This window comes from Neobacillus cucumis (genome assembly GCF_016908975.1).
Classification (GTDB): domain Bacteria; phylum Bacillota; class Bacilli; order Bacillales; family Cytobacillaceae; genus Neobacillus; species Neobacillus cucumis.
The window spans coordinates 1-51,794 of record NZ_JAFBEX010000030.1 but is presented as its reverse complement, the minus strand read 5'-3'; the positions used below and the strand labels follow the sequence as shown (position 1 = coordinate 51,794).

General features: G+C 35.0%; 54 protein-coding genes, 3 pseudogenes and 1 riboswitch. Of the genes and pseudogenes, 24 read left to right on the top strand and 33 right to left on the bottom strand.

Going from position 1 to position 51,794, the window contains the following annotated elements; genetic code table 11:
• Positions 1–249: 249 nt before the first annotated feature.
• From JOC76_RS26035 to mobQ, 3 genes are read right to left on the bottom strand one after another with little or no spacing between them, the layout of a single operon-like run.
• A complete protein-coding gene (locus JOC76_RS26035) occupies positions 250–567 on the bottom strand; it encodes a hypothetical protein (protein WP_205181724.1) in 318 nt (105 codons plus the stop codon).
• 40 nt (positions 568–607) lie between these two features.
• Positions 608–1,126: a hypothetical protein gene (locus JOC76_RS26030; RefSeq protein ID WP_205181723.1), complete on the bottom strand. Its 519-nt coding sequence runs from the start codon at positions 1,124–1,126 to the stop codon at positions 608–610.
• A gap of 11 nt (positions 1,127–1,137) precedes the next feature.
• Positions 1,138–3,219: a MobQ family relaxase gene (gene mobQ / locus JOC76_RS26025; protein WP_205181722.1), complete on the bottom strand. Its 2,082-nt coding sequence runs from the start codon at positions 3,217–3,219 to the stop codon at positions 1,138–1,140.
• Between the two features lie 223 nt (positions 3,220–3,442).
• Between mobQ and JOC76_RS26020 the strand changes: the two genes are divergently transcribed.
• Together JOC76_RS26020 and JOC76_RS26015 are read left to right on the top strand one after the other, a co-directional pair.
• Positions 3,443–3,733: a hypothetical protein gene (locus tag JOC76_RS26020; RefSeq protein WP_205181721.1), complete on the top strand. Its 291-nt coding sequence runs from the start codon at positions 3,443–3,445 to the stop codon at positions 3,731–3,733.
• Between the two features lie 10 nt (positions 3,734–3,743).
• Positions 3,744–4,082: a hypothetical protein gene (locus JOC76_RS26015; protein WP_205181720.1), complete on the top strand. Its 339-nt coding sequence runs from the start codon at positions 3,744–3,746 to the stop codon at positions 4,080–4,082.
• Between the two features lie 229 nt (positions 4,083–4,311).
• On the opposite strand, the gene JOC76_RS26010 is transcribed toward JOC76_RS26015, so the two are convergent.
• The 3 genes from JOC76_RS26010 to JOC76_RS26000 form a co-directional block, all read right to left on the bottom strand.
• A complete protein-coding gene (locus JOC76_RS26010) occupies positions 4,312–4,527 on the bottom strand; it encodes an EF-hand domain-containing protein (protein ID WP_205181719.1) in 216 nt (71 codons plus the stop codon).
• A gap of 414 nt (positions 4,528–4,941) precedes the next feature.
• On the bottom strand, positions 4,942–5,097 hold the full coding sequence (locus JOC76_RS26005; protein ID WP_205181718.1) for a hypothetical protein: 156 nt from the start codon (positions 5,095–5,097) through the stop codon (positions 4,942–4,944).
• A 518-nt stretch (positions 5,098–5,615) separates the two neighbouring features.
• Positions 5,616–7,166: a primase C-terminal domain-containing protein gene (locus tag JOC76_RS26000; RefSeq protein WP_205181717.1), complete on the bottom strand. Its 1,551-nt coding sequence runs from the start codon at positions 7,164–7,166 to the stop codon at positions 5,616–5,618.
• Positions 7,167–8,191: 1,025 nt separating this feature from the next.
• On the opposite strand from JOC76_RS26000, the gene JOC76_RS25995 reads away from it, so the two are divergent.
• Positions 8,192–10,033 (top strand): helix-turn-helix domain-containing protein, encoded by a 1,842-nt coding sequence (locus tag JOC76_RS25995; RefSeq protein WP_205181716.1) that lies wholly within the window; start codon positions 8,192–8,194, stop codon positions 10,031–10,033.
• Between the two features lie 513 nt (positions 10,034–10,546).
• On the opposite strand, the gene JOC76_RS25990 is transcribed toward JOC76_RS25995, so the two are convergent.
• A complete protein-coding gene (locus JOC76_RS25990; RefSeq protein WP_205181715.1) occupies positions 10,547–11,329 on the bottom strand; it encodes a hypothetical protein in 783 nt (260 codons plus the stop codon).
• Positions 11,330–12,174: 845 nt separating this feature from the next.
• Between JOC76_RS25990 and JOC76_RS25985 the strand changes: the two genes are divergently transcribed.
• The 4 genes from JOC76_RS25985 to JOC76_RS25970 all read left to right on the top strand — a co-directional run bounded on the left by JOC76_RS25985 (position 12,175) and on the right by JOC76_RS25970 (position 15,575).
• Positions 12,175–13,296 carry a ParM/StbA family protein gene (locus tag JOC76_RS25985; protein ID WP_205181714.1) on the top strand — a complete coding sequence of 374 codons (1,122 nt, stop codon included), beginning with the start codon at positions 12,175–12,177 and terminating at the stop codon, positions 13,294–13,296.
• Positions 13,297–13,307: 11 nt separating this feature from the next.
• The gene (locus tag JOC76_RS25980; protein ID WP_205181713.1) at positions 13,308–13,808 is read left to right on the top strand and encodes a hypothetical protein; all 501 of its coding nucleotides are present in this window, start codon (positions 13,308–13,310) and stop codon (positions 13,806–13,808) included.
• A 647-nt stretch (positions 13,809–14,455) separates the two neighbouring features.
• Entirely contained in the window at positions 14,456–15,073 is a 618-nt protein-coding gene (locus JOC76_RS25975; protein ID WP_205181712.1) for a replication-relaxation family protein, read from the top strand.
• A gap of 142 nt (positions 15,074–15,215) precedes the next feature.
• Positions 15,216–15,575, top strand: coding sequence for a helix-turn-helix domain-containing protein (locus JOC76_RS25970; RefSeq protein ID WP_205181711.1), 360 nt, complete (start codon positions 15,216–15,218; stop codon positions 15,573–15,575).
• On the opposite strand, the gene JOC76_RS25965 is transcribed toward JOC76_RS25970, so the two are convergent.
• Positions 15,572–15,997 carry a hypothetical protein gene (locus JOC76_RS25965; RefSeq protein WP_205181710.1) on the bottom strand — a complete coding sequence of 142 codons (426 nt, stop codon included), beginning with the start codon at positions 15,995–15,997 and terminating at the stop codon, positions 15,572–15,574. The genes JOC76_RS25970 and JOC76_RS25965 overlap by 4 nt on opposite strands.
• Positions 15,998–16,006: 9 nt before the next feature.
• A riboswitch (cyclic di-GMP riboswitch) is annotated at positions 16,007–16,105 on the bottom strand.
• Positions 16,106–16,537: 432 nt separating this feature from the next.
• Here JOC76_RS25965 and JOC76_RS25960 point away from each other — a divergent pair.
• Positions 16,538–16,756, top strand: coding sequence for a hypothetical protein (locus tag JOC76_RS25960; RefSeq protein WP_205181709.1), 219 nt, complete (start codon positions 16,538–16,540; stop codon positions 16,754–16,756).
• A 329-nt stretch (positions 16,757–17,085) separates the two neighbouring features.
• Here JOC76_RS25960 and JOC76_RS25955 read toward each other — a convergent pair whose 3' ends face one another.
• The 4 genes from JOC76_RS25955 to rfbA all read right to left on the bottom strand — a co-directional run bounded on the left by JOC76_RS25955 (position 17,086) and on the right by rfbA (position 20,675).
• The gene (locus JOC76_RS25955) at positions 17,086–17,502 is read right to left on the bottom strand and encodes a hypothetical protein (RefSeq protein WP_205181708.1); all 417 of its coding nucleotides are present in this window, start codon (positions 17,500–17,502) and stop codon (positions 17,086–17,088) included.
• A gap of 274 nt (positions 17,503–17,776) precedes the next feature.
• Positions 17,777–18,616, bottom strand: coding sequence for a dTDP-4-dehydrorhamnose reductase (rfbD, locus tag JOC76_RS25950; protein ID WP_239557977.1), 840 nt, complete (start codon positions 18,614–18,616; stop codon positions 17,777–17,779).
• A 51-nt stretch (positions 18,617–18,667) separates the two neighbouring features.
• A complete protein-coding gene (rfbB, locus tag JOC76_RS25945; protein ID WP_205181707.1) occupies positions 18,668–19,636 on the bottom strand; it encodes a dTDP-glucose 4,6-dehydratase in 969 nt (322 codons plus the stop codon).
• Positions 19,637–19,802: 166 nt separating this feature from the next.
• Positions 19,803–20,675, bottom strand: a complete 873-nt coding sequence (rfbA, locus tag JOC76_RS25940) for a glucose-1-phosphate thymidylyltransferase RfbA (RefSeq protein WP_205181706.1) — start codon at positions 20,673–20,675, stop codon at positions 19,803–19,805.
• 233 nt (positions 20,676–20,908) lie between these two features.
• Between rfbA and JOC76_RS25935 the strand changes: the two genes are divergently transcribed.
• Entirely contained in the window at positions 20,909–21,688 is a 780-nt protein-coding gene (locus JOC76_RS25935; RefSeq protein WP_205181705.1) for a glycosyltransferase family 2 protein, read from the top strand.
• The gene (locus tag JOC76_RS25930; protein ID WP_205181704.1) at positions 21,685–23,088 is read left to right on the top strand and encodes a CDP-glycerol glycerophosphotransferase family protein; all 1,404 of its coding nucleotides are present in this window, start codon (positions 21,685–21,687) and stop codon (positions 23,086–23,088) included. Before JOC76_RS25935 ends, JOC76_RS25930 begins: the two co-directional genes overlap by 4 nt.
• A gap of 89 nt (positions 23,089–23,177) precedes the next feature.
• Here JOC76_RS25930 and pseI read toward each other — a convergent pair whose 3' ends face one another.
• The 8 genes from pseI to JOC76_RS25890 all read right to left on the bottom strand — a co-directional run bounded on the left by pseI (position 23,178) and on the right by JOC76_RS25890 (position 30,197).
• The gene (gene pseI / locus JOC76_RS25925) at positions 23,178–24,233 is read right to left on the bottom strand and encodes a pseudaminic acid synthase (RefSeq protein ID WP_205181703.1); all 1,056 of its coding nucleotides are present in this window, start codon (positions 24,231–24,233) and stop codon (positions 23,178–23,180) included.
• A gap of 33 nt (positions 24,234–24,266) precedes the next feature.
• Entirely contained in the window at positions 24,267–24,779 is a 513-nt protein-coding gene (pseH, locus tag JOC76_RS25920; RefSeq protein ID WP_205181702.1) for a UDP-4-amino-4,6-dideoxy-N-acetyl-beta-L-altrosamine N-acetyltransferase, read from the bottom strand.
• A gap of 1 nt (position 24,780) precedes the next feature.
• Complete coding sequence (gene pseG / locus JOC76_RS25915) at positions 24,781–25,872, bottom strand: UDP-2,4-diacetamido-2,4,6-trideoxy-beta-L-altropyranose hydrolase (RefSeq protein ID WP_205181701.1); 1,092 nt, start codon at positions 25,870–25,872, stop codon at positions 24,781–24,783.
• On the bottom strand, positions 25,869–26,615 hold the full coding sequence (locus JOC76_RS25910) for a cytidylyltransferase domain-containing protein (RefSeq protein WP_205181700.1): 747 nt from the start codon (positions 26,613–26,615) through the stop codon (positions 25,869–25,871). Before JOC76_RS25910 ends, pseG begins: the two co-directional genes overlap by 4 nt.
• Positions 26,612–27,802, bottom strand: coding sequence for a UDP-4-amino-4,6-dideoxy-N-acetyl-beta-L-altrosamine transaminase (gene pseC, locus JOC76_RS25905; RefSeq protein ID WP_205181699.1), 1,191 nt, complete (start codon positions 27,800–27,802; stop codon positions 26,612–26,614). The genes JOC76_RS25910 and pseC overlap by 4 nt, the downstream gene beginning before the upstream one ends.
• An 18-nt stretch (positions 27,803–27,820) precedes the next feature.
• The gene (pseB, locus tag JOC76_RS25900) at positions 27,821–28,786 is read right to left on the bottom strand and encodes a UDP-N-acetylglucosamine 4,6-dehydratase (inverting) (RefSeq protein ID WP_372442011.1); all 966 of its coding nucleotides are present in this window, start codon (positions 28,784–28,786) and stop codon (positions 27,821–27,823) included.
• 2 nt (positions 28,787–28,788) lie between these two features.
• Positions 28,789–29,772: a CgeB family protein gene (locus JOC76_RS25895; RefSeq protein ID WP_205181697.1), complete on the bottom strand. Its 984-nt coding sequence runs from the start codon at positions 29,770–29,772 to the stop codon at positions 28,789–28,791.
• Positions 29,773–29,912: 140 nt separating this feature from the next.
• Complete coding sequence (locus tag JOC76_RS25890) at positions 29,913–30,197, bottom strand: hypothetical protein (protein WP_205181696.1); 285 nt, start codon at positions 30,195–30,197, stop codon at positions 29,913–29,915.
• A gap of 157 nt (positions 30,198–30,354) precedes the next feature.
• Here JOC76_RS25890 and JOC76_RS25885 point away from each other — a divergent pair, with 157 nt between their 5' ends.
• From JOC76_RS25885 to JOC76_RS30785, 6 genes and pseudogenes are all read left to right on the top strand, one after another.
• Positions 30,355–30,564 (top strand): hypothetical protein, encoded by a 210-nt coding sequence (locus JOC76_RS25885; protein ID WP_205181695.1) that lies wholly within the window; start codon positions 30,355–30,357, stop codon positions 30,562–30,564.
• Positions 30,565–30,801: 237 nt separating this feature from the next.
• Positions 30,802–31,104, top strand: a complete 303-nt coding sequence (locus tag JOC76_RS25880) for a hypothetical protein (RefSeq protein ID WP_205181694.1) — start codon at positions 30,802–30,804, stop codon at positions 31,102–31,104.
• Positions 31,105–31,343: 239 nt separating this feature from the next.
• A complete protein-coding gene (locus tag JOC76_RS25875) occupies positions 31,344–31,754 on the top strand; it encodes a hypothetical protein (RefSeq protein ID WP_205181693.1) in 411 nt (136 codons plus the stop codon).
• A complete protein-coding gene (locus tag JOC76_RS25870) occupies positions 31,741–32,325 on the top strand; it encodes a hypothetical protein (RefSeq protein ID WP_205181692.1) in 585 nt (194 codons plus the stop codon). The genes JOC76_RS25875 and JOC76_RS25870 overlap by 14 nt, the downstream gene beginning before the upstream one ends.
• 283 nt (positions 32,326–32,608) lie before the next feature.
• Entirely contained in the window at positions 32,609–33,067 is a 459-nt protein-coding gene (locus tag JOC76_RS25865; protein WP_205181691.1) for a hypothetical protein, read from the top strand.
• 532 nt (positions 33,068–33,599) lie between these two features.
• Positions 33,600–33,716: pseudogene (locus JOC76_RS30785) on the top strand (LysR family transcriptional regulator); the annotation flags it as partial.
• Between the two features lie 334 nt (positions 33,717–34,050).
• On the opposite strand, the gene JOC76_RS25860 reads toward JOC76_RS30785, so the two are convergent.
• From JOC76_RS25860 to JOC76_RS25850, 3 genes are all read right to left on the bottom strand, one after another.
• Complete coding sequence (locus tag JOC76_RS25860; protein ID WP_205181690.1) at positions 34,051–34,641, bottom strand: CBO0543 family protein; 591 nt, start codon at positions 34,639–34,641, stop codon at positions 34,051–34,053.
• A gap of 59 nt (positions 34,642–34,700) precedes the next feature.
• Positions 34,701–35,201: a CBO0543 family protein gene (locus JOC76_RS25855; protein WP_205181689.1), complete on the bottom strand. Its 501-nt coding sequence runs from the start codon at positions 35,199–35,201 to the stop codon at positions 34,701–34,703.
• Positions 35,202–35,677: 476 nt separating this feature from the next.
• The gene (locus JOC76_RS25850; RefSeq protein ID WP_205181688.1) at positions 35,678–36,676 is read right to left on the bottom strand and encodes a DUF3231 family protein; all 999 of its coding nucleotides are present in this window, start codon (positions 36,674–36,676) and stop codon (positions 35,678–35,680) included.
• A gap of 764 nt (positions 36,677–37,440) precedes the next feature.
• Here JOC76_RS25850 and JOC76_RS25845 point away from each other — a divergent pair.
• Positions 37,441–37,833, top strand: coding sequence for a hypothetical protein (locus JOC76_RS25845; protein ID WP_205181687.1), 393 nt, complete (start codon positions 37,441–37,443; stop codon positions 37,831–37,833).
• 183 nt (positions 37,834–38,016) lie between these two features.
• On the opposite strand, the gene JOC76_RS25840 is transcribed toward JOC76_RS25845, so the two are convergent.
• On the bottom strand, positions 38,017–38,262 hold the full coding sequence (locus tag JOC76_RS25840; protein ID WP_205181686.1) for an immunity protein CdiI family protein: 246 nt from the start codon (positions 38,260–38,262) through the stop codon (positions 38,017–38,019).
• Positions 38,263–38,675: 413 nt separating this feature from the next.
• Here JOC76_RS25840 and JOC76_RS25835 point away from each other — a divergent pair, with 413 nt between their 5' ends.
• From JOC76_RS25835 to JOC76_RS25815, 5 genes are all read left to right on the top strand, one after another.
• Positions 38,676–39,242, top strand: coding sequence for a recombinase family protein (locus JOC76_RS25835; RefSeq protein WP_205181685.1), 567 nt, complete (start codon positions 38,676–38,678; stop codon positions 39,240–39,242).
• Positions 39,242–39,493, top strand: a complete 252-nt coding sequence (locus JOC76_RS25830) for a hypothetical protein (RefSeq protein ID WP_205181684.1) — start codon at positions 39,242–39,244, stop codon at positions 39,491–39,493. The genes JOC76_RS25835 and JOC76_RS25830 overlap by 1 nt, the downstream gene beginning before the upstream one ends.
• Positions 39,494–39,647: 154 nt before the next feature.
• The gene (locus JOC76_RS25825) at positions 39,648–39,863 is read left to right on the top strand and encodes a hypothetical protein (RefSeq protein ID WP_205181683.1); all 216 of its coding nucleotides are present in this window, start codon (positions 39,648–39,650) and stop codon (positions 39,861–39,863) included.
• Positions 39,864–41,734: 1,871 nt separating this feature from the next.
• Positions 41,735–42,109: a MerR family transcriptional regulator gene (locus JOC76_RS25820; protein ID WP_205181682.1), complete on the top strand. Its 375-nt coding sequence runs from the start codon at positions 41,735–41,737 to the stop codon at positions 42,107–42,109.
• Positions 42,110–42,156: 47 nt separating this feature from the next.
• Positions 42,157–42,918 (top strand): SDR family oxidoreductase, encoded by a 762-nt coding sequence (locus tag JOC76_RS25815; RefSeq protein ID WP_205181681.1) that lies wholly within the window; start codon positions 42,157–42,159, stop codon positions 42,916–42,918.
• 588 nt (positions 42,919–43,506) lie between these two features.
• Here the strand turns inward: JOC76_RS25815 and JOC76_RS25810 are convergent.
• The 9 genes and pseudogenes from JOC76_RS25810 to JOC76_RS25770 form a co-directional block, all read right to left on the bottom strand.
• Positions 43,507–44,421, bottom strand: coding sequence for a tyrosine-type recombinase/integrase (locus tag JOC76_RS25810; protein ID WP_205181680.1), 915 nt, complete (start codon positions 44,419–44,421; stop codon positions 43,507–43,509).
• Between the two features lie 457 nt (positions 44,422–44,878).
• Positions 44,879–45,142, bottom strand: a pseudogene (locus JOC76_RS25805) (transaldolase family protein); the annotation flags it as partial.
• Positions 45,143–45,270: 128 nt separating this feature from the next.
• Positions 45,271–45,486 carry a transketolase-like TK C-terminal-containing protein gene (locus JOC76_RS25800; RefSeq protein ID WP_372442010.1) on the bottom strand — a complete coding sequence of 72 codons (216 nt, stop codon included), beginning with the start codon at positions 45,484–45,486 and terminating at the stop codon, positions 45,271–45,273.
• A 76-nt stretch (positions 45,487–45,562) separates the two neighbouring features.
• The gene (gene ulaA, locus JOC76_RS25795; RefSeq protein ID WP_205181679.1) at positions 45,563–46,951 is read right to left on the bottom strand and encodes a PTS ascorbate transporter subunit IIC; all 1,389 of its coding nucleotides are present in this window, start codon (positions 46,949–46,951) and stop codon (positions 45,563–45,565) included.
• Positions 46,952–46,974: 23 nt separating this feature from the next.
• Positions 46,975–47,274, bottom strand: coding sequence for a PTS sugar transporter subunit IIB (locus tag JOC76_RS25790; RefSeq protein ID WP_205181678.1), 300 nt, complete (start codon positions 47,272–47,274; stop codon positions 46,975–46,977).
• Positions 47,271–47,423 (bottom strand): annotated as a pseudogene (locus tag JOC76_RS30970) (hypothetical protein); the annotation flags it as partial. The pseudogene JOC76_RS30970 and the gene JOC76_RS25790, both read right to left, overlap by 4 nt.
• A gap of 64 nt (positions 47,424–47,487) precedes the next feature.
• Positions 47,488–47,787, bottom strand: coding sequence for a PTS sugar transporter subunit IIB (locus tag JOC76_RS25780; protein ID WP_205181676.1), 300 nt, complete (start codon positions 47,785–47,787; stop codon positions 47,488–47,490).
• Between the two features lie 118 nt (positions 47,788–47,905).
• Positions 47,906–48,067, bottom strand: coding sequence for a PTS sugar transporter subunit IIA (locus tag JOC76_RS25775; protein WP_275591417.1), 162 nt, complete (start codon positions 48,065–48,067; stop codon positions 47,906–47,908).
• A gap of 309 nt (positions 48,068–48,376) precedes the next feature.
• Positions 48,377–50,431 (bottom strand): BglG family transcription antiterminator, encoded by a 2,055-nt coding sequence (locus JOC76_RS25770; RefSeq protein ID WP_205181675.1) that lies wholly within the window; start codon positions 50,429–50,431, stop codon positions 48,377–48,379.
• Positions 50,432–50,536: 105 nt separating this feature from the next.
• On the opposite strand from JOC76_RS25770, the gene JOC76_RS25765 reads away from it, so the two are divergent.
• The gene (locus tag JOC76_RS25765; protein ID WP_205181674.1) at positions 50,537–50,701 is read left to right on the top strand and encodes a hypothetical protein; all 165 of its coding nucleotides are present in this window, start codon (positions 50,537–50,539) and stop codon (positions 50,699–50,701) included.
• A 772-nt stretch (positions 50,702–51,473) separates the two neighbouring features.
• A complete protein-coding gene (locus tag JOC76_RS25760) occupies positions 51,474–51,683 on the top strand; it encodes a helix-turn-helix domain-containing protein (RefSeq protein ID WP_372442009.1) in 210 nt (69 codons plus the stop codon).
• The last annotated feature ends 111 nt before the right edge of the window (positions 51,684–51,794 follow it).

Sequence of the window (51,794 nt, the reverse complement as noted above, 5' to 3'; positions counted from 1 at the left end):
TCTCCCAGCCTTAGAACAAGTATGGACGGATTCAATACATTTTCATTCTTTGTGGTGAAGAGCTGTTTTTTAGCGATTCATGGATGGCTAACGGGTTGCTTCTTTTGTTGAATAAGAGATGAATAACTAAAAACAAAAGAAATAGCTTGGCAATTAGTTGCCAAGCTATTATTTTAACTAAAATCAATTCAGTTATTAATCAGAAAAAGTGAAATGAGTAAAATGCAAGTTTCACCACTTTTTTTATGTCTATAAAGGTTTGAAATTAGGGAAAGGTGCTTGAGATTCAGCAAGTGATGAAAGACTAGTCAGTTCAGCAACAGAACTGATTTTATTCCAAACGGACATTACTTTAGCAGATTGGTGTGCTTTTTCTATAGCCTCATTTGACATCCACTCAGCTATTTCAATAATTGTCCCATCTTCCGCTTGAAGAGTTAATAACTCACGATTTGTAATCAATCCTTCTTCTCGTAACGTTGGTATATGTACTTTAAGAATTTCTTTTAACTCGTTTTCTTTCCCTGCTTTCGGACGATAAAGTGCCATAAAAACTGATGATGACATAATTCCACCTCCCATAATGTTCATTAACTATGATAACATCTTAAAAATACTTTTTACCGGATCCAGGTGAACCAACGATAAACACATTTCGATTAGGAATTGTTGTTTTCTCAGGTAAAATCAACGGTTTATTTTTGATTAATCCTAGAATTAACCCAGGAGTATTTTTCAAATTTTCCTTTGCAGACTTATTAAAAGTCTTCTTAACGAAGTTTTTATCGTTAAAAATTTCGCTATGTTTTGAATAACGAGCCGTACTATGAGCACCATATTCAGATGCTTCTTTATATCCATTTCCAGATATCAATTTATACATTTTAACAGAAAGGAATATCAGCCCTAACACAGCCGCTAGTTGTAAGGGTTGAAACAAATTGACATGCTTTGCTACACGAATCAATTCAATTGGATTCTTCATCGCATTCGTAATAGTATTGATGTCTTTATGCTTTGGAAAGTTAATAAAAAAACTTAAAAGAAATAAATCGGCTAAACTCACTACTAATACTGAAATCAAAATGGACATAAAGACTGTTCCCTTATCAACTCTATTTTTCAATAGAACCCTCCTTATCTGCCTCTACCATCATTATTTTTTCGCCTATATTTATTTTCCTCTAATGATCTTTCTATGTTGGTTTTTCTTCCCTTTTCCGAATCATCCATAAGGTTGTTGATACTATATGCAATATTACTCATCATTTCAGCTTGAACACGATTATCATCGTATTGATTTCTTGGCTCCATGTTTCTACCCTGAGATTCAGGATGATCTTGATTTTGACCATGGGAATCGGAAAGATCTTGACGAGTCTTATCCAGATACTTCATAAACTCATCGATTGGAATAACACGTTTTTCTTTTTCATTTGCTCGTAAGATTTTTACAGCTGTTTTTCCGTCAAGATGATCTAGCCTAGAATCGCTCGGATACTGCGATTTAACATGTGATATCATTGCTTTTTCTAGGATGCTTAAAGACGTTTTAAGATGCTTTAATCTTTCTGCTACAGCAACACGTTGTTTCTCCATTTCCTCTTTTCGTTTTGCGTATTCAGCAGGATTTGTAAGACGAATTTCTTCAGTTGCTTTTTCTTTCCTATCTAAGCTCCTGATCCAGTTCACAACGAATTGATTATCTTTTCGGAACTTATCATATTGATCTAATAAACTCATTTCTTGAAAAGGCTTAGGATTTTCTTTATTCCTTAAATATTCAGGTGCCTGATCTAGAGGAATAAGATTACCGGATTTCCTGTACTCTTGAATCAGCTGATCTATTTCACGAATAGGGAGTTCTTTCAGTTTTTTATCATCCTTATATAGAATCTTTGCTTGAGTTAAGGAAACGTCCTCAAGTACTTTTACCGCCTCATCAACCTTTGTTTTGTTCTCCGTAAATTTCTCTTTTTCTAGCTTAAAGCTTTCTAAATTCTTACGGAAAACAATGGTTCTTTCTTTTAGCTCTTCCATATATTTTTCAACTGAAAAACCGGCACGCTTTAAATGAATTTCTGCCCTGTCTTTTGCAATGGTGTTGTCTGGACTATTTTTGTACTGGTTATACAATTCTTTTGATTGATCAATGATGGAAGCTTCAGCTTTTATTGCATTCATCTTCTTCTCTAATGCCTTCTCCCAATTTTCAAATTGGGCTTGGCATTTCAATGCTGATGATAATGAAACATCTTCCTTTATTCGGTTACGTACAAAGGTGATGGCTGTTTTCTCTTGAGGGCTTAAGTAGTTCCATAAACCACTCTTTTCAAGTGATCGACGAATATCCATTTCCAATTCATGTTTCTTTTGCTCAAGGTCGATAATACTTGAATTAATCTGTGCCAAATCATGTTGATATTTCCGTAACTCACGATTAGCATTTTGAATATCTAAATTCAATTGTCCTTCTTTGGAAACAGGTTGATATTCAACACCTTGTTGTAACGCATTCTGTTGAGCTCTCTTCTCCATTCCAGCAGCCACATGACCTAAATGTACAGTACCGATTTCATCTCTTCCTTGGCGCTCATATGAACGTAAATCAAACCGTCTTTCTAAGTTTAATCGCTCATAAGTTTTGTTTACTAATTCCTGATAGTTGTTTCTCCAATTCTGAACATTCTCTTTATGATCCCAAGGATTATCTTGATAAATTTTCTTACCTTTTTCATCTAATCGTCCTGTAAATGGTCGTTTTTCTCCCCATGTACCATCTTCATTGAACGGTCTCATCGTTAACATGATATGTGCGTGTGGATTATGTGACTTATCCCGATGAATATTCACATCTGCAACCATACCCTTTTCTACAAATTGAGACTGAACAAAAGTCTTAACAAGCTCAGTTTGTTGCTCTTGAATTAAGTTATTTGGTATGGCAATTAATACTTCCCTTGATAGTTGGGAAGTCCATCGTTTTTCAACTTTTTCAACTTCATTCCATAAACTCTCTCTGTCTGTTACCCAGTCAGGTGCATGTGAAGGAGCAAGGATAAATGACTCTGGTTGAATCTCATGTTTCTTAAATTGAAAACTTCTTTGATTTCTTTCGTCATACAATTTTTGGTCAGAACGATAGGCAGCAGCAGCTACAGTAGATCTTCCGTCTTTTCTAGATATGATGTTTACACTGAAATGAAGAGTATCTGCCACTACTTGTATCCCCCTTTTGGATTGATAGCCCCTACTGGTAAAACAACTTTCAACGTTAGTTGAAATCAAGAACCGAAAATGAAATTTTCGTTCTTCGCAAGCACATAACAATAGTTATGTATAATTGCGCAATGTCACTTCGTTCCTTGAAATTATATCACTTCCAATATGTGGATTACAATGCTATAATATAGAAAAATATCCAAATGAGGTGGTTTTTTCCATGGCTCGAAAAAATGCCGCTGACAAAATAAAAGATCTTAAAGAACAAATGAAAAAGATTGAACAGCAATTAAAAGAAGAAGAAAAAAAACGTGATGAAGAATTGGGAAAAATCTTCAGAGAAGAATGGGGAATTGAAGATAGCGATACAGCTTTTTTCATCATTAAATCATTAAAAAATGATGTCGATAAATTGAAAAAAACTTTTAAAACAAATGAAGAGAACCAATTACAAAAAAATCTAGATGAATCTAAGAATGAAACTAAAGTTTCTCAATTAGTAAGCAATTAAGGGTAAGAAAATGGAAAAAGACATGTACGAAAAATATCAAAAAGTTCTGGATGATATTGAAAAGAAAAAGAAAAAAAGTCAGGTTCTTGAAGATCATTTAAAAGCAGCTCAGCTAAGACATGCTCAACAAATTGATTATCAAAAGAATAATTCATTAAGAAGAGAACGTACTCACCGTTTAGTTCAAAAAGGAGCTTTAGTAGAGAAATATTTAGAGAATCACCTTGAAATACCAGAGCATTTAACCCCTAAAGATACAGAATTATTATTAGATGTTTTTTCAGATATATTAAAGAAAAACAAACCATATATTTTAAATCAATGGAAAATGAAAAAGGAAACAAAATAAAAAACCTCAACCTTTTAGATAACTTTTCTCTTACCTAAAAGGTTGAGATTCTTTTTATCTACTAAATGTAATTTCGGTTATCTCTTTTATTTCAAATTCAACCTGTTTTGTAGTTTTGTCAATTGCCTGGATAGTTTCTTTCAAATTTTTTTCCAAGGAAAAGTCCCTTAAATTTTGAATCGTTTTTTCATTCGTCATGGTATATACTGCAGTTGCTAACGATATAGATTCATTTAATGATAGAAAAGTGATATTTTAAATCTGTTTTAAGTTGTTCATTCATTATCATCTCATTCTGATCAATTTTAGAAAATCTTACATCAATTTGACTCTTTTGCTGAACCAAGCTTTCCATAAGTTGATTGAATTCTTCAAGAGATATTTTTTTTTCTAGTTTTGCTTGATAAAGGACACCCAGGTTTTTATTTATTTCTGACTCAATCATTCTTAGATCATTTCGTAATTATTTATATATTTCACAAGTGTTTAAAGCTATATCCAAAGAACTCTCTTTAGAAGCCTGGATATGCGCTTTTACACTTCGTTGCAAATTATTTAAATAAACTTCTTCAATGGACTTATTTTTTACTGCAAACACCAAGTATAGAGGTTAAAACCATTGTAGAAAGTATTAATAAAGATTTTTTCATAAACCACACCTACAATCCTTTGTTTTAATTTTTTCCAATACTATTCTACAATTCTCATAAAATTCCCTTGACGCGATTTTTAGTGTATTTAACAATGATTTTCTTTTGTTTGGATCATCTTTGGTTAGTTGAAACAGTCCAAGAATGATAAGGAGTAACAGAAGGATAAAATTTAATAATATACTCATATAAGTGACCCTTTCCTCATATTATTTAACTCTGCGCATCCATGAACTTTTTATAACTGTTGCTGCAGCTCCAGTACCTATACCACTTACTTTACGGCCTGCCCCTGATGAATACATGAGCTCTTTAACAATGTGAGGTGATTTAACAGCCAATATCATAAAACCAATACCATACATAAGTTTTTTAGGGTCCCAGATGTTTCCATTCGAAAAGAACTTTAGCATATTGCGACTAATTTGAGTGATGATATCAATTTACTACCTGAATTTTGGAAAAACCTTTTAAGTCTCATTTTTAGGCAGAATATACAGATTGTTATCATTTTATTAAATAGGCGCTATCACAAAGAAAAATCCTAATTCAGCAACCTCATAGCCATTTGAATGAGCAATAAAAAAAACAAGATGGCAATAATTAAACACAAGATCACCATAAACGTTAGATTAATAGTTGCTTCTTGAATTTTCGTTTCCCCTAACAGACGTATAAACAGACTATCCAATCCTCCTTTAAGACCCAAAAACTTAGCTTATAGCTTAAAATATTTCCATATCCATTCAGATAAGACATAAAAATATAAAACTAGCTAGTAAATATAGTGACTGCAGACATACTACGAGCAAAGATTAAGGTCAGTAATAAAATATAAGCAACAGGAGAATATAGATATGTATTGGCAGACTGGCTTGTTATTTTAACTTGTCATTTTCTTCGGTGGCGATGATCCAGAACGGTATATAATGTCCACTTCATGAGTAAACATTGCGCTTTCCAATGTAGGGAATTCAAGCGCAGTAATATTGTGATTCAATTCGGGTAAAAGTTCGGCAAATGTCATCTGGGTATGTTGAATGTACTTCTTACGTAAAAATAGCATATTTTTAAATAGCATAGAACGGCTGGTTATTTTTGTGACAGCTCCTCGGCCACGACCAATCGTATGTTTTTTAAGCTTACTAGATTGCTTGAAAACCTCCTTAAGGGAAGATACAGACATTCCAAAGGTTTTAGCAAGGCTGCTCAAAGAACCCTCTAAAAACGGCTTTTCAGGGCTTGTATGTATATCCAAATAGGCAATGATGTCTTTTTCCCACTCCTTATAGTGGGAGCGTACCCGTTCCTCACGGGGTTTTTTAAATTTATACCAGCCTTCCCTTCCCTTGAATTGGGCTTGTCCATCTGTCCATAGTTCAAGTAAGCCTTCTACATAGGAACGCTTTACTCCCTTATATTTACCTGAATAAGCACTCTTTAGAGTCCGATCAAATTCACTTTTCTTTAAAGGCTGATCCAGGTTGCTGTTAAATTGATCAAGTTCATCATATGCTTCGTCAAACGGCCGTTCATTTGCATAATTAGCAAGCGCCAACGTCATTATGGCGTTATTACGACTAGAGCCAAAATGCCCCTTCTCAATGTGTGTGGCATGAATAAGCGCGCTATACCAATCCGACGATGTTTGATCGATTAATGAGGAATTCTTGCTGTATACTACCCGTAGAAAATTCCTATTTTCCTGTTCTTCAAACTGTTTAGACCACGTTAACAATTCACTTGTATTTGCGGGCTGGTCATAAAAATCCAATATATTATCTTCTCTTGGAATACGATAAAAACCGAATGGGACACATCCAATATCCACTGGTACATACGTTTTAAGCCCTTTTCGAATATTTTCAGATAAGCGCTCAGCAACTCTTAAAGCCTTATAATCTTGGTTTTTATGTATAAAAAAAGGTGTTTCCAATACAAAGAAAACCTGAAAGCCTCTTGGCGTTTCCAGAAGTAGATTAGGCCGTGGTAATCCTAATTCCTCACATCCAAGATATAAAGCGTACAGATCCACTTCTTTCGTATCGATATCAAGGCTAATTACATTGATTTGTTTTAGATTTTCTCGTTCATGCCCTTTGATAACACGTTTTTTGAAATTATAATATGTACCCCCCCGATAAATATTAGGCGTCCAGTGGGTTAGGTTCTTATACTTTTCCTGGAGTGTTTCGTAAGAAGTTACGACATATCCTTTTCCTTCAGAAAGGTCAGCTTTAGACGGAGATACAAATATAACACCTGTACGATAAAGAGCTTTACTTATGGATTGCTCGTAAGCAGCCACTTTGTTAAAGGGTTGACTGGATCCCTTTTTCTTGAATAAACGTAAGCCATTATGTGTCATAAATTGCATAATTTCAACAATCGAAAGTGGACTTCTCTTGAAATTTGCTGTCATAGTCGTTCCCATGTATTCACACCTTCTTTATTGCAAAATCTCTTAATCTATTGCCACCATTAATTGCACCGATTTCCATTTCTTTCATGGAACTTTTTGTTGAATTAAGTATACAAAACTCGATTCTTTAAAATTGACGCTCTCTAAGAGAAATGCACCAAAAATAAAAAGTCCCTTGAGACTTAGAGCCCCAAGGGATTGAAAAAAAATTATTTTTTTTTTGTTATACAGGTTCCGCTCACTTTTGCACCAAAAATCAGTTAAATGCACCATTTTTTATACTTACGATTTATGTACCTGAAAATGAAAGTATTGTTACCATATCAATGGTTTGAAGGGTTTTCTTATAAAAAAATACTAGACAGGTTTCGCTCACATTTTAGGATTTTCTGTAGGTTGTTGGTATACAAGTTCCGCTCACTTTCCTAAAAATGTGCCAAATTCGATCTCTCTTTTTATAGATAATATTACGTTAAAATTAGTGTATATATTGGTGTATCAATGATTTTCTTAGCACACAGGTTCCGCTCAACGTGTTCCATTTTTGGTGCATTTTAAATGAAATTACTACACAGGTTCCGCTCACATGCCCATAAAATGGTGCATTATAGAGAAATTTAAGAAGATCAGGTTGTTTTAAAGTTAAAATAACTCCTAATAGGTAATAAAGAAGAGTATCTGTTGCAAGTTAAAATATGATCTGCGAACATGTGGTGCATTTTTGCAATGGTTTGATGCCCCTTTTGCTGACATTAAAATTAGCGTTACTAGTTGTAGAATAGTAAACACAACTCCTAAAAGAGATATTTAATATATATATTGGTGCATTTTTATCTTATTGAGCGAAACCTGTGTGGTATATGGTGCATTTTCCACTCGAAAAACGTTCCATAATTGCTATAATAACAATTAAGTGGTGCATTTTTTTGATAGCATTCATTTACAAGGTGGTGCATTTTTTGTTAGTATTCATCTAAAATGAGGGTAATTATCCATGCTATCGTCACACGGTGGGCAAATGGGAGGATGTTCTTAAGATGATTTATGACAAAATCCATGACCATCTAATCTTGAATTACGAGAATCTCAAGGTGGTCATTTTTGAAGAAACTAAGCGTTTATTTACAGATCGCCCGTATATCTTAGATAAATGGAAAAAAGAAGCCTATAGTATGACAGAAGAAGAAGTAACAAAACAAGCTCCCGGAAATATGATGGGGACAAGCTTTCGTGCTTTATTTTACTTATTTACTCAAACGTTATACTTTGAAAGTCATATAACCAAACAAATGATTAAAGATGCTGTAGAAAAATATAAAGACACGATAAAGATTTTATTAGCTGGCCATTTCATACAAGAATTTCCGAATGATGAGATTAAACGAAGCGTAAACGAAGAAAAGATCGAAGAAGCTTTAAATCGTGATTATATCTATTCCAGTATGGATATTGACTATCATTTAATGAGAGACATAGTCACAAAGGGAAAAAGGGACTTCAAGGCAGGAGATGAAGGTTACTTGGCGACTCAGATTATTGACAACCGGGGCAAAGTTAGAGGTTTAGCTGAACTTAGGCCCTATGAATCACAGACAGCCGAGTTAACCTCAGATCAACAAGAAATGTGGCTTGAGCTTATAGAATCCACAATAAACTCACTCGATGAAATGACGGCCGATCTTTTTGATTTGATTACATATTTATGGATGGTTTCACCTAAGAGCAATGATGGGTATATTGAGTTTCACAGTAATGATGCCTTGCAGCTAAGAAATTTAAAGAAGCGGACAGCCCACGGACGGGAGCTTGACTATCGTGAAGAAGATCGCTTCAACATCATGAAACGGGTGGCCGCTCTTTCAAGTATCTGGGTATTTTTAGGTGATCAGCAAGTAAAAGTGGTTAACACGAAAGACTTGCAAGATAAAGAACTTTTTAAATTTAAAGATTTTCAGAGAATGTTTGAGATTGGAAAGATCCGTGTGGCTTACGATATAAAAACGGGGGAAGCAAAAGGGATTTATGCGGTACAAGTAAAACCAACCTCTATCCTGACTCCCTATTTAGACGGTCCGAACCGCTCGCTTGGTTTGCTCGATCTTAAAGTATTCCAGTATAGCCATTTTACCCAGCGTGAACATAAACGGTTAACACGATATTTAAATCTCCAATGGAAAATCCGAACTCTAAAACGGTCTCTTCAACAACCCTTTAAGATTTCTACTCTCTTAAAGATAATGGATATATCCTCCCGCTATAATGGCGTGCAAACAAGAGATAAATTTGAAAATGTTTTAGATGAACTGCAAAAGGATGGCGTAATTAAAAGTTGGGGGTATACAGAAGAAATCGATGAAAATCAGGTTGGGAAAAAAGGTTGGTTCAATAATTACTGGACAAAACTAACTGTGACCATTTTCCCAACCGAAATAGTAGTAAAGGAAAACCAAAAAAACTTGTTAGTCAATTCAAACAATACGATTAACGAAAAAATTATTGAACGTATGCAACAAATGAGCCAGGAAAGAACATTTTCGGAGTCAGCGGAAAAACTTTTTACTGAAATTCCAGAACTAGCATATAAAGAAACAGCCTCCACAATAGAAACAGAATTAACTGACTTCTCTTCTGTGACAATAGAACCGCTACAACAAGCATTTGACTTTGAAAGCATGGAAGAAACAATCCTAACTCCGGAAACAATGAAGGAAATGATGGACTCCCAAAACATGAGTATCCGACAGACAGCAGAAGAAATTGGCATTGCTCATACTACCCTCTCTCGGTACTTAAGAAAAGAAAATAAGCGACAAAATAAAAAAAATGATGAAAAGATGCTTAATTGGTTGAAAGAAAAAGCAAACAGCCGATATAACTAGATTGATGTTCACTAACTTCTAACTAAAAAAAAAATAGAAACAGATACCCCGATCCTTTGTCTTTTGGCAAAATTAAGGTTCCCGGGGTATATTTTTTTTAGATTTTAGTAGCTTTTCTTAGAGTTAGATCAATCATTCAACTGATCGCTGAAAGCAAAATAAGGAGGTGAATATTTTTTTGAAAGATTTGTATCAATTGATATTGGAAATGATGCATTAAATGGTTTGTTCGGTAGTTAAGACAACCAGATACATAACCTAGTTTCAATATATTGTTCTCCTTTAATAACCAATATATTTTCCGAAGCCCAACTACTAAAACTTATGTCATCTGCCTTCCCTTTTGGGATACATATTTTTGACATAAACTTATTATTTAGTAATTGCTATTGCTTTACAAACAGTGAATTACTTGTGCTTCACCCTGTTGAGCCCTATGTTACAGTGAACCATTTATGATAAAGTAGTTCACTTTTAAACAAAATGAGCACCCTTTACTTGGATGCTCATATGTTACTCTATTCTATAGACTTCATCTAACACTCGATTCAAATTTTCCTTCTTGTATGCTCGAATAAAAATTTCTCTTTTGATGTAATCCTCCTCTTTGCGGAAAATTCCCACCCTCTTCATTCTTTCCTCTGGAGATTTTTTATTCCATTCTTGTATGGCCTCTTCTTCTAATTTCATTTCCAATCTCAAACGAGTAAGATTTTCATCTTTTCTTTTTGCTAACTCTTCTTCCTTACTAATAGATGGAGGTAGTATTTCTTTTATAAGTTCTTGAAGCTTTGCCTTTTCTTCTTCCTCATTCTTTGGTTGTGGTAAAAATTGTTGAATCGCAACATGTAATTGTTCAGCCATCATTTTATTTAATTGAATGCTGACCTTTTCTTCAAAGATACTAAACTGTTGAGCAATCATTGGTGTCACCTTTTCTAACACTCTACGCTCAATAATGGATTCATCAATGCCAAATGAGTTATCATCTTTGAAGTCAGTTGGGAATGGTCTCACTTCTAATTGTTTGGGCACCTGCTCGTAGATCACATCTAATCTAAATCGGTTGTCTCTTCTTGCGTCAGCTATAAAACAGCCTATGTTCAAGTCTATCCTGTCATAGACTTTTTCACCGGCTGCTCTATTTATGTAGTGAATTCGTTTAGTTTCAAGTGCTTTGAACCACTTATCTATTGTGTTGTAGTGGACGCTAAACTTTTCATCATTGTATTTTTTTTGCAGCGTTTCAGATATTTTTACTGCAAAATCGGTAATTTGCCACCATTCATCCTCCATGACGAATGCCTCCCCTCTCCTTCACATATAAATCATTCTTCATTAGTGATTCACTCTCTCACTATTCTAGCTTTTTTCTCTTAGTTTTTCTACATTTTTATGATCATTAGTGATTGATACCAAATATATTATATGTGCTTCTTTGGACAGCAGTGGTTCACTAATACTACTTTCTATGCACAATAGCTATTTCACTTGTGGATTATTCGTCATTAGTGATTGAATATCCATTATTAATGGTGCATTACACTTGCATCACTTGTGAAATTGATACCACTAGTGATTAGAAATCACTCTGTTCATTAGTGATTCATTACTCACTTATGAATCACTAGATTCTATCACTAGTGGTCTACTGATTACTAATCAATCCTTAATAATAATTGATGATAAATTTCAATCAAAATATAGCATTCTAGATGTATGATACCATATCAAATGACTCGATCCGGCAACGATAGTACGGTTGTTTCATCTAAGTTGTGTGCCTTTTTGACCATACCCTCTCTAAACCTTGAAATATTAACATTATGTACTTTATTCCCAATAAAAGCGCGATTTTTTCCGATGTTGGTGGTGTTGTAGTTTTTTGTTATACTTTCCACCTGTTTATGTTTAACATATTCTAAAACAACTAAAAATATATTGATAAACAATTTAAAAACTAGAGGTTTTTTATTTCAAGTTAAACAAGATATATAACAGTTCAAAATCAGATAAATTAAAAGTTCTGTCACTTAAGTTATACATTTGTAAAACATCTTTATCTACACGTTATTGATTTGTTATACATTTTATTATACAATGTTACCAAATTGGTAAATGTTGCTCTTGGAGGGATATAAATGAAAATAACCACTCGTTTTGCTAGTGTTGATATTGGAAACGATGCATTGAAAGGGATTTTCGGTGGATTTGATGAAAGGTTATACATACCTAATGTAGTGGCCAAAGAAGAAGAAGATCGTAAAATTATAGAATTAGAGAAAGATATATTGAACGGCTTACATGTAAAAATTTCTTCACCATCTTTATCAAATGAGACGGGCATTTATGTCGTTGGTAATCTCGCAACTGGCTATGATCACAATGATCGTATGGGAATCCGCTCTATCAAGGCTGAGAGTGATCAATCACTTGTCGTGCTATTAACAGCACTGGCAATCGACGCTGTAAAACATTTTCCTTCCTTCAACGGTGTATTTGAAGCAAATTTTCTTTTAAGCACAGGGCTACCGCTTGATGAAGTGAAGGACAAAAAGAAAAAAGTACTTAAACAACGCTTAATGAACAAAGAGCATGTAGTAACATTCTTACAGACACCTAAGCTACAAGGGAAATCCGTAAAAATTACATTTTCAGATGTTTTAGTTAACGGGGAAGGGTATGCAGCATTTTTAGACCTAACAACTGATAATTCCTTACAAGCTCGGAATGAATATTTAAAAAACAAATGCATTATGATTAATGACATTGGTGGTGTCTCTACTGACACAGCCGTATTTAAAGCTGATGGAGAAATTCATAACAAAGCTAGCCAAGGAATCGACGAGGGTACATTAAAATACCTACAAGAAATCCTAGAATCTATTGATAAGACACATAAAGTGAAATTACCAAGCTTGCAGCATGTTTTAGATGTAATCAAAAATGACAAAATGGTATTAGTAAAAGGACAAAAAGTTTCTGCTGAAAAAGAAATTATTCCAACCTTAGAAAAAGCAGCGAAGGTTCAATTTAAACATATTGAAAATACGTGGGAAGCTGCCCCTGAGCTTGAAAAGGCCTTTTTAATCGGTGGAGGTTCTGCACTTTTAAAAGAATATATCCTGGAACTAAATAAAGAAATTAATTATCCTTTAGAATTTATTGATCCAGATGAATCGGTATGGATGATCTCCCGTGCATACTGGAAAGCACTACAACTTTATGCCAAACATAAAAATCTTGAAATTGTATCTGTTTAAAGGTGATTTTTATGAAAAAAGCAACGAAATACGAAGGAGGGTCATTATTTACGATCCGCTTTCCAAACACTACACCAGATATTGTGCTGGATACGCTAAATGAACTAAAAGAAGAGCACGGTAGAGAATTTACTTCCAAAATCATTGACCTCTGGAACAATTTGTTTTCAGAAGGAAAACAGCTAAATGATAATCATTTTTTACACTTACAACTACCTGTTATTTTAACGGAAGAGCAACGCAAAACGCTGGCAAGCAAAGAATTTCAGGATATGATGTCTAGTTTAGCTTATTTTTTATTAACAAAGACAATAACTCCTGCTTTGCAAAATGCACCAATTTATTTTGGAAGTGCTCCAATAAATGCAGCAACTGTTGTTCCTGTTTCTACAGTTGGGCAACAACCAATAACGGAAGAGAAATCAGAAATAAAAGAAACAATAAATCAAGAAGTATCACAAGAAGCCCTCAGTTTTGCTTCAAAATACTTATTTGACGATGATGACGATTGACAGTCTCTTTATTAAGTCATAGGTTGCCTTAAGGCAACGATTACACCTTAAGGCGTTTTATAGCAGATACGTCTCTTAGATTCGTATTATACAAAACCATCTCAACATTTAGAGATGGTTTTTTTTTCAATGGCCAGATTGTTGAGGAACGTTTTTAAGATAATTGATTTCTATGTTAAAACATCATGGAAATTGTGAAGGCAGGTTAGTTAAAGTGAGAAGTGACTCATGCCCATTTGATTATAATAAGCGATGCAAAAAAAAGCTGCTTTCGATAGCAACCTCATTAAGGAGAGAGGGGAGTGGCACCCGAAGGGCCAAGAGAGAGAGGAAGGTGAAAACAACAACAGCAGCCGAACAAGTTGTTAGAAAATCGCAAAAGTGGAGAAAATCATGAAAGAATAATTACAGCTTTGTTATCCAAAAGAATACAGAGTTTTCTGAGGGCTGAAAAAGGGAGGAATTTATAGTTACAAACAAAATCTTTATTATTTTTATATCGTTATTCATATTAGTCAAACGCGAAAAAACAAATGTAGGTACTACATTTGTAACGGACTGTATATAACTTTATATATAGTTTATTTCAAATCCCAATTTTATTATAAACGGCGATTGTTAGTAAGAAAAGGAGGAGGAAATTTATTATGCTAAAACAGAGGGATAGGGATATCATCCAGGCATTACACCTTTTTCGTTGCCTATCAAGAGATCAACTTTCAACTTTATTTTTTAGTACCCTCAAAAATCCCATTACTTCAACTAATTTTGTACTAAAGAGAATGAGGCGAGAAGGGCATATAATTGCTAATGAAAGTAATACACCCTATATTTATTTCCCAAATCCACCTATAATAAAAGTAACTTCTCAGAAAGTGAAACATTACCTGGCGATTGCCGATTTCTATATTTCCGTCTGTCGTTATTTAAAACCGTCCGTCTTTCGAGTTGAACCACGATTCGGAACAGATTTTATGCAGCCAGATATTTTTATGATTTTGAATAATACTCCTGTTTTTGTAGAGATTCAGAACTCCGTCTATTCAGCAAGAGTGATGGCTGAAAAATTTAATCGATATCTATATTATTATCAATCTAAAGAATGGATAAAAGAGGAATGGTATTTAAATCAGGAGCCTCATTTCCCCTTTATTTGGATCGTATCTAAAAAAATCAATTACCCATTATCATTTGAAAATTTAAATATCATTCAGACACGAAATGTTGAATCGTTTTTAGATAAATATTTAGTCACATATTTATAATATTCCTATTTTTGGTCAATAATACCAATTTAAAACAAAAATTAGTTTTATTTTTCTATTTTTACCAATTTTTAAATTGCTTTTGTTTTTTACTTAAGTTATTCATATACTGTTTTTGTATTACATCTATGGAGTGAAATAAATGATTAATGTGAGAAAGGTAAAGGAACTTCGAAAAAAAAAGGGTGATACTCTAAAGGAGTTAGCTCAAAAGATTAATTATGATTTTAGTAATTTATCCAAAATTGAACGTGGAATACTCCAACCATCTTTGCCTTTAATACGAAAAATTGCAGATGTCTATGATGTAAATCTAAATTACTTTTTGGACTTATATTCAAAGGAAGAAGAAGAATTTTTGAATTATTTGGATTTAAATTCAACTAATATTCTTGAAGACTATCGTCTTTATCTTGATGACATTGAATTAACTGAACAAGAACTGGAACTTGCAATAGAAATTATTCGGAAGTTACGAATATCAATCAACAAAAAAAATTAATTAGGGAAAGTATATAATTTCTTAGTATAAGAAAAATTTTTTCCGTCTAATGATACACAATGTCCTTCTAGTCTATCCGTTCTTCCATTTTTTTGTATAGCTTTTAGACTATAAACAACAATAATCTCCCAATCGATTAAAAACTCAAAATTAGTTATTTCTTTACCATTCCAAGCAATCTCATATATTGATAACATTTTCTCTTTGATCTCTTTCCTTATAGGAAAATCAAAAAGAGTTATGCCATCTACAAAATTACAATTCAAAGAAAATTTTTTAAAAGATTCAATGATATTTTGATTTATGTTTATATGTACAAATAAATTATTAACCTTTTTAACTTCAAATGTTTGCATTCCATGTACTTTTTCATAATCTGTTATAAGTTTGCTTAAAAGTCTGGTTAAATCAATTTTTTCCATAAATACTCCTTTGGCGGCCCGACTACCGTAGAACTGGATATATACAGCCCATTCCTTAGGCTCGCGGCTTTGCGTCACTATCTTTCAATAGTTTTGCCTTTTTCACTTAGTATGCGATTCAATCGATTGTTTTCACATAATTATTTATACCATTTTTTTATTAATTCTCCAACATTTACCTTTGATTAATTCCAATGAATAAATAAATCAAATTTGGATGAATTTAATTCGAAATGCCTGGGGAAACGCTCAGATGGAGAAAATATGGTAGTAAATAAAATAACGGAAAATAAAAAATCCGGATAGGAAAATCACTGAGACAAGGTGTTTGATAACTCAAGAATGAGCCTTTTTTGCAAGTCTTATTTTTCCAGTAGACGCTTTGTTATCGATTATTATGAATTTAGTCTAAATAGTTGTTTAGTAGCGATTATAAAACGAATAAAAATACTCTAACAAACTACTGTACAACAATAATTTAATAATTATATGCAAGATATCGAATTAAACATGAATGTACGTCTGTAAGGGGGATAAAAAATGGACAAAATCTGTTGTTTATCTTATCTTTTATACCAAATTGATAATGATGAAGTTAAAGATATCGCCATTCAATTATTAAATGGTGATTTATCCTTTAGAGACATTAAAAAATTTAAAAATTTAAAAACACATATCACTGCAGCGGAAGTAAAAGTAAAAAAGGTTGATACTCACAAAGTAGCTCAATTCGTAGAGAAATTTATGATAATGGCTTAGTGAATTATGGTCATTGATACTTTTCTTATTCTATTTCACTATATTCACATTACTCAAGAAATTCATAGTAGATCTAGTAAATTCATGGACTATACTTAAATCCAATTATTAGCTCAATATCCTTGATTTTAACTTAGAAAATGATAAAAAGATTTTAATGGATATTGCCGTGAAGATTCTATATTAGCTACTAAAGAGTTATTTAAGAATTCTCGACATATGATTTCCGATTCTTAATTTTCTTCTTAATTGCTTTTATAGGATCTTTAATTTTAATAAGTGGATTGGTCTAGCTTTTTTCGTCATATTTGATTGTGCAACAAATCCAATTAAGCCTTTTTGTAATTTTTGATGATTGAATTAATAATAATTAAAGCATGTTTAGCAGAAATAGTTTTATCTTTATGGAGTTGGATAATATTTTCTATTTTTTCAATTGGTTGTTCTGTCTGAAAATGGATGCTTGATGTAGTTTTATACTCAGGCGTTTGCTTTTCTACATAAGAATTCGATATTTTTAATTCCTCTTTTATTTTAATTCCTAATAATACGATATCTGTTGTATTAAGAAAGTATCTTTGGTTTACCTTTTTAAAAGGTATTTCACTACGGTTCATCAATCTTATAATGCGACGATACATTTTATCAAGATTATTATCAATATTTGGATTTATATCTAAAAAATTTAATACAAACAATGCTGAATCCTTCAAACTAAGGTAACTGTTTGAATCGGTATTTCCCATCGACTGTCTCTTCCTCCTATACTCATTATACTTATAAGATATGCACTCGTTTTATTTTATGAAACAAAATGGAGGTTTTTGTTAAATTTATCGAATAAGGGTTAAAGATTTCGGTTTAATTGCTGTGTTACGACAGGCATATTAGTATATCAAGGTACGGCTGCTTGCGCAGGGGGACCCCTGAAAGGACTCTTAAAAATCCAGCTTTAGCATGTGAAAAATTACAACAAGGAGACCTCACCTGCTGTGATATTTGGATTAAAACTAAACCTTTTTAAGATTTACTGATCTTTAACAAAAACCGACTTAATGCATCCTTCCAATGAGGCATTTCATTAAAATTATTAATTCTTAGTCCCATATGATCCATAACGGAATACTTGGGACGTTTTGCAGAACGGGGAAATTCCTCTGTCAAGCAAGCTTCTAGTTTAATTAGATTGTTAGATTGATAAAAAATCTCCTTCGCAAACTCATACCAAGAGCAATACCCGGTATTTGACACATGGTAAATCCCATATTTTTCAGATTCCATTAGCTCCACAATACATTTTGAGAGGTCCACAGTATAAGTTGGGCACCCCACCTGATCTTTAACAACCGATAAATGTTCCTTCTCTTTAGAGAGCTTAAGCATTGTTTTTACGAAATTGTTCCCTTTTACTCCAAAAACCCATGAGGTTCTCACAATGAAGAATTTCGAATGGAAGTCGCGCACAAAATTTTCCCCGGCCAACTTAGAATATCCATAAATATTCAGTGGAGATACAGGTGAAAATTCATGATATGAGGAAGTGGAAGAACCATCAAAAACGTAATCTGTACTAATATAAACTATTTTCGCCTTAATTAATTCTGCTGCTAAAACAATATTACGCGTCCCTATTCCATTTATCAGAAAAGCAAGATCCCTCTCCGATTCCGCTTTATCGACATTAGTATAAGCAGCACAATGAATGATTATATTTGGTTTAATTTGAGTGACTTTTTTATATACTTCATTCTCATTTGTAATGTCTAATTCGGATTTTCCCAATGCAAAAACTTGATATCCTAATGATTCTAAGTATAGTACCAAATCTGTCCCAAGTTGTCCGTTTGCTCCTGTAACCAAAACCTTAGTAATGACCTCTCACCTCTCAATAGGATATTATCTTTCAAACCATCAATTTGATATTAATCTCTTCCACCATCCCTGGTGTGATTGATACCATAGTATAGTTTCAGCTAAACCCTCATCAAATGAATAAGACGGTTTCCAGCCTAATTCATTCTGAATTTTACTTGAGTCAATCGCATATCTATAATCATGACCTAAACGATCAGGTACAAATGTTATAAGGTTCCTAGAAACACCTAGGGTATTAACAATAGTTTCAACAATTTCTAAATTAGTCCGTTCATTATGGCCGCCAATATTGTAGACTTCACCAGGTTGTCCTTTTTGAATAACTAAATCAATTGCAGAACAATGGTCTCGTACGTGAAGCCAATCTCGAATATTTTTCCCATCACCATAAATGGGTAAGTTCTTATTATTCAATGCGTTAATAATCATGAGTGGTATGAGCTTTTCAGGGAATTGAAATGGTCCATAATTATTCGAACATCTTGTGATGTTAACATTTAATCCATAAGTTTGATGATATGATTTCACTAAGAAATCAGCACTCGCTTTGCTGCTCGAATAGGGACTATTTGGGGATAGTGGAGTCTCTTCTGAAAAAAAGCCAGTTGTTCCTAATGAACCATAAACTTCGTCGGTGGAAATTTGAATAAAACGAATATTATGATTTTTAGCTACATTTAAAAGACTTTGCGTTCCAACAATATTTGTTTTGACGAACTCATAAGAATTAGCAATACTTCGGTCTACATGAGATTCAGCAGCAAAATTAACTATTAAATCCACCTCTTGTGTCTTTACTACATAGTCGACTAATTCCTCGTTAATGATATCACCTTTAATAAAGGTATAGCGTTTAGAAAATGGAACATCCGATATGTTATCTAGATTACCAGCGTAAGTTAGTTTGTCATAATTAACAATAAAAGCATCGGGATATTTTTCCAGAAAATAATGAATAAAGTTACTTCCAATAAATCCTGCTCCTCCTGTAACAAGTACTTTCATTTAACTCTTAACTCCTTCTTAAAAAAGATTCAGACCTATCTGGAAAAGGATGAGTTTCTTGGACAAAACTATAGTTCACTCTATATTGTAACTTCATAAATTTGTTCCTATGGTCAAGTAGGTACGAGGATCCAGCCACCTTAAAGCTAATTATATCTCATACCCTCTATTTTTTGATCATGGCAACTTCGATTAAGTACTTGCCGTACTCATTTTTCAATAAAGGTTTGGCTAAATTATATAGTCTATCTTTTGAAATATAACCTTTTTGAAAGGCTATTTCTTCAATGCAACCAATCTTAATGTTTTGAGTTTCCTCAATGGTCTTTATAAATTGTGAGGCATTAAATAATGAATGGTGTGTACCAGTGTCAATCCAAGCGTTACTAGGACCTATTAATTTTATTGATAACTCCCCCAATTCTAAATAAGCCTTATTAACGTCAGTTATTTCTAGTTCACCTCTTGCAGATGGCTGTAATTTTTTTACGATGTCAATCACGCGGTTATCATAAAAATAGAGGCCGGTCACTGCATAATTTGTTTTTGGTTGAATTGGTTTTTCCTCGATGGAGGTAACTTTTCCATCGGCTGAAAAGTCAACGACTCCGAATCTTTCCGGATCGGAAACAAAATATCCAAATATAGTTGCACCACTTTTGTTTTTTACAGCATCGTCCAATAAACATTGGAACTCAAATCCATAAAAAATATTATCACCTAAAATTAAGCAGACATTATCATTGCCAATGAACTTTTCTCCAATGATAAAAGCTGAGGCTATTCCGTCTGGTGATGCTTGTACCTCATATTTTATTGAAATGCCGAAGTTTGATCCATCTCCAAGCAATTCATTGAAACGTGGAGTATCCTGCGCAGTAGATATTATAAGGATTTCCTTTATTCCGGCAAGCATAAGTGTTGAAAGTGGATAATAAATCATTGGTTTATCATAAATGGGTAATAATTGTTTTGATATCGACCTTGTTAAAGGATATAATCTTGTCCCACTTCCTCCTGCTAAAATAATTCCTTTCATGAATTGCCTCCTTTTGCTCATAACCAAAATAAGTACGACTCTTAAATATTCTATGTACATGAAATAAAAAGGGTACTACTTTGAGAAAGATAGACTTTCTGCTGAAAATTAAAAATTCGATTATGACCTATTTTTAATTAAACTGATTGAAGTTGTACCAAAATTCCCTTTAATCTCATAAAGTATAAAGAATGTAAGTATGGTTATTTTTAAATAAGAAACGAGGTAGATAAATGCCGAAAGTATCGATTATTCTCACCAGCTATAATAAACATGAGTATGTCGGGAAAACCATTCAATCCATCTTAAGCCAAACTCTTAAAGACTTTGAATTATTTATCATGGATGATAATTCAAATGAAAAAACATTAAACTCTATTGAACCATTTTTAACGGATGAGAGAGTAAAATTTTTCAAGAGTGAGATTCAAACTGTTGATGAAAGAGTGGCAAAAACAAGGTATGCCGTTTTAATTAATCAGGCATTAGAATTCGCCACAGGAGACTATATTGCATATGCAACGGATGATAATGTTTATCATAAGAATAAATTAGAGAAAATGGTGGATTATCTAGAAAACCACCCAAAAGTTATGGTTGTATACTCAGCGTCACAAACCAATTATTTAAATGAGAATGGGGAAATCACAAAATCGATTGTAAGACCTGCAAAAGTGGTTCAATGGTTGGCCCCTTGTGTTACCGATCATTGTTCAATTATACACAGAAGAGAATTGCTGCCTATTATAACCGAAACATTTGGCTCCAATTGGGACGAAGACCCCCAATTTTATCGACTTGGGGATGCCCGATTTTTCTGGAGACTCAATCATTTTTGGCCGTTCTATCCAATACCGGAAATACTAGATTATAACTCTATTACGCCTAAGTCTATTCATGCTCAGATCTTTAGCTCAAATCCCAATGAATTTGCTGAGAAATTACCACTGCAAAGAACATGTAAGGAATTAAGAGATTCCTTAAGGGCATTAAAACGGGGACAAATTGGATGAATACTTACTTGAAAAATTACTGGGGGATCTATCGCGAGTTTGTTGAACGTTTCAAAAACTTTACCTATAAAGGGATTCCTATTCCCTTACTAACAAATTTTTATCAGCAAATTGACCAAGAACTGAAAACGAAAATGGAAAAAGACGATTTTCCTATCAGTGGAAAATACCCTGATTTGAAACAAGAGATGCTGCAACCCTATTTTGATAAATGGATACCCGATAGTATACTTCCTTCGAAGACCATAAAAACGGACGGGAGGATTCTGATAAATTATGATTATACCCGGATTCCGGAGCGTAGTTATCAACAATGGTTTGATCAAGGAAAAACCCTCATTCTTTCCCGTTCTAAAAAAACACATCTTCACGGAATTCCAACTGAGAGGCTGGATAACTATGAAGAATCAACAGAAGAAATTTCTAATGATCTCGTGAAAAAAGCAAAATCGTTATTTGGAAAATTAGAGCATCATCCCGCCTTTAGTAATGATTTTTTTCAACAGACGTTTCTCAAACGGATTCCTTCAATTATTAAAACACTTAATGCTGCTTTTAATCTATTTGAGAAACTCACCATATCCGCGATTATTGTTGGAACAACAGAAGATATGGTAAGCAGATCGCTCGCTATTGTTGGTTCCATGCATGGCATAAAAAGTATATGTCTTCAGCACGGGATTTTAATGGGAGAAGAGGCATTTATGCCTGTTTTTACACGTTCTGTTGCCGCATATGGTGAATACGAGAAAAATTGGTATACACAAAGAGGAGTCACAATAGAGCGGATAGCGGAGATTGGCCATCCTAAATATGATGAAATTTTTTACAAAAAAACGATTAACCATCAAGAATTTTTAAGAAAATTAAACCTCGATTCAACCAAAACTCAGTTATTAGTCATAACAGGTCCTAGTATAGATGATGCTAAATTTACAAAGTTAATGACGAATCTAATCGGTAATACTCAATTTCAATTCATTATTAAGCCCCATCCTTGGGAAATTGCCAAGGGTAAGTATAAGCTATATCAAACTTTTGAAAAAAAGTACCAATCAGTAAAAGTACTAACATCAAAAGAGAACTGCTTATATGAACTACTTCCTCATATTGATGGTGTCATTTCTACTTTATCTACTGTTGTACTTGAAAGTATTTTATTTAACAAGCCAGTTTTCGTCTACGACTTTCTAAACAGTAATCGGCCGTATGACTATTTTGATAGTTTAGGTGAACATAAACAAAAAGATCCCGATCAATTATACAGTGTCGTCAATAATTACTTTACTTCACCACAGCATAAGGAAGCTTATCTTGAAATAAGGAATCAATATATAAAAGGACTTTATATTGATGGATTTTCGGCAAGTAGATTAATAGATAAAATTAACGATAAATAGACCAAGCGGAAGTGGTAATTTTGATTACTTATATTTTTCATAAAATAAGGACATGTACCAAATGGCAGGTCCTTATTTTATTTGCATTTTTATTCTTCTAATAGTGAAAAATCGGTTGGAGTTCCAGCCTTTATTTCTTTTGCTGCCGTTTTTCCGATTAACTGGTCGTAGTATTTTGGGGCCAAACCAAACCCGGGACGAATAACTCTAAGATTGTCTGTCGTAAGAATGTCCCCGGGTTTTATGTCTTTTACCACATAGATTGACCTTCGGAATTTCAACGATTTTTTTTCTTCCGAAGTTGTTCCGTAGCTTACATGACCTAATGATCGCCAGACACGTTCTGCTTCGATAACCAATGATTTCATTTCATCAGGTTCCATCGAAAAGGCGGAATCCACTCCTTTTTCAGCTCTAGAGATGGTAAAATGTTTTTCAATTATGGTTGCACCTAAAGCAATGCTGCCCACAGCAACACCAATCCCCATCGTATGGTCGGACAAACCTACTTGACATCCAAAACGGTCCCTCATATCGGGAATTGTAGTGATATTGGTATTTTCGGGTGAAGCAGGGTAGGTACTCGTACATTTTAAGAGAATTAAATCTTTACATCCGAATGCCCTGGCGGTTTGGACAGTTTCTTCTAATTCCTCGATTGTGGCCATTCCAGTTGAGATAATTAGAGGTTTCCCTGTGGCTGCAACCTTTTTAATTAAGGGGAGATCATTGTTTTCAAATGAAGCAATTTTATACATAGGTACGTTTAATTCCTCTAAAAAGTCTACGGCTGTATGATCAAATGGAGTGCTAAATGGGATCATTCCTAGTTCCTTTGCTTTGTTGAATATGGGTTTATGCCACTCCCATGGAGTATATGCTTGCTGATAGAGTTTATAAAGATTATTTCCTTTCCATAAACTTGATTGGTCATTGATTTGAAAATCTTTTGTATCTAGATTAATGGTCATTGTATCAGCCGTATAGGTTTGTATTTTCAAGGCATGTGCACCAGCTTCCGCAGCAGCCTCGACGATTTGTAAAGCACGTTCCAAGGATTGATTATGATTTCCAGACATTTCTGCAATAATAAAAGGAGGATGATTAGGTCCAACCATTCTTCCTCCCAGATTCATTTCCATCATTAATTACACCCTTTCAAGTGAATTAAATTTAAATTATGATCTATGAAACTCCCAGATTTCTTTATCTAAGATGAACCTATTAATCGTAATAAACTGACCATTTCGGTAAATACTGTTTTTATAACGTAAATCTTGTTTAAAGCCTAGTTTTCGATGAAACGCCTCACTTTTTTTATTAGTAGATAGTACTTCCCCGATAATTCTTTTCGCATTTAAACTTTCAAAAGCATAATCTAACGCTAAACTTCCCATGATTGAACCAGCGCCCTTAGGTGCATCCAGTTCGCCGATATAAAATCCCCAGAAATAATCTAGATGTTGCGAATCACTCTTTTTAAATGAAACAAGACCCAATGGTTGTGTATGTTTCACAAATACGCGGTAGTGCTCGGCATGATTCGTAAGGGTATTAGCGAACCATTGACAGTGATCTTCATAAGGGATTATTTTATCATTAAACATATTAGAACGAATAAACTTCAAATTTCTCCATTTAAAGATTAAATCCTTGTCTTCCTCGGTTAATGACCTTAATTCATAGTCCATACTATTCACCTAAATTCAGAATGTTCTTTATCATTTGTTTGTGATGATCCAAATTACCTTTCATCAATATAAAACCCGCACTGGACATATTTGTACGTTCTTGTTCATTTTCAATCATCTCGTTGAGCTTCTCTATTACATTTTCTTGTTTAACTAAATCGCAATCCCCTAGGTATTTTATGACGTTTTTTCTTCCAAGGTCCTTACAAATTTCTTTCTGATTTTCCGCAATGCTCCATACAATTGTTGGTAAACCAAGATAACATCGTTCCCATGTGGCCGAACCTCCAGCACCAATCGATAGATCTGCCAGATGCATGATTCTGGCCATATTATTTATTTGCACATGAAAGTTCAGATTAGGATATTGATTGCAAAGTTCTTTCAACTTGATTTTATGTGTGTTTGATCGGCCAACAACTACATCGACTTGGATCTCTTCCCGCCCTAATTCTAAAAAGGCAGCAAGTGCTTTTCCCGTTTCATTTGTAGGGTCCACACCGCCAAAAAAAATGAAAATTCTTTTAACAGGACCTGTTCGGAGCCTCGAGTGGAGTCCTTGCTCGTAAAATTCAGGTCTCAACAACACATAGTTAGGACCAAGGAATGTGTTGCAATGTGTGGGTACGAGTAAATTATATTTATTAGGATTATCCAGAACAGTTGGGTCACATAAAAGGTCGCAATCGTGTTTCCGGTCTGCTAAATCATCGATAACCATGATTCGACGGACGATACCCCTAAGAATGTGTTCCCATTCATAGTGAATAGCATAATGATCAATAATCAGTAAATCCACAGAGCATCTTTGTAGTAATTGTTTGCACTGAATTGCATCCTCTTCTAATGGAGCACCTAGCCAATGGGAATGTGGAGTCAATAATGGTATTTGGGTATTCCGTAAAGGAGCAGGAAGTTTTAATACCTTGAACCCCTTCTCTTCGATTAAATCGCATAAATGCCCGACATGTTCCCTGCAGATAAACGTTGCAGTGACACCATGTTCGCGTAATTTTTCTGCAAGTGTTAAGCATCTCATTACATGTCCTGATCCTATTTCGTTAGAAGCATCCACACGAAACACTACATTCATATCAAATCATCTACTTTCTTTTGTTCGATATGGGCATTTATTAACGCCCACTCCGGTTTTTCCCGTAATAAACTAGATATCTCTTCAAGTTTGGCTGATTCAACCTGCTTATCATGTAGATAATGGATCACATTTTTAATTAATTGAAAGTCTTCCTCTGTATCAACAGTCAACCGATAATGACTTAAATCAATTGTATTCTTCACATTGCCTAGGCTAAATTTTTCTGGATGAAGGTAAAAATACGGTGTCACATGTTCACGATCGCTTGGACTTATTGCTTTCTCATGGGCCTCATCTAAGGCATTCATTGAAAACACCTCTACGTCAAAACCCCGTGGAAAGGTTCTTTCAATCGTATTTGAAATGTAATCATATTGGTTCCTCTTTGATAAGAATATGGCAATGAGTGTATCCATTATGGCAGGATCCATCAATGGACAATCTGATGTTAGACGGACCACAACTGTTGCTTCATACTTCTTTGCAGCTTCCCAGTATCTGGACAAAACGTCTAGTTCGGAACCACGGAAATAGGCAACAGAAAGCCTATTACATAAATCGATAATAGGCTGTTCTAAATCATTTTTCGAAGTGGCTATCACCAGTTCCTGAATAAACTTTGACCTTCTTACTCTATCAATTTGATATTCAAGCAATGGTTTACCTAAGACCTCTTTCATGATCTTTCCAGGTAGTCTCTTAGATCCCATTCTTGCTTGAATAATGCATACCACTTTCAAAGAATCACCTCCTTAAATTTTCTGTATTGGTTAAGCACTTTTTCTACCGCATCAATAACGTCTCTAACATCCTTTTCATTCATTGCAGGGAAAAGCGGCAGCGTAATAAATTCTTCATACAGCTTTTCAGCCTTTGGACACAGGCCTGGTGTGTATCCGAGCCCTCGATAATAGGGTAATAAATAAACAGGAATATAATGTACGTTTACTCCGATATTTTCTTTGAGTAAAGCATTAAAAATATCTTCCCTAGTTCCCGTTAATTGATCCAAGTTTAGTCGTAAAATGTATAAATGCCAGCTTGAACTGTTATTAGGATCTTGATAAGGAATTTTAACTATAGAGTTATTCTTGAAGGCTTCATTATACATAGAACTGTATTTCCTTCTTAGCTCTAAAAAACGATTTATTTTATTCAATTGACTAATGCCCAGTGCTGCTTGAATATCTGTTAAACGGTAGTTAAAACCTAGGAACTGCATTTCGTAATACCAGGGTCCTTGTTTTTCCGTTAGTTTACTAGGTTCTCTTGTAATACCGTGTGAACGAAATTGCAAGAGCTTTTCATAGTAATCTTTGTTATTGGTGGTAACCATTCCTCCCTCACCCGATGTAATATGCTTGACTGGATGAAAGCTGAACATGGTCATGTCGCTAAACGATCCCACCTTATTGCCCTTATAGCTGGCACCAAGTGCATGGGCGGCATCCTCAATTACCACAAGATCATATTTTTTGGCAATTGCAGTGATTTCGTCCCAGCTAGCTGGTTGACCCGTAAAATCAACAGGGATGATCGCTTTCGTTTTATTCGTAATCTTTTTTTCAATTTCTTTAGGATCTATGTTATAGGTTTCTTCGTCAACATCTGCAAATACGGGCTTACCACCTTGATATAAGACACAGTTTGCACTTGCCGCAAACGTAAGAGGGCTGGTTATGACTTCATCTCCTTCAATGATCCCGGCTGCAAAGCATGCACCATGCAATGCAGATGTACCATTGGCAAAACTCACGGCATATTTTGCTCCTGCATAATCGGCTATAGCTTGTTCAAATTGAGATATGAAGGGGCCTGTTGTTAGATAATCTCCTTTTAAAACCCTTGTGACCGCCTCAATATCATCGTCATCAATCCACTGGCGTCCGTATGGAAGAAAAGTATCCCGAATAGGTTTATGTTCCACCCATAGTCCTCCTTCCGTCTAATATTCGTTTACTAATCCACGCAGTTCATCCACTGTAAGCCACTCACTATTCGTATTACTTACATAACTGAACCCATTTGGTAAGAGTGATCCGTCTTTTAGGTCTTTTGTATCCCACCAAGAGAATTCCGGTTGGATAACATAGTAGGTACCATAGTCTAAAGTACGGCGTGCATCATCTTCCGTGATCATGGTCTCATGCAGTTTCTCTCCCGGGCGAATCCCTATGATTTCAACTTTACAATCGGGTGCAAGAGCAGTGGCTAGATCCGTTACTTTCATGCTTGGGATTTTGGGAACGAAAATTTCTCCTCCCCTCATTCTTCCCAGGTTATCAATTACAAACTGTACCCCCTGATCCAAGGTTATCCAAAAACGGGTCATTCTTTCATCCGTAATGGGGATGACCCCTGTTTCTTTTACCCTTTTAAAAAATGGAACCACACTGCCGCGACTTCCTACAACATTCCCATACCTCACTACCGCAAAACGAGTCTTCTTAGAGCCACAATAAGAATTTGCTGCAACAAATAATTTATCGGATGCTAATTTTGTTGCCCCATAAAGGTTTATTGGATTGGCAGCTTTATCGGTACTTAACGCAATTACTTTTTCCACGCCTCGATCAATGGCCGCATCGATAATATTCTGAGCACCTAAAATATTCGTCTTGATTGCTTCAAAGGGATTGTATTCGCAAACCCCAACATGTTTTAATGCGGCGGCATGGACAACGATATCAACACCTTCAAACGCACGCAATAGTCTCTCCTTGTCACGAACATCTCCAATAAAGAAGCGCATTCTCGGATCGGTATACTCCTGTGCCATTTCATATTGTTTTAATTCATCCCTGCTAAAAACAATCACTTTTTTCACATCTGTTTCTAGAGCTCTACTGACAAATTTCTTCCCAAATGATCCTGTACCACCTGTTACGAGAATCGTTTTGTCTTTCAGAATAGTCAAATTTTATCTTCTCTCCCTTCAATTATGTTAATCATTCGTTGGATTCTATGAGAAAAGGTATGACAGTTCAGGGCTCTCTCCCTTGCTTTATTACTATAATCAGCCCTTTGCCTCTCGCCATCATTTAAAAATTTATGAATTAAATTTTTGCAATCCTCATCCGTAGAATAGGTTATTATTTCATTTTTCGTGTCAAAGTGTGAACCTATATCAGGTCTTGCTGAAAGTAGTTGAAACCCGCCACTAGCAGCTATATCAAAGGTGCGGTTGTTGATACTCTTATTTTCAATCCCAAGCGTATTTATATTTTTGTGAAATTTAAAAGATCGATGGCTATTCAAAATGATTTTGGAAGAATGATATACTTGGTTAACTAAACTAGGCTCAATCCATTTATTGATTACAGTCATTCTCTCTGAATCTCCACTTTTTATAAATCTTCTCCAAAAAGGTCCAGCCAAAATTAACTTATGCCTTGTTTGTTCTAAAAGATAATTCGCAAGTTGGACTCGTTCAGGATATGGATAACCGACTAAACACAAATCATAAAAATAATGATTGTTGGATTTAGGAGGAAAGTATATAGAAGGGTCTGTGCCTAAGGGAAGATGAATTATATTTTTGGCCGGAAGTATTTGTTTGTAATATTCATATGCACCTAAATCTATCGTAAATATAAAGTGAAATTCTTCAGCTAGGCTTATAGACTTGTCTATATAAAATGGATCTTCTGTAAACCAAATGCCAAGAATATGTCCTTTTTTCTTCAAATTATGCAGTAATTCCATTTGAATTTTATATCCTACAAAGACAAGAACAAAATCGGGTTCAAAGCTTTCAATTAACTCAATGTTTTCTTCATTAATTTTTGGATTAATTGTTTTAATGCTATGTCCCAATGAAATAAACGTATCTTGAATTGATTTTTCCAAATAAGGATATAGCCCTGAATATCCAGAAAGAACAAATAATACTTTCATTCATATTGCATCCTCATGTAAAATTTATTTAATCATTTTTTCTGTTTATATCTTTCTTACTCCCATTTAGAATATTTATATTTTATTAGGAAGGTAGTAATCGAGTGAAAAGAAGTGAATTTACTGCCTTCCTTTTTGTGTTAGCTAGAGCTAGAGCTAGAGCTAGAACTAGAGCTAGATTCCGATTCCGATTCCGATTGAACAGTTGCAATCATGACGTCTTTAGCTCTAACGATTGTTAGGTTTTGAGCAATAAAAGGTGAAAGGACTTCTGTTTCTCTTAGAACTATTAAACAATTAGTTAAGTCAACCAATTCTCCAGAGAGAACTTGTCCTTCATAAAGCGTTAATGTTACCTCTTTTCCTACAAAGTCATCGAGATAGCGATAAATCGGATCAGAGCATTGATTCTTTTTATCCCCCAATAAATACACCTCCTTTCAAAATATATATCATCCTAATATATTCTCTTCATAGGAAAGTGACAGGGCATTTCCTATGAATTTTTTAAATTTTAAGCAAATGCTTACTTCAGCGGAAAAATGCAAAAAGCAGCTGCATCACAAAAAAGCATCCAAATAATTGGATGCTAGTACTGGAACAAGAGCAAAGAACCAGTTTTTTAGAGTGACGGAGTCCCTTGCGATACCTAGACGAGATTTTAATCTACGTCATTATCTTAATCAATCTCAACAAAGTCTTCATGACGGAAAAACAAATCATCCTCCTTCTTTGAATACTATAAAAATTAATATGGTTAAACAGGATTTAAAGAAACAAAAAAATAGATAACTTTACATTGAGTACTGTAAAGTCATCTATTTAGACTGGTTAAGATAACCGCATTTGTTGGCGGTACCCCCTTGTCTAGGGTTTTATGACGTCTCTTAGAATTTCATTTTTTTAATTCTCCCTAAATAGGAATCTCTTCGACCTCCAAAAAAAGAGTGGCAAAACGGCTATAATTTTTATCCACCTTGCATTTTTACCAACTGACGTCAATATAAATTGTACAAAGGGGGGAAGAAAATGAGTTATAGACCAACGGTAAGATATCCAGATATTTACAAGGATTATGTAGAAAAAATTTTTAAAGCTACAACGTTAGATCGAAACCAGATCATCCGACTAGCCTTATTTGTTGCAGCGCATTCAGACGAATACAAAGCTATTCTTAAAAAGCATCAAACAACTGACGTCCCTCTCCCCCAACCTGATTGGGAAAAGGATGAAGAACGATGCTGGAAAGATCAAAACTATATAAAAAAAACGGTTCCTACACCACCAATCAAGATTATCGAACAAGGTGGCATAAAAATCATTATAGGTTAGCCTTTTTTAGGGCTGGTGCTTTTCACATAACTAAGAGTTGAAGCTTTGCTAGCAAGCTTCTGAGCTATTTCTTTTGAAATGCCTTTATCTTTACTCATTCGAAATCACCTCACTAGCAGAAGGGTGGCCAATATTAAGAAGAAATATACCTCCTCCCTCTATTTTCAGAAAAGAGAACTCACTTGACCAACTGTCCAACCAACCAGGAGATAGAACCAAAAATGAAAGGGGAAAAACGAATGGGGAAGGAAATACATTTAAACCCGGTTCTCTCTACTTCAAAAAAAAGACATGAAGAACCACAAAAGAGAAAGGTCCGATCAGATAAACTACACGACATAAAAATTCCAGTTACGGAATCTATGGATTCGGTGTTAAGACGCGAATCAAGACGCTTCTGGAATGGATCCAAAACAGCATTGGGAACGGAAATACTAATGTTCGGCCTTAATCAGATATTTGTTTATCCAGACGTCACCTATAAAGACCTTCCTTATACTGTCCATTGCAAAGTAGACCATGAAACCTATCAAAAAATAGGAGAATACGCTGATAATTGGAAATACAGCGTTCGTAAAGCAGCCCACCGAATTTTTATAGAAGCATATAAGAAAAAACAATTCGGAGGATTAGCCGATGGGGAAATATAGCCAGGCAGACCTTTTGAAAGAGGAACTTTCGCTAATTGGCTCCTCTGACCTTTTCGGTCGCTTCCTTCAGAAAATGAATAAGACGTCTACCGTATTATTATCGATAGATGTTCCTAAAAATCTGTTCTTAAGGGCCGAAGTATTTTGCGAGGATATACAGGATCTATCAGAAATGCCCTTTTCACAAAACGATTTAATAAATCTTTTATATAACGACTTTCTGACTTATGCAAAAAAAAATCCCGATCCGCGAATCTTGTTTCGAATGCTGACGTCACTGGACCAACAAGCCGGTCAGGAGACGCACCTGGCGAAGCAAGGGGAATCTGTTTTTAAATTAATTCGTAAAGAGGTACGCCAGGATATGCAAACCTTGCAGCTTCGGATGAGGAGAAAATTCGCGCTCCGCGGTGAAGTGTTGTTGGCTGATATGGAAGAAGTACAGCCACAACATGGATATACATTAGAAAGGGTTTTCGAACTGCTTTATGTTGATTTTATCGATAAGTTCAGAAAAGGCGATAATTCAGCCGCCATTAAAAACATTCTTGCTTTACTTGAGGACAAATAAAGGAGCCGATAAAACGGCTCCTAGGGAATAAGGGATATAAGGCATTTAACGGTTTTATTTTTTCATATCGTTCCTTAGTCGTTTGATAAGTAAAAAAACGTTCGCGGAACTCCCGGTTGATCTTAAAGGTCACCTTTTTTGTTTGCAAATTTGACCTTAAATAGGAAGGTCAAATTTGATTAAGACACATTTTAAATAAAGAGGCCCTTGGGAAGCTTTTTGTACAGGCTTTTCATACTTTCCTAAATATCATATATTAAAAGTTTTAAAGGTGGTGATAAAGATGGCAGAACAACATTGGAGCAGTTCCTCCCAGGCCTATGGTTATGTGACACTCATAGGGTCGGAACCCATCCAGGTTAAACCTGGTGAAAATATAAGGTTTAATCAACATGGTTCCTTGGAAAATATAAGATTTTCCCAATCAAGCGGCGCATTAACGGTATTAGAATCAGGAGACTATAAAATAGAATATACTTTACTGATTGGCGGTCCTGCCTCAACATCGGTATATGGCATTTTCGTGGAACATTCCTTGGTTGATAAAAATCTTACTAACTATGGCATCACAAGGCAAGTTGATAATGCAACTCTAATGATGGTTGGACAAGCAATTTTCCATATTCACAAAAATTCCAAAATACGTCTTAAAAATATTGGTCCAACGACAGATACCCTATTACCTGTTTTGAATGGAACAGGAATAAATGCTGCATCATTATCGATTGTGAAACTTAGTTGATACACCAGTTCTTTATTTTGGGTAGACAGTTCTTTCATTCCAAGTAATAACCGTGTCCATTTTATTGGTCATAGCCGTTATACCAGCAGTCATACACTAATATATCTAACTATATATCTAGTTGTAGCTGTGCCTGTAGACCTTCTACAGCCTCCCTCAAGTCAGGCATCTCAGATACCTCCATAAGCCCTACAAGGGGGGTGTACTGGGTCCCTCTGCCACTCTAGGCTGAAATGGTTACACAGTACGGTTTTCTAAACTCGGACAGGGCTACAAAACAAGTAACCCACCCTGAGTGCAGAGTAGGTTACGGCTAAAAAGGTAGATACCGTAACGAATGCCAATTACGGTTGATTTTAGTATGTTCAACTAAAAAAGACGTATTCCTGTGTTGTTGAGGGCAAGTGCATAGAACCAAAAAAAGAAGAAGTATCACTAAGACACTTCTATGAAGAGAAGAAAAAAACTGAAGGTGAGTATTCAATTTTAATACCATTTTATGGAGAATTATATATAATGGCTTGGACGATTCCCTGATATTTTGCCAGCTTTTAAATCTAAGTTTAAAGATGTTAGAATCAAAATTATAACAGAACATTCCAAAGATATTTTACACAAAGTCATTAATAAAGAGGTTGACTTTGGTATCGCATTTGCTTAAACAATACGCAGGCTTAATCCTGCTTTATAGCCTTCAAGGCTATTCGTTCAAATATTATGAATCGAAATGAAAAGAGATTTTGAATCAATAGATTGTGAATATTTTCACTTAAACTAACTGGCAGGTTAGCACAATAAGAATAGTGTAATTACCCTTATATAAGGCTGTGTTTTTGGGGGATTTATGTTAATAATTGGCTTGAACTTACACCATCTGAAGAGGAAAATCCCAATTTCTCATTTATGACATTGAGGGACTGAGATTTTTTATACTGGAATATCCTGCTTTTAATCCTTTTGAATTTAAAAAGTTAGAAGAAATTTTACCTTTGTTCTAACTTTTTAAATTGCTCTATTATTATCCAACAAATTATTCCCACTATCCAATATATAGGGAAAGAATAGATATGTTTCCACGTTAATTCTTTATAAATCCTTAACCATTCCATAAATGGTTCTGCTAGAAAAGCAAGAAACGCAGAGAGAAGACCATTAAATATAAAGAATCTTTTAAAGTCATTTCCCCATCTTTGGTAAACAAACATAAAAAGGATTATTACAACACAAATATCGTAAGGATATAATTCTGGGTACAAATAAGGAGTGAGATGATAGGGATAATACCAAGCTAAACTAAAACTTCCTAAGGAATCAAGAATAATGGCTGTAATTCCATAAAATAATCCGAATAAAGTGATAAGAGTAATTCTCTTTTTATCAACAAACTTAAACCATATTATTGGTGGAATTATACAGAGTATGACGATTAGCCACCATTGGGGGGATAAGTAGTTATTTTCCTGCCAATAAGTTTGGAGTGTTGCATTACACTTTTTCTGTATATCGATCAATTTATTTAAGGAGATGGAATTTAAAATAGGTGAATTCCATAAATCGAATAACAAATACTCCAATAATACCACACCATTTTATTTAGTATTTTAACGACCTTATCAGTCCCAATAAATAGGTGTTACTTGAAAACAGGAACGTGAAACCAGATAAGGAGAAACATAATGATTGGCACAGACAAAATATACGCCAATAATGGTCGATTATGATGCAAACGAAGCATAGGATTCATCACACAGAGAAATCCAATTGACCACGCATAAGTCCATCCATGATGGTAAACACAGTTTTTAAATGTAATCATACCCAGTTCACAGACCGACCAAATTCCAATCCACATCAGCATGTAAAGAATCCGTTTTATAACACTTTTCCTTTCAGGATAATGGTATAAATACACTAACATGACACTTGGATAAAGTACGAACATTATAAAAAGATTTATAATTAAATGATTTGGCAATATATTTGGTGGATGTGGATATTCCCACAAAGAATAGTTCTTTGTAAATAAGTTGTACATCATGTCACAGCCAATAAAGTATTGAATGGTAGGAAGATACTTTTGCCAATTTCTCCAATCGCCCCATTTCCATGCAACAAATACGGAGAAAACCACCATCGCTATCGGAAACACGTCACATCACTTCATATCTGATAAATTCTTTACGTTGTAGTATACCCTCTATACCTTCCTTGTACTCTTAATTTTTAGTTGTCTGGGCATAACCAACCACACCTTGCAAGAGAAGCGTAACCTTTTTGATTTTGTGTGTTTAACAATATGATATGTTCAAATACATGTTTTTCATCATGTCATAAAGTATGCTTTTTGACAGTAGCCACAACAAGAAAAACCTTACATTATTGGTCTTGTAATTATGGGGGTATTCCATTTGAAAGTTTGTGAAATATTGCACTTAAAGTAACGGGGGCACTACTTCAACAAAGGGGAATGTTTTTCTTTTTGAACTAAATGCAGGATAGTTGAACAAGAGGTGTGTGGGATAAAATAAAACAGCTACCTCTTAAATAAAAGGGCAGCCTATATCTTTAAAATAAATCAACCATATATTTTATCAACATTGAAAAGTGTTCCTATAATTTATCACGGTCCATTGCTAAAGGTGGTTCCTCTAACCAGCCATTCTCTATCATTATTTTGGCTCCGTCTTCAGCAAATGATGCGATTTCTGCTGATAATCGAACATAATCAAGAGCCAAATCTTTTCTTGCACTCGTTGCCATACTTGTCCCGTAATATCCTATACTTAAGGCAGTTAAAGTAGTAGCCATAAACATCATCATTTTATCCGAAAAGGGGGCTGCTTCAGAGTCAGTTACTTCTACATCCCAAGGCAATGATACAGGTAAGCCCTCTTCCTCTAACACTGAACCAAATACCTTGGTGTGTTTAGAAGCAATTTCCTTTCCCCTTACCATAAATTGCTTCACTTCTTTTGATTGAGTTACCTGACTCCACGCCATCATTACTGTTCTCCCTAAAGCGTTTTTTTGTAAATTTGCAAATAAATTTGTAATTTCGACTGCAGTCAAAGGCCTCTTCTTTCCAAATAATCCGGATAAAAAATTGTCACTTTTCACAAAGTGTACTTCTTTTGAGGGAGTCAAAAATGGTGATCGAACGTATAGACCTTTTGATAACAAAAGATTTTTTGAATTCGTATTAAATTTGCTTAGCTCATTAACGCATTCGGTAAAAAAATCATCTAAATCTAACCTAACAGCAAATGTTTTTGCAATCGCATAAAAACTAAAAGCCATCATACCCATATTATGTGTTAAATACATCATTAAACTATCCGAGAATAATCTTGGAGCAGAAATGTTTACATCTTCATCCACTTTAAATCCATTTGGGATTGCATAACCCTCTTTTTGAAAGAGCAGAGATAATTTTGCTAAATGAGTTTCCGATAGTTCTACTCCTTTTTTAATTATGGAGTGTATTTGGCTATCCTCGGTTACCTCCAAAAAGTATGTAAATAAGCAATTGCACATGCTACTGTTCATGTAACTAGTCCAAATTTGTGCAACTTCTGAAGCAGATAGTCTTTTGTTGTGTTCAGACTCCATTAACATTCTCCTCCATCGAATATGTCTTTTTTATAAATCTTCCCTAATTTGAAAATATATATTGGTTAATCGGACAAATAATAAATTCGAAATATAAGAGGAATTTGGTACCAGTTTTTTTTATTGCACCAATAGGCAGATAGTTGAAGAAGAAAAAAGCGTTTAATACACATAGAGTGACTATGGCAATCAAAAAGTCGGGATTTCTCCCGACTTTTTGATTGAAGATCAGTGTTAGAATTTATTATATGTGGTGAATGTTAATTTTTCTTAGGCATTCGTCTATGTACTGTTTGGGCAAGGTATATTCTGGATGGAATTTCTTTGGTGTTTAAGTTATTACCTTGCCCTTTGATGAGTATTATTACCAATAATTACTTTATGTATTAAGTGAACAATATGAACCTATTGTTTAATAAAGGTTACTTACTTTCTCCTCTCGAAAATAGTAATTTTCCAACAAAATAGGGTACCATATAGGCACCCTTCTTGTAATGGATCCCCTATAAATCATGAGGGGAAATTTGGCTCTTCAACAAAGTATATATTAATTTTATTTATTGCTTAGGCTTTTTAAATGAAAATCCAAAGCCACTTTAAACTATATCTTCACGAAGCATCAAAATGAGAAAATTGTCCACCCTTACTCCGATACGGATGGACCCCACACAAAACGATTTTAGTGGTTAAACTTTTGACCTGCACATACATATTACAAAAGAAGAAAGTTAAATTGATACAATTATAAAAGAGGGGAGTTACTTATGAAAGAAGAATTGCATGGTTTTTTATTTATTAATTCGGAGAAGCGTGCGATGGTTAATTTTTACCACAACAGCATAGAAGAAAGAGCGAGAGCGATAGATATTATGAGAAGACATGGCTGGAAGGATAAAAAGACTAATCACCCTTCAGATGTTTGTCTACCAGTTTCAAATATTGCAATCTTTGAATATAACAATCCTAACATAATACTTAAGAATAAGGGCGGTTCTGGTTACTATGTATGGTTTTCTTCCTTTGAAAAAAATCATGAAAGCAAGGAAGATGCATTGAAAGAAATCAGAATTCTAAAGAATAAATATGGTCTTATAAGTCCTGGAGGAAATAATTGGCATGGTGTGAAAGCTTACCAAGAGTGGAAAGCAAATAGATAATTTTTTCTAAGTTATTATTGCAGAAAAAGCACCGACATAAGCTTGAAATGTCTAAAGTAGATTGTGAAAAAATGCACTTAAAGTAACGGGGGCGTTAGCACAATAACTAAAAATCACTTTTTGAAGTTATTTTAAATTATTTATCTTCCACAAATGGGCGAGTTTCAATAATAACACGTCTTTTTAAATATAAGGTTTAAACACAATTGGATAGTCGTCCCCTAATTCTTCTCTAACTCTTGCAGTAAGTATTTCTCCCCAGTCATTATGATTTTTTACACGTTGATAAAAAGCTGTATCCTTCAAACAATCGCCATTTAAATCGACAACTTTTTCAAATGCTGAACCCCATCTGATTAGCTCTTTCTTTAAACCTTCAGATAACGGAAAATCATCAAGGTCAAAATTCCAGCTACATCTAACACACAAATAGGATCTGCAGAAAAATCAGCTTCAATTTTATAATTATCGTGTTTACACTTTTCCCATGACATTGTTGAGTGCCCACCTTGTGTATTATAGATTTTAGAAAATTATATCATGAGATATACTGCCGTTAATCCCGACCTTGTTAAATAGAAAGAAAATGTTTTGGGCATCCCTTCCATGCGTCATTTTTGATGAAAAAAACGACAAACAAATGAAAGGTAACACCATTAGTCAAGAAGGGTTAAGATTTTTTTTTCAGCGAATCACCGTTTAACAGAGTCTAAAAGTTGTAAGTTTTGTACACTACAAAACTATCAGTTTTTTTCTTTTTTTCTTTCTTGTTTTCCATCTAAAAGTTAGTCTATAATAAATGTACAGGAAGTTATATATCTTTTAGACGGGAATGGTCAAAAATGAGTGAACTTGTTGGATATGCACGCGTAAGCACCTTAGATCAGGATTATTCCTTACAAGTTGAACAATTAGAAAAGTATGGATGCACTAAGATTTTTCACGAAAAGAAAAGTGGTAAGAACACTGGTAGGCCCGAACTGAACAAAACCATGGAGTATTTAAGAGCAGGAGACAAATTAGTGGTTTATAAGATTGACCGTTTGGCCAGATCAACAAGAGACTTACATAATATTGTTCATAAATTACAAGAGAAGAACATCGGTGTTGTATTCATTAAGGAACAGATTGACTTTTCAACTCCGGCTGGAAAGCTCATGTTTACCATGTTGGGAGCTATTGCTGAATTCGAGCGCGATCTCATCAATGAACGGACCAAAGAAGGGCGAGTACGGGCGAAAGCACAAGGGAAACACTTAGGAAGAAAAGGACAGGACACAAAGGAAATCAAAAGGGCATTAAAGCTGTTTTCAGATAGGGAACAAAATGGATTAAGTGTAAATGACATTTCTAAACAAACAGGTGTGCCACGTTCAACCATATACGCAAAAGCGAAGGGGGAAAAATAATGGCAGTAGATGATCACGCAATAAACAGTTTAAGGGTTTGGTTTGATATTGCATATGAGGACCTAAAAAAGGAATGGAAAAGCAATGAATACGAAAAGCTACCTGACTGTCCATCCTTTAAAACAGCCTATACCTATCGAGAAGCTTTAAATGTTTTAATTAAAGGTCCTAAATATGTGGATGAGACACAGTTAAAAAGAATGATCGAAGAGGAATTGGAGATTGAAGAGCATTGGGTGAATCAGAAGTAAAACAAATGCTTACTGTGCAAAGTGTTTTCACAAAAGGAAATGCAGCAGCTTCCAGGTATCGAGTATGGTAATTGGTATTGCAAAAAGTGTTTTTCCAGAAGTGTTGAGAGAACATTGGAAATTACCTTGGAATCGGAAATAGGAGGGAAAGTTCGTGGGTAAGAAATTGAAAATTTACAAAGAGAACGGCGAGTTTGTCATTGAACGGATTAACGAGTTTAACCATGCAACAAAACGTTTTTTTGTAACTCAAGACGGACTATTTGACGGGCTAAAAGCGTATAGAACAGGAATTGCTGATTATCAATTAGATGTATCTGAGGAATTATGGGCAACCATTATTAATTTTTTAAATAGTGGCATGGAGTAACATTTACAGGCGATTAATAAACATTAATAATTAAGTTAAGTTTAATGAGTTAAGATACAGGTATGAAAGGACAAGACCTTTCATAGCCCCCCTTAATATATAATTTTAGGCCTTCGATTGTTATATTTAGGTTACGCTCGACAAATAGGTCATAAAAAGAAAAACACATTTTAGACATGTAAAATATGTGCCCTTGACAATGAACCTTGCAGGTGCGTGTTTCTAAGGGTTAAGATCGGGTTCATCCGAACCCTTCACCTATAGGTTACACGCACCTTCTTCATTGTAAAGGGACCTCTTCGCTCACATATTAAACAAATTAGACTGTGTTTTTCTACTGAATTTAATGATTCTAATATGTTTATTTTTTTCTAATTTTTGGTCCAAATTTTACTAACAATACGGTTGAAAATGATCTATAGATAACGATTGGGGGCTATTTTTTTCTTTGAACCCCTAAGGAGCATAGATTATCTTACTCCACTAAAGCACCACTTATCTACAGTATGTTTTTCTACCGTATTTAACGTATGTAATGATACAAAAACCCGGTTTCTAACTTTGTGGAAACAATATATACAGTTATTTTTTATAGTATTCAACGTATTCAAGGATATGGAAAATGGACTTGGGTAATAGGAGAAAGAAACAACCTTGAAGTTTAGTGTGGAAGTGACCTTCTTCCATACTAAACTTCAAGGACAGTAAGCGAAAGCGCGGTAGGTGTAATAGATAGGCTCGTTGCCTGATAGAAAACTGCAGCAGCAGGATCAATCAATTATACCCACAGGGGGATGATAATACGTTTATCTGTGACTACATGAAATCAATAAGTTCTTTCAACTAAACATCCAATTCAAGTTCCGAAGCGCCTTTATGTCATTTGAATCGAAAAAAGCATATAAAACAACAGTAAGCGACCTCGTCAATCCGTACTGGAACGACAAGGTCGCTTACACTATTTCTTCATCCAATTATAACAATCCCTTTCATTTATTTTATTACGTATTCTCAGAACAGCGAAAGATTAGTAGAAAAAGCGCCTCCTTAAGCAGTATTGTGACTCTTTGATACCTAACGTACCAATCGTCCGCTTTCGCCTTACCTACTTCATTGGAATCACCTTTTCCTTAGCTAGATTAAACTCGTCCCATGTACATTTCTGTACACTTCGCCTTTCAATATCGCACTGGACTCACCCTTTTTTGTATAGATTTTAGTTATATTCCCTGTACGACTTGTACATTCGCCTTTCGCTATTTCACTGGATTCACCTTCTTATTTGATGTGTATGTTTTACTTGTCCTTATCATACACGAATGGTCGAATTTTGTAAATACTAAAAATTATTAATTTTCAAAAGTTTCAGATTTTTCATAAATAAATGGTAATAAATTGGGTCGCCAGCCCATGGGGCATCCCAATTAGAGCAGCAACTCTGTGATCAAGCCAAATAGTTACCATATTATTTTATTAATCCTTAAAATCGGGAATTGTAGCAATTTATTCGAAGTTGCCAGAAAATACTTTGAATATAAATAAGCAAAAAATATGCAAAAGGTGAAAAAAAACTTGCATATCTTCAGCTTATTTATAATTTGGGTTATTAAACAAAAGCATCCGTTTAAGTTCACCTTTTCACATTTTTGTTTCTAGTGTGGAATTATTAACGATTTAACTGTTGTGGTCCACATTATATCACTATTCAAAGAAATGTTATTTTCCTTTGATGTTCCTTTTGTGACCATATGTCTGAATTCATAAAATGGTACAGAATAAAATATTCTTTAGTTTTTTTGTTGACTTAAACCACGGTTTAAGTCGTATCATAATCCTGTCGACAAAGAAAGATAAAATTTGGAGGTCTCCAGATGAAATATTGTTCAATTAGCGAAGCTGCAGCAAAATTCAATATTACAGAATCAACGTTACGTTATTATGAAAAAAAGGGGCTACTGCCACTAATTGAGCGTGATGAAGCAGGTAGGCGGTTATTTTCAGAAGATCAAATTTCACTCCTTGAAACCGTTATTTGTTTAAAAAATACTCACATGCCCATTAGTGGTATTAAGCAATATATTGATTGGGTTGTAGAAGGAGACAAAACCATTGAACTCCGACTTGAAATGATGAGGAACCATAAGCAGTTAGTGCTAGATGAAATTTCATTAATGACAGAATCTTTAAAGAGGATTGACTTGAAAATTACGCGTTATACAAAACGCCCCGTTCCAGAAAAGATATAAATTAGTTTATATTAAATGAAGAAAATAATTGGAAAAGAGGAACTAAAATGAAACTTTCAGGAAATACAATACTTATTACAGGTGGAAGTGCTGGGATAGGATTAGCTTTCGCAGAACGCTTTATAAAAGCTGGAAATAAAGTCATTGTTACTGGTCGACGTGAAAATGTACTTCAAAATGCAAAAGAAAAGTTCCCAGACCTTATTACTCATGTAAGTGATTTGAGCAGTGAATCTGAGCGTGTATCATTGTTTGATTGGGTAACTGAGAACTATCCAGAAGTGAATGTGTTAGTAAACAACGCAGGGATTCAACAACGTTTTAATGTGTTAAAAGCAGATACGAAGAACAATTGGAATTATTTTAATAATGAAATCACAACAAACATTGAAGCACCTTTCCATCTGTCTATGCTATTTGCTCCATTTTTCTCTACCAAAGAAAAAGCGACAATCATTAACGTCACTTCTGGGTTAGCTTTTACTCCGTTTGCCATTGCTCCGATCTATTCAGCAACGAAAGCGGCACTTCATTCATTTACAATGAGTCTACGACACCAACTTTCTGATTCATCTGTAGATGTAATTGAAGTTGCTCCTCCAGCAGTGAATACAGATTTAGGCGGAGCAGGGTTGCATACTCATGGAGAACCTTTAGATGAATTCGCAGATGGGATTTTTAAAAGATTAGAAGAGGGTAAACAAGAAATTGGATATGGTACTTCAGTGGAACGACTACGCATGTCACGAGATAAAGTCGATGAACACGTAGCAAATATGTACAATGCAATGAAAAATACAATTGAATAACTATCTTTACTTCATGTTGGACATGAAGGGCAAAACTCGCTGTAGCGAGTTTTTTTTATTATCCATTGCTTTTTCAACTAATCTGCCAGTTTAAGTGAAACTATTCACAACCTATGATTTAAAATCCCTGTTGAATTTTTATTCAACCCTTCTGTTTTTGTAGTATCCCTATGTTTTGTGGTACGAAAAAAAAGGACATTCCGTCTTCTGCCTGAGCCGGTACGTCCTTTTTTCTTTGCCCGCATTTTTGCAACAAAATTTTACAACATTATAGCATAAAAGTGTTTTTTTGTGGGATAGTATGGAGGGTTAAACCTTTTAGCATAGGTTTACCTCCAATTTTGCTTATCGGCTTAATGGAGAGAAGGGCGTTCCGTCTCAGGCATCTAACTCACGGAATGTCCCTTTTTTCTTTGGCGTAATTCGTTCCTTTAAGGTCACACCACAGGGTTGCCATATAAAGGAATTCTTTCTTAATAAATAGCCTTTGCTCCTGATGAGAAAGTATTATTTTTGACGAGTTTCTTCTATATATATGATACGTTTTAATTTAATGTTGTTTGCTTACTTCTTAGATGATCTTCATAATTAAAATTTTGGCATAGCTTCAACAGCATCCGCCAAATCACTATAGGAATCTCTTAAATATTTTGCAGTGGTCGAAATATTACTATGTCCTGCTAATCTTCGAACTTTTTCAATGTCATTATGGGTTGCTTTTAACATCCATTTGCAAAAGGTATGCCTGAACATATGGGGTGTTAATTTTTTCTTCGGTGGGCTGTAACTTTCAATCATCGCCTGGATTCCACGAACCGTAAATTTGGGTGATCGCTGGCTATAAAACACATAGGATGATTCTTCCACATGAGGTTTTTTGTTTGCCATTTCTGCTCTAAAAAGTAACCAGTCGTACAGTTCTTGCCATAAGATATTGGACATAGGAATAGTCCGAAGCTTGCGTCCCTTTCCAACAATCCGAATACGTCGCAATTCCATATCAAGATCGGTTAGCTTTAAGTTGGAAAGTTCATCTACCCTCAAACCAGCGTATGTTAATAAATAAATAATGGCTCGATCCCGGCGATACTTCTCTTCGGGATCTACCCCTCTGCTTTTGACCGGTGTCTTTCTGACACGATTCAAAAGATCTTCAAACTCTTCTTCTGTCAGCCACATGATTTTTTCAGAATCTTCATCAGCTGATTTGACATTTTTAATTTCGACCATCGGGTTATGCTGCAGTTTCTGATCTTTAACAGCCCAGGAATAAAAACTGCGTAAAGCATTTAACCGACGATTTATGGTGGTAATGGCCAATGGTTTCCCTTCTTGTGTATGTAACAACCCATGAATCCATTTTTTAACATCTGTTGCTGTCACAAAACCATCAGGTTGAATATGTAAATCTTCTAAAAAGATAAGGATATCATTCCGATAGGAAATTACGGTTTTTGAGGACTTGTCTTTTTTCTGAAGATCGGCAATATACTCTTCCAGCATCTTTTTCACCTCTTAACTTATATGCTGAGTTTAAACCTCTAAAAATCATATCAAATTGACCCAAAAATGAACATTATATGACAAGTATAACATAGGATTTTGATAGTTTAAATGAATATAACTCATATTATATGCTTAGTTAAAAGTTGTGATTTGGGGTAGCTCCATCCTTAGGGAAAAGACCTCTTAAAAAATAGGAAATTTAAAATTGAGTAATTAGAATTTTTTATAATTCGTCGATACAAAAGAAAATGAATGTTGTATATGAAATGATTGGGTTTCAATTCTTAAAATGATCCTTATTTCATTGATAACCAAATAAATGGTAATCTCTAACGAGATAGTAAAAGAGAAATGAAGTGTTTGCGAGGAGGAATTACTGACAGCTAACATATATAGACATCATAAATTTTGGTGAAAAGAAACAATTATAATTTGAAACCCAATTTCTTATTTTCGTTACTTTCTTATCGCCACCATTTATAGTAATCAGCTCTTCAGCTTGTGCAATCATTTCGTCAGCCGTCACAGCATCAGGAGTTACTTCCGCAGAAACAGATTCAGCTTCTGGGGCGGATTGGCAGATTTCTGCAATACGATCTTCAAATTTTACTCCTTCTTTAGCTACTAAGGAAGGGTTGGTTGTAACACCAGGTAACACACCAATTCTGTATGCTTTTTTGATTTGTTCAAGATTTGCAGTATCAATAAATAATTTCATATTTAAATTCCTCCATTTCTAATAATTTGACTTTGATAAACTTGCCCGTTGATTTTCGGTCAAGAACCTCGGCTTTCCAAGGGTGATCCGCGAACCTCATTTACCGCAGGAAATTCGAGCCTTCTGCTCTAATATAAAAGAGCTTTAACATAGCGAAAATTTAATAGATTTTTAGTTGTTTGAACAACATTTTCAACAGTAAATCCAAATAACTTCATTACCTCGTCTCCAGTCCCAGAGGCCCCAAATGTTTCAATAGATAGCACCTTTCCTTCTGTCCCTATAAATCGTTCCCACCCAAGGGAGATTGCTGCTGAAAAAGTAACGTTTTTTTTAAAGTGCAGGACATTTAATCAATATACCAGATAAAAAAAAAAGCTAAAGACCTGTGAATGGTAGGTAGTTAGCTTCTTTTTTCCTTTAAGCAGCACTCATTTGATTATGTGATTTTTTTTTATCTCGAGCATTGAGTACCATGCTGACAATGATAACCACAATAGTAAAACCTACAATAAGGGTAGTCAAGGCACCCACACCCATTTTACCTATATTCCCCACAACAATACCCGGAATCAGATAGTCCGTGTCCGCAAAAGTAGCAGAAGCACCAGCTCCAAACGAACCCAAAGACGGAATGATAAAGAGTGGTAACCAAGAAATCAGCAAACCATTAAAGAATGATCCGAGCACCGCACCTCGACGTCCACCAGTAGAATTTCCATAAATCCCAGCAGCTGCACCACAGAAGAAATGCCCAACTACACCAGGAATAATCACCGTCGTTCCCAAAGCTAGCATCGCAAACATAGACAGAGTCCCTGTAATGAAAGAAACAAAGAAACCAATCAACACTGCATTTGGAGCATATGGAAAGACGATTGGGACATCAAGTGCAGGTTTTGAATTTGGCACTAATTTTTGAGCAATCCCTTGAAAAGCCGGCACAATTTCAGCCAAAATCATCCGAACCCCTTGAAGCACTACTACAAAACCGGCAGCAAATGTTCCTGCTTGTACGATGGCAAAGATAATAAAGTTCGTACCACTAGAAAGTTTAGTTTCCACAAAGTGAGGTCCCGCAGCAATTACCAGTAAAATGTAAACCACCGACATCACAAGCGAGATTGAAACCGTTGAATCACGCAAGAATCCAAGGCTCTTTGGAATATTCAACTTTTCTGTTGACTTTTCTGGATCTGGATTACCAAAGACTTTCCCAATCCAACCTGAAAGTGCATAACCGATATTCCCTGTATGCCCCATAGCTACGTTGTCAGTGCCCGTGATTTTACGCATAAACGGTTGACAGAGCGCAGGTGTAACCGTGAGCAAAGTCCCTTCAAAAAGTCCGCCCAAGAGAATAGTCATCCAAGAATCTCCCAACCCTGCCGACACAAGAATAACTGCCGCCATACAAGACACATAAAGCATCGCTTGACCCGTCAAAAAGACATATTTAAAGCGTGTGAAACGAGCCAAAAGAATATTGACCACCATACCGACCAGCATAATCAAAGCCGTTGGTGTACCAAACTTCACCAAAGCAAGAGCAACAACACCCTCGTTAGTCGGAACAATCCCAGTCACGTGAAAAGCATGTTGGAACATACTCGCAAATGGTGCCAGAGAGTTAACCAAAATCCCCGCACCACCCACAAGCACCAGAAAACCTGCAAAGGTTTTAACCGTTCCTTGAATCACAGCTGTCGCTGGCTTTTTCTGCAATAAAAGACCAAGCATTGCAATCAACCCTACCAAAAGCGCGGGTGTTGTTGCAACAGAAACTATAAAATTAAGCACGCCATTCATTATTTATCGCTCCTCTTCTCCACTTAACCATGGTTAATCCCATGACGCTCCAGCACACCATTCACTGCTTCACGCGCCACTTCTTTGTCAATAATTGATGCCAATGGCACAATTTTTTCTGCTGGAATATTAGGTAAAGCCGTCACCAAAGTTGCTTCTACAAAAAAGTAATCCGCAGCCTCTGGTGTAGCTGAACCCACATCCATGTGATCCAGTTGAAATTCATTCACATCCAAACCTTCTTCTTGCAAAATCGCCTGTAGATTCATTTGAACCATAAAACTTGTTCCAAGACCTGATTGACATACACATGCAAATTTCATATTATTTTTCTCCTTCTTCTATTAAAAGTATTTGTTCTACTCCTGCGACAGTAGTCGCTGTTAATAACCGTTCCTTGAATCACAGCTGTCGCTGGCTTTTTCTGCAATAAAAGACCAAGCATTGCAATCAACCCTACCAAAAGCGCGGGTGTTGTTGCAAAGAAACTATAAAATTAGGTACCCCATTCATTATTTATCGCTCCTCTTCTCCACTTAACCAAGGTTAATCCCATGACGCTCCAGCACACCATTCAATGCTTCACGCGCCACTTCTTTGTCAATAATTGATGCCAATGGCACAATTTTTTCCGCTGGAATATTAGGTAAAGCGGTCACCAAAGTTGCTTCTACAAAAAAGTAATCCGCAGCCTCTGGTGTAGCTGAACCCACATCCATGTGATCCAGTTGAAATTCATTCACATCCAAACCTTCGTCTTGCAAAATCGCCTGCAGATTCATTTGAACCATGAAACTTGTGCCAAGACCTGATTGACATACACATGCAAATTTCATACTATTTTTCTCCTTCTTCTGTTAAAAGTATTTGTTCTACTTCTGCGACAGTAGTCGCTGTTAATAACCGTTCTAGCTGTTCCTTGTTGGACAAAATTTTTGTGAGCGTCGATAAAGCTCAAAGGTGAGTTTCATTATCAATCGCAGCTAATACAATAAAGATATTAATCTCATGCTTAGGATCCTCCATTAGATATACAGGATGTTCGCATTTCAAAAATGACATGCCCAACTGATTGACTCCATCTTCTGGCCTAGCATGTGGCAAAGCAATCCCCAACCCTAGGTCTATAGGATTTCCGTAATATTATAGCTTAAAGTATTTTTTGAGACGATGGTTTCACAAAGCCTGGGAGATTAAAGTCCTTTAATAACTGATTATACAACTCATTTTCTTCTTCCATCTCTGGAAAAACGGACATTAGATAGACTTTTTTGTCTGATTTGACAGGCACAGTTGAAAAAACTTAACATCAGCAAAAACGGTACAGGCTGACATTTTTATTGGAGCTGCGGATATTGTAGGACATCTGTAATAAAACTGCTTCCTAATCAATTCTCACAAACAACCATATTTTCATATTTTTTCCTACTCCGAATATTTATGAATGTGATCTAATAGTACAGATTTGTCTGAACTCTGCAAAATATCCTCGATATTAGATGGTTCCCCAAGTAATTGCGTTAACTGAACTAATGCACGCAAATGTGACTCACTATCTACAGCAGCCAATACAATAATAAGTCGAACAGGTTTATCTTGTGCAAAATCTACTGCTTCATCGAGTCTCAAAAGACTCATAGATAAAGAGCGTACTCCATGCTCAGGGCGTGAATGAGGAAGTGCTACACCTGGCGTAATAACTACGTATGGTCCATTATCTTCAATTGATTGAATCATAGCTTCGACATAGCTTTCTTCTACTGTTCCTAATTCTACAAGAGGTTGTGATGCGACTCGAATGCCTTCCTTCCAATCAGAAACACGTGACTGGAATTGAATAGTTTGTGATGTGAGTAATTCTTCTAACACTGGTTTCTCTGCCTCCCCAAATGAATGCTTGTTTATTTGTTGTGTTTGAATATAGATGTGTGATTGAAGAGCTTTTTCAAGTTGACTTGGTTCATGAATTGTTGCAAATTGAGAAATAACTTTTAACAAGGAAGTAACATCCAAGTTTTGCGTTGTAATTCCATACAACTCTTGCATCACTTGCTGACGTAGTTTTTGCTTGTCCTGCGAATCTAAAATAGGCGGTACTACAAATAGTGTAGCTTTTGTTCTAAGGTGTACAGTTGAAAATACTAAATCATATGATAAAGGATAATTGGCTGTATCTCGAACGGATAAAGCATCTAAGAATAAAATATCCGGGAAAATTTCCCTTAAGGTATAGGCTAAGATATTACTAATACCAACCCCATTTGGACATACAACGATAGCTCGCTTTCGATCGTCTAATGTAGTTCCTTGTCTGCGAAGCCATCCTCCAAAGTGGATGGTAAAATACGCTACCTCATCTTCAGGAACGGAATAACCTATCGCTCTTTCTACTGGCAACAAGGATTTTTTCGTAAGATGATATAGTTCGGGATACACCTTTTCAACCCGCTCAGTCATTGTATTTATAAGAGAAATATGATACTGCATACGATAATACGCAGGTCTAAAGTGAACATACAGTTGTTGATAGAACAAATCCTTGTTGTGCAATTGTATGCATGCTAACCTTTCAAACTCTTCCACAATTTCTCGCATGAGTTCTTGAATAACCTCATCCTCTTGTAACGGAGATACATCTCTTGTTCGGTTCATGCTTAATAGATGTAAAGTTGCATACAATCGTTCTGTTTGATTCCAAACGGATTGAAAGGCATTCGTCTGTGTCATTTGTTCAACCAGTTTGTATTCCTTAGTAGAAGTCAACTCTTCCGAACTATGAAAAGAGTGCAATGTTTCTCCTTTTCCAATTAGCTGGTCAGTACATAAAAACAGATAGGTGAGCTCTTGCAGTCGTTCATCGGTATATGTGATACCTAATTTTTGTTCTATCTGCTCCAATTGCAACTGTATAGAACGAATTTTTTCTTCATGATCTCCCCACATACATTCAATAATCAGATTGCTACTTGTACTATGCAATACATCATGTATGAGTTGTTCTAGTACGTATCTCTTTGTGTTACTATCGCCTTTTATCAAGTAGCCATTCTGCTTAGAATATTGAATTCGCAGTTGAAATTCGTTCACTTTTTCCTTAAGCCGCTGTAAATCCTTCAATACCGTATTGCGAGAAGCTCCTGTAATATACTGGAAGTGATATACTGACAATGGCTCCCCACTAAGTAATAGCATAAGATAAACGACCTTTTCTCGATCCATCTCAGAAAACACATAGGTGCGTTTAGTTAGATTTACTTGCAAATCCTCATCCCGAATTTTATCAGATAAGTAATATCCAACTTTCCGATCATAGCCAATCAGTTGATATCCATGAGATTGAAGCCAATCATTAGCTTTTCCTATACCATATTGAAGTTGTCTTCGAGTCAGATCAGTTTGTGCTTCAAGTTCGCTCATCTTCAGAGGGGATGATTGTTGTAATAGTCGTAGTATGTTAGCACTTCGTTCTTCTAAAAGCATCTTTTTGTCCTCCTCTGTCTTTACAATACATTACCTTTTGTGAAAACTGTATTGTTTTTGCGTCCTTTTATTGTTGAATGTTCTGCACAACAATAAACTCTTTACGTGGGTATTAAGCGTTGGAACGGTTATTTCATTAAGCTGTTAACCATTAGAGCAGGTGGTCCGAAAACCATATCTGAATTAAAAGCGGTCGGCATTGTGATTACCTTTATGTTAGAAAATATCATTTCCCATCCCTTATCAGACCAAACGATTGGTATGAAATGATCTTTATTTCAACAATCATTTTTGCGTTTTTATATATAGTTAGGAGGCATTAAAATATTCAGATAACTTAGAGGATCGATTTCCCCTTCTGTTTACCGGTATGCTTCTTCTCTATTTCGTTGTGATTGCAACTTGTTATATTTATCTAGTAATATTTTCATATACATCAAATCTACCTTTATATGGAATATTTGTTATTTATTTTCTTAACTATATAAATCTATCTCAAAAGGTCAATCATATTTTTGGGATATCTCGATAATGTTTGAATAACCTTTTTGGACTCCATGAACGTTGATTTTATAGGGGGCATGTAACTATCCTGAAAGGTGTCCTTTTGATACAGATAAAAAGTCAGCTTTTAAAATTTACCTAAAATAGTAAGGTGCATTATATGGTGATTTTCTGAACAAACATGTTTGTAGTAATCCTTATACAGAAATATATATAAGTATCGTTTAAGGAGAGGCCAGATTCTAGACCATCACTTTTAAAGAATATCGGTAAAGTTCAGAAGACATTGTGAAGAAATGTACTTAAGCTAAATGGCAGGTTATTGGAAGAGGAGAAATTTCGCTATTATATCGTTATTGGCTCAAAAAGCTAAAAAATAAGACTAGGATTGTAAACCAGTCTCGTAATAAGTCATATATGTCTCTTTCCACAATTTCGTCTAAAGAACATTTCAAAAAATTATCAACAGTGTTTGTCCAATCAATTTTTTATTAAGTTGCATTTTCTATTATAGATACAATCCAAGGAGATGCGATTTATGGAAAAATCATTTCTCACCGCCCGAGAAAGGAAAGTATTCGATTTATTGATAAAGGGGAAAACCACAAAAGAAGTTGCTAATATACTTTTAATTAGTGAAGCTACTGTACGTAGTCACGTTAGTAACGTTTTAAAAAAACTAAACGTAAAAGAAAGAGCACAGGCTGTTTATGAATTAATAAGATTGGGGGAGTTCTCATTACAATAATTAGATATTCTTGTTCCACTACCATGAAAATTAACTTCTGTAAGGACCGAAAAATGGCAACACTTAAATAGACGCAGCTCATTCAACTTTTTTAAAAGGGTAGGAGCGTCT

What these genes read in the sequence shown, in the direction of transcription:
- JOC76_RS26000 (WP_205181717.1), bottom strand. Translation starts at nt 7,166, where the DNA reads ATGGGAACGACTATGACAGCAAATTTCAAGAGAAGTCCACTTTCGATT.
- JOC76_RS26010 (WP_205181719.1), bottom strand. Translation starts at nt 4,527, where the DNA reads ATGATTGAGTCAGAAATAAATAAAAACCTGGGTGTCCTTTATCAAGCA.
- JOC76_RS26035 (WP_205181724.1), bottom strand. Translation starts at nt 567, where the DNA reads ATGTCATCATCAGTTTTTATGGCACTTTATCGTCCGAAAGCAGGGAAA.
- JOC76_RS25985 (WP_205181714.1), top strand. Translation starts at nt 12,175, where the DNA reads ATGAAAATAACCACTCGTTTTGCTAGTGTTGATATTGGAAACGATGCA.
- JOC76_RS25865 (WP_205181691.1), top strand. Translation starts at nt 32,609, where the DNA reads ATGGCAGAACAACATTGGAGCAGTTCCTCCCAGGCCTATGGTTATGTG.
- JOC76_RS26015 (WP_205181720.1), top strand. Translation starts at nt 3,744, where the DNA reads ATGGAAAAAGACATGTACGAAAAATATCAAAAAGTTCTGGATGATATT.
- JOC76_RS25815 (WP_205181681.1), top strand. Translation starts at nt 42,157, where the DNA reads ATGAAACTTTCAGGAAATACAATACTTATTACAGGTGGAAGTGCTGGG.
- JOC76_RS25935 (WP_205181705.1), top strand. Translation starts at nt 20,909, where the DNA reads ATGCCGAAAGTATCGATTATTCTCACCAGCTATAATAAACATGAGTAT.
- pseI (WP_205181703.1), bottom strand. Translation starts at nt 24,233, where the DNA reads ATGATGGAAATGAATCTGGGAGGAAGAATGGTTGGACCTAATCATCCT.
- JOC76_RS25770 (WP_205181675.1), bottom strand. Translation starts at nt 50,431, where the DNA reads ATGCTTTTAGAAGAACGAAGTGCTAACATACTACGACTATTACAACAA.
- JOC76_RS25965 (WP_205181710.1), bottom strand. Translation starts at nt 15,997, where the DNA reads ATGGAAAAAATTGATTTAACCAGACTTTTAAGCAAACTTATAACAGAT.
- JOC76_RS25870 (WP_205181692.1), top strand. Translation starts at nt 31,741, where the DNA reads ATGGGGAAATATAGCCAGGCAGACCTTTTGAAAGAGGAACTTTCGCTA.
- JOC76_RS25875 (WP_205181693.1), top strand. Translation starts at nt 31,344, where the DNA reads ATGGGGAAGGAAATACATTTAAACCCGGTTCTCTCTACTTCAAAAAAA.
- JOC76_RS25850 (WP_205181688.1), bottom strand. Translation starts at nt 36,676, where the DNA reads ATGGAGTCTGAACACAACAAAAGACTATCTGCTTCAGAAGTTGCACAA.
- pseG (WP_205181701.1), bottom strand. Translation starts at nt 25,872, where the DNA reads ATGAATGTAGTGTTTCGTGTGGATGCTTCTAACGAAATAGGATCAGGA.
- JOC76_RS25980 (WP_205181713.1), top strand. Translation starts at nt 13,308, where the DNA reads ATGAAAAAAGCAACGAAATACGAAGGAGGGTCATTATTTACGATCCGC.
- JOC76_RS25960 (WP_205181709.1), top strand. Translation starts at nt 16,538, where the DNA reads ATGGACAAAATCTGTTGTTTATCTTATCTTTTATACCAAATTGATAAT.
- JOC76_RS25820 (WP_205181682.1), top strand. Translation starts at nt 41,735, where the DNA reads ATGAAATATTGTTCAATTAGCGAAGCTGCAGCAAAATTCAATATTACA.
- JOC76_RS25830 (WP_205181684.1), top strand. Translation starts at nt 39,242, where the DNA reads ATGGCAGTAGATGATCACGCAATAAACAGTTTAAGGGTTTGGTTTGAT.
- JOC76_RS25930 (WP_205181704.1), top strand. Translation starts at nt 21,685, where the DNA reads ATGAATACTTACTTGAAAAATTACTGGGGGATCTATCGCGAGTTTGTT.
- ulaA (WP_205181679.1), bottom strand. Translation starts at nt 46,951, where the DNA reads ATGAATGGCGTGCTTAATTTTATAGTTTCTGTTGCAACAACACCCGCG.
- JOC76_RS26005 (WP_205181718.1), bottom strand. Translation starts at nt 5,097, where the DNA reads ATGTATGGTATTGGTTTTATGATATTGGCTGTTAAATCACCTCACATT.
- JOC76_RS25810 (WP_205181680.1), bottom strand. Translation starts at nt 44,421, where the DNA reads ATGCTGGAAGAGTATATTGCCGATCTTCAGAAAAAAGACAAGTCCTCA.
- JOC76_RS25990 (WP_205181715.1), bottom strand. Translation starts at nt 11,329, where the DNA reads ATGGAGGATGAATGGTGGCAAATTACCGATTTTGCAGTAAAAATATCT.
- JOC76_RS25880 (WP_205181694.1), top strand. Translation starts at nt 30,802, where the DNA reads ATGAGTTATAGACCAACGGTAAGATATCCAGATATTTACAAGGATTAT.
- JOC76_RS25835 (WP_205181685.1), top strand. Translation starts at nt 38,676, where the DNA reads ATGAGTGAACTTGTTGGATATGCACGCGTAAGCACCTTAGATCAGGAT.
- JOC76_RS25995 (WP_205181716.1), top strand. Translation starts at nt 8,192, where the DNA reads ATGATTTATGACAAAATCCATGACCATCTAATCTTGAATTACGAGAAT.
- JOC76_RS26020 (WP_205181721.1), top strand. Translation starts at nt 3,443, where the DNA reads ATGGCTCGAAAAAATGCCGCTGACAAAATAAAAGATCTTAAAGAACAA.
- pseH (WP_205181702.1), bottom strand. Translation starts at nt 24,779, where the DNA reads ATGGACTATGAATTAAGGTCATTAACCGAGGAAGACAAGGATTTAATC.
- JOC76_RS25780 (WP_205181676.1), bottom strand. Translation starts at nt 47,787, where the DNA reads ATGAAATTTGCATGTGTATGTCAATCAGGTCTTGGCACAAGTTTCATG.
- JOC76_RS25975 (WP_205181712.1), top strand. Translation starts at nt 14,456, where the DNA reads ATGCTAAAACAGAGGGATAGGGATATCATCCAGGCATTACACCTTTTT.
- JOC76_RS25845 (WP_205181687.1), top strand. Translation starts at nt 37,441, where the DNA reads ATGAAAGAAGAATTGCATGGTTTTTTATTTATTAATTCGGAGAAGCGT.
- JOC76_RS25760 (WP_372442009.1), top strand. Translation starts at nt 51,474, where the DNA reads ATGGAAAAATCATTTCTCACCGCCCGAGAAAGGAAAGTATTCGATTTA.
- JOC76_RS25955 (WP_205181708.1), bottom strand. Translation starts at nt 17,502, where the DNA reads ATGGGAAATACCGATTCAAACAGTTACCTTAGTTTGAAGGATTCAGCA.
- JOC76_RS25895 (WP_205181697.1), bottom strand. Translation starts at nt 29,772, where the DNA reads ATGAAAGTATTATTTGTTCTTTCTGGATATTCAGGGCTATATCCTTAT.
- rfbA (WP_205181706.1), bottom strand. Translation starts at nt 20,675, where the DNA reads ATGAAAGGAATTATTTTAGCAGGAGGAAGTGGGACAAGATTATATCCT.
- rfbB (WP_205181707.1), bottom strand. Translation starts at nt 19,636, where the DNA reads ATGAAAGTACTTGTTACAGGAGGAGCAGGATTTATTGGAAGTAACTTT.
- JOC76_RS25855 (WP_205181689.1), bottom strand. Translation starts at nt 35,201, where the DNA reads ATGGTGGTTTTCTCCGTATTTGTTGCATGGAAATGGGGCGATTGGAGA.
- JOC76_RS25790 (WP_205181678.1), bottom strand. Translation starts at nt 47,274, where the DNA reads ATGAAATTTGCATGTGTATGTCAATCAGGTCTTGGAACAAGTTTTATG.
- JOC76_RS25970 (WP_205181711.1), top strand. Translation starts at nt 15,216, where the DNA reads ATGATTAATGTGAGAAAGGTAAAGGAACTTCGAAAAAAAAAGGGTGAT.